Here is a 57,671-nt window from a genome sequence, read left to right on the forward strand (position 1 = left end):
GCTCAAGGCCGAAGTCGAGCGTCCGGTCAATATCGAGACTACGGCTCTTGGCGCAGCATTCCTTGCCGGATTGCAGGTCGGGCTGTGGAAGAGCCTGGACGAAGTTGCGGCGACCTGGAAGCAGGAGCGTGTTTTCGCACCGAAGATGGACCCGGCGCAGCGTCGTATCATGATTGATGGCTGGCATGATGCCGTCCGTCGCACGCTGACGCCTCCTGCTGTGGCCGCGCCCGCTACAGTCGCCGCAGTCTCCAGTCAGGCGGCTTGAGCGGTCAATAACTTCTGAAAACCGGCGCCCCATAAAGGCGCCGTTTTTTTTCAATAGCTCTGCTTCATCGAGTTGAGGCTTTGATCCTGCCGAACTTGGCAGTATCCTTCCTCACCGCCCGGCAGCATGAAAACCACGAGTGGCGTGCTTTTCCCATGCTCTGCCGACGAACAGGAAGTATGTCCTCATGAGCGTTGCGCCGCAGTCCAGGTCGTTTTTTCAGCAACTGCGCGAGATCAACGGCGATCGTGGATTTTTTGCCAATCTGGCCTGCCTTTTCTCGGTGATCTGCATGATGGGTCTGAGCAATCTTCTCAGCCAGTCGCTGCTGCACCAGAACATGAACTGGCTTCTCAAACCGCTCATGGTCGTGATCGCGCTCTATTTCTTCGTGCCGTATTTCCTGCTGCGGCTGACAAAGCGCCCTTCCAGCGAAGGCTGACCCGCAGTTTTTTTCGATAAAAAAGGGGAGGCGGATCTGGTCCGTCTCCCCTTTTTTATCGTTGCCCGTGACTGGTGGCGCTCAGTGCGGAGTGTGGTCCTTGCGAACCTTTGCGACCTGATCCGCGGTCACGGTATAGGTGCCGCTGCCGAAGGTCTTACTGACATAGTTCACAAGACTCGCGACTTCCGTATCATCCAGACGCTGTACATCTGAAGTGCTGCCGAAAGCCGGCATGCTGGCATGACCATCCGCCGTCTTGCGGTTCACACCCGTCAGGATTGTCATGATCAGATTGTCCGGACGGCCCGCACCGACCACGGAGTTTTTGTAAAGCGACGGCGCATACTGATCGACGGTGCCCGCGCCATTTTGCCCGTGACAGGCGGCACAGTTGGCATCGAACAGGTTTTCCGGGGCTTTCTGCGACAGGTTGTCGATCCGCGTCAGGTTGCCCGAACGCAGGTCGGGAATGTCGTTCGCCTTGCCAAAACCGTCACGAGGCTGAGTGTCGGACGCATCGTCGATCGCCTTGACCTGAAGGACGAACGCCGCCAGTGCATGCAGATCTGCATCCGTCAGATGGCTCGTGCTGTGTTCGACAGCTTCTCCCATCGGTCCGGCTGCCTGACTTCTGCCTTTGGCCCGGCCCGTGCGCAGATACTGGACGAGATCGTCTTCGCTCCAGTCTCCGATCCCGCCTGTTTTGCTGGGTGTGATATTGGGAGCGTACCAGCCGGACAGCGGGCTTCCCGCCAGATACTGGTCTGACTTTTCCATCAGCATGACGTTGCGCGGCGTGTGGCAGGTTCCGCAATGTTCGAGCGCAATGGCCAGATACCGACCTCGACGCATCCTGTCATAACTCGCAGAATCGCCTGTTTCCTGCGTCTCGGTCCCCGCCAGCATGTTCCAGCCTGACAGCGTCAGGCGGATATTGCTCGGAAAGCTGAGTTGCGTGGCGGGCGGCGTCTGCGCGACAGGTTTCACTCCGTTCATGAACCACACATAAAGCGCGTGAACGTCCTGATCCGTCATGGCCGCGTAGGAAACATACGGCATCACGGGATACAGGTTCTGGCCATCACGGCGCTTGCCCCTGCGGAGGGCCTGCTCGAAATCATGCTCCGAGTATTTGCCGATCCCATGATCGGCGTCAGGCGTGATGTTCGTGGAAATGATGTCGCCCATGGGGGTGGCGATCTTCAGTCCACCCGCGAACGGCGTGCCACCCGGCTTGGTGTGGCAGGCGATGCAGTCCGCAGCCGTGGCAAGATAGGCGCCACGGTTCATGACATCCTGATCTACATCCGCCGCCCGCGCAGCAGGGGCAGACAGTCCACTCAGAACCGTTCCACCAACAAGAAAAGACCAGAAAACGGTTTTGAAATCAGGCATGGAGCAGTTCTTTTTTCAGCGTATCGGCAACACGAAGCGCAAGGGCTGCGACGGTGAGGGTGATGTTCCCGGTCCCGACCGTGGAGAACACAGACGAACTTGCGATGAACAGGTTCTCGTGGTCATGCGTCCGACAATGGCCGTCCACCACGGAGTCCTTGGGGTCTACGCCCATGATGGTGCTGCCCGAAGGATGATCCTGCGGGAAATAGCCCGGCGTCCACTGTTCATCTGTGCCATGCATCAGGCCGATGAGGTCCTTGAACAGTCCACGCGTATGCTCGCAACTGCGGACGGTGTAGTCCGGCAGCTTGTAATAGACATCCGGATGCGGAATGCCGAGCGCGTCCTTATGTGTCTTACTGAGCGTCAGGCGGTTGTCCGGATCGGGCAGCGCCTCGTTATGGCTGAACAGACGGACCGTATGGGACGCCAGATAGCGGATCTGATCTTCCAGATCCTTTCCGACATAACCCTTTGAAATCGCAAGCTGCGTTGCGAAATCAACCTGATTGTCATCGACCATATGCACGAGATACGCGCCACGGTCACCGCGCCAGTCGCCATCGCGGAAATTGTCGATCACGTTGGTTTCAAGCGGGCCACGTCCCGGCCACAGGGCCTTGTCGCCGCTGATGAACGTCACCTGCACGCCCGTATGATCCATCATGTTCCGGCCGACATGGCCGGAGCTGTTGGCGACACCATCGGGGCTCTGCTCATCGGCTGAAAGCAGCAGCAGCTTGGCCGTCTCGATGCAGTGTGCGGCGACCACGAAGTACTTGCCCGTCACACGATGCGATCCCTTGTCTGGATCGTAGTAGTGAACGGCCGTCACCTTCTTGTTCGCGCTGTCACGCTCGATTTTATAGACTACAGCATTGGGCACGAACTTCGCCCCGGCGGCCTCGGCGTGATAGACGGAATAGCCGCCATTATACATCGCGCCGATCGGGCAGATCGGCATGCAGTTATTGTGTCCCTCGCAGGTCGGACGGCTGTCATAAGGTCGCGTGTTGCGGGCCTGCGGTTCATGTACGACGCGGTAGGGTGTCTTTTCGTTGATGAGCTTGCGGAACTGCTGGGCCGCATAGGAAATCGGCAGCGCTTCCATGGGGTAGGGCTGCTGGCGGGGAGAGCCCAGATCCTCGACCTTCGGGTCCGGTCCACACACGCCCATCATGACTTCAGCCTGATAATAAAACGGCTCAAGATCGTCGTATTTCAGCGCCCAGTCACGGCCCTGCCCATAGCGGGTCTTAAGCTCGAAATCCGACGGAAGGTAGCGCCATGCACATCCGGCCCAGTGCCAGGTCGTGCCACCCATCATCCGCAGATAGACCTGCTGATAGGCTTCCGCGTTCGGGCCGCTCGTATGCAGATACTGGTTCGGCGTCATCTGGTTGGGCGGATGCACGGCCCAGGGCGTGGACGGGAAGGGGCCCTGATAGGACGGCTTGTTTTCCAGATTGCGAAAATTGTCCACGAAATGCTGACGGTCCACACGCGGGCCGGCTTCCAGCACGATGACGGAAATGCCAGCACGCGCCAGTTCGTTCGCAATGGAACTGCCAGCCACGCCGGACCCGACGATCACGACATCGGCGGAGAGATTCTGATCAGAAGACATAAGAGATGCTGTTCCCGCTCTCAGGTAGGTTCCACGTCGAACTTGGAGGGCGACAGCGCAGGCGCGCCTGTCGGCTTGTCGACTTCGGGAGGCTGCGTCGTCCAGTAGAATGGGCCGCCCGCGGCGTAGGTCTTGGGATAGATCGCGTCCTTGGTGACGTCGAACATCAGGGCCGAGCGGTAGACCACGACCTTGCCGTCCGCGACACCGCGATACCAGCCGGTCATGATGTCATGAATGACGTCCTTGAATACCGGATCAGCCTGTTCCGCGGCTTTGGCGAAGGCGGAAGCGTTTTCGTAAGTCCCGCTCTCCAGAAGCGCTGCGAGCTTTGAAAGCTGGGCCTTGCGCTCCGGGCCGGACTGGAGAATGCGCTCGTATAATGCCTGACCGATCCGCGGATCGAGAGACGCCCGGTCTGTCAGACGTGCTGACACTGTCATGAAGCGCTCAAGTTCAGGATCAGTGCTGGTCGTGGGGTCTGCGGCCACGGCATTACCAACCGCCAGAACGCCCATACCCGCCATGCCTGTCATCAGCGTATCGCGGCGCGACATTCGCATCAGTCGGTTCAGGCGCATGGCATTGGGGGAGGACGCATGGAGGTTAACAAGAGGGCAGTGACGATCTTTCGTCATGTAGGATCACTCTTCTCATACACTCGAGACGGATGACATGACCGTGATCAGTGTCACCTTACAGAGGTCTGCAACCTACAGACGTCGCGTGATCATGCAACCGTGGAGCGCTGATTATCGGTAAATAATCCCATGAAAGATAAAGTTTCCGGACGATATGGCGAAAGGATAGAAAGCGAAAACGCCTGTTATCTTATTGTGGTTCCCGAAAAATGCTGAAGATTTCGATGGTACGTTATTGTCAGGAGTCTTCATGCCGGGGACAGGAGTGTCAGAATCTTCCTGGGGCGGTCATTATTGTTATTGAGAATGCTTCTCAATTAATTTTTGTAGCGAAATTCCTCAATCTCTTCAGGTCCTGAAAAAGAAAAGGGGCGCAGAAATTCTCCTGCGCCCGGTCATAAACGCTCTCAGTTCAGCGATGAGTCAGGTGCCTACTCCCATGAAAACCAGCGCTGTCGTGATCAGTCCCACCAGAACGGCCAGAATAATGCTGCATTTCAGAGTGAAATGAAGCAGTTCGCCTTCGCGTCCGACCAGCCCGACGGCTGCCGAAGCCACAGCGATGGATTGTGGAGAAATCATCTTTCCTACGGCGCCGCCCACCGTATTCGCTGCAACCAGAAGCTCTCCACTCACCCCGATCTGCCGTCCGGTTGCTGCCTGAAGTCCGCCGAACAGGGCGTTGGACGACGTATCGGAGCCTGTGAGGAACACCCCGAGCCAGCCCAGAAGCGGAGCAAAGAACGTGAAAGCGCCCTTGGTCATGGCGAGAACCAGAGCCAGCGTGGTGGAAAGGCCGGAGTAGTTTGCGAGAAATGCAAAAGCCAGCACCATACCGATGGCGTAAATCGGAATACGCAGTTCATGCAGGGTGTCGCGGAATGTCCTCAGGGCGTCTGCAGGGCGCATCTTCAGGAACAGAACAGTCACCACACCGGCCAGCAGAATGGCTGTCCCGACAGAGGATATGAAATCCAGCTTGAAGATTGCGGCATAAGGGGTCGGGCTGGCAACGATCGGAGCCGTTTTCAGCACCAGATTGTGTAACCCCGGAAACTGGATGACGAGAACCGTCCAGTTCAGTGGGCCATCCGCCGTAAACAGCGCCTTGAAGGGCTTGATGCTCCAGACGGCGACGAAGGTCGTGAGGATGATGAACGGAGACCATGCCCGCAGGATCTGCGACGGCGTATAGGATGTGGTGTCGACCACGGCATCGGCGGCCGTATCGCCGGTGTCGAAACGAAAAACCCGGCTTGGCTTCCAGAACCGTAGAAAGACCGGGATGGCCACCATCGTCACCAGCGGTGCGATGATGTCAGGAAGTTCCGGTCCGATCAGCAGTGCCGTCAGAGATTGTGTGAGGGCGAAGACGACGCCGGTGAAGAGAATGACAGGCCACGTCTCACGAATGCCTCGGACCCCGTCCACAACCGCGACCAGCCAGAACGGAATGATGATGCCGATCAGAAGAAGCTGCATCACGACCAGGCGACCCACAGCATAAGGTTCTGCCCCGATCACCTGCGCGCCGACGATCACGGGAATACCCATGGCGCCGAATGCACCGGGTGCAGCGTTAGCGATCAGGCACAGGCCGGCGGCATAGATCGGCGGAAAACCAAGCCCGACGAGCAGCGCTGTCGTGATGGCTACAGGCGCGCCAAAGCCGGCGGCTCCTTCCAGAAAGGCCCCGAAAGCAAACGCGACCAGCAGGAGTTGAATGCGCTGGTCTTTTGAAACGGTGGAAATGGAATGGCGGATGATGTCGAACTGACCCGTCCGGACGGAAATCTTGTACAGAAAGACTGCGCCGATGATGATCCACGAAATCGGCCATAATCCATAAGCGAAGCCATACAGGCAGGCGGCCAGGGCTGTGAAAACAGGCATACCGTAAAACAGGATAGCGAGTGCGAAAGTAATACCTACAGTAATGGTGCAGGCAATATGACCCTTCATATGCATATAAAGAAGGGCGAAGAAGAAAAACAGGATTGGAATAAGGGCGACTGCTCCAGAAATCCAGATGTTGCCTATTGGATCGTAAACCTGTGCCCAGGGTGACATTCTGGAGCCTCCAAAATAAAAATTAAGTGATTTTAAGCGAGTTGTGTCTTTGTCGTGCTTTCTTGCGTAAATGGTATTTTTTGAAAACAATAATGGCAATGATGATATTTTGTGCCTTATGGTAAACTTTATGACATACTGTTTTTAATAGTTGGATTATCAAGAATAAGGCTCCAGTTCAATTTGAATGGCGTTTCATGTTTATCGGTAAAGTATACTGATAGATGCAGGGAATTTTGGAGAAAATTGTCTCTCTACCGACGTGAACGAGAAACTATCTCGGGATGATATGAAATAAATCCAATGATTGGATGTCAATCATTCGAAATATTGAGTGGCGTAGTTTTTTATTGGAAGAAAATTTATTTCCCGAATCAAAAATTGTGAATGATATGAGGCCATTCCAGAGATTTTTTATTGCGGATCTCCTCTGTGTAATTCCTCAGGACCTGCACGTGTTGTAACAACGCCATGCCTTGTGGTGCTCTCGAAAGGGTGAGAGACAGGGGTAACGTCATTTCCAGAGATGGGTAGTCAGGTTTTTCATGCAGTTTCGTGTTCTCTGTGCGTCCCTGATCGGGGCCGGCATGCTTGCTTTTTCTTCCAGCGCATTTGCCTGGGGGCCGTATGGTCACGCCATCGTGGCAGATATCGCACAGGAGCGTTTGACGCCGCAGGCCCAGAAGGCCGCCACAGCCCTGCTGGCGCTTGAAAATCATCAGACCCTCGATCAGGTCGCCTCATGGCCTGATACGATCGGCCATGTTCCGAAGAAGAAGGGGGGCGCTCCCGAGACGCTGAAATGGCATTACGTCGATATCGATGTGTCTCATCCGGCTTATGATCAGGCCCGCGACTGTCCGGACCATGCCTGTGTTGTTGAAAAACTTCCCGAAGAAATCAGTGTCCTTGCTGATACGCATGCATCGCCGCAGGACCGTCTGGTTGCGCTGAAATGGGTCGTTCACCTGATGGGGGACATCCACCAACCCCTGCATGCCGCCGAGCGGAACAAGGACATGGGTGGCAATGCGATTCACCTGACCTATTTCGGCAATAACGCGAATGGTCACATGAACCTGCATTCCCTATGGGATGAAGGGGTGATCGACCATGAAGCGAACCTGCATGTTGGTCCGTTCTACAGCATCGACCCCGCCCGCGCGAAGCAGGAAGCCGATCGCCTCGGAGCCTTGATTACGCCGGACGAGGCGCAATACTGGGTGCAGGATCTGGCGGCTGGCGACGTTCACGATGCCACTGTCAACTGGGCCGACGAGAGCCATTCACTGGCTCGCAGCGTGGCTTATGGCGCGCTTCCGGCAAACAAGGGCGCCGATGTTGGCAAAGCTTATACCGAACTGACCTGGCCGATCATGCAACTGCGTCTTGAGCAGGCTGGCGTGCGTCTGGCTGCCGTTCTCAACACGGCTCTGGGTAACGACTGAGGTCGAGGCCGGAGCTGAAATCGGGGCTGAGACTGGCCTGAAGGCGCGGAACAACGAAGTCCAGAAACGCCCGGATGCGTTGCGGGACCCGTTTTCCGCCCTGATAGAGGGCGTGGATTTCCTCCTCGTCCCGTGTGCCCGTATCTGCAAGAACTTCAACCAGGCGCCCCGCCATCAGATCCTTGCGGACATGATATTCCGCCAGCCGGGCCAGCCCGGCGCCACGGATTGCAGCGCGTCTGACGGTTTCGCCATTATTGGCCAGGAGCGGCCCCCGGACGATCCTGTCCACGATCCGTCCGCGATCCTGCAACGGCCAGACCGGAGCCGCGCGCCGGAAATTGAATCCCAGACACCGGTGACGCTCCAGGTCGCTCACGCTCTCAGGCCGACCGAACCGCTCCAGATAATCCGGTGCCCCGACGATCAGCCGGGGGACATTTCCCAGATGACGCGCGGTCAGGCTCGAATCCTGCAATTTTCCCACCCGGAACGCGATATCCGTTCGGTCCAGATACAGGTCTGCCATTTCGTCCGACAGGGACAGATCCACCACGATGTCAGGATATGTCGCCCAGAATTCCGGCAGCAGCGGCTCCACCATTAACGCTCCGAACGCCACGGATGCATTGATCCGTATCGTACCTGTTAACTGGACGGTTTTTCTGGAGAGGAAGCCTTCGATGTCGTCAAGTTCCGCAATCAAGGCCTGCGCCCGTTCGTAATAGGCTAGTCCTTCGGGTGTGATGGACAGTTTACGGGTCGAGCGTTCTACAAGTTGAACACCCAGACGACTTTCCACGCGCCCGATCAGTTTGCTGACCGTGGAGGGCGTCATCATGGACAGGCGGGCGGCTTCGGAAAAACTGCCGCTCTCGACCACGCGTAGAAAGATTTTCATCTCGCCGAAACGGTTGTCCATTTTCTGCCTCATCTGTGAAACTGCTTCACAGATTTTGTGGAGATCGCGACGCTTATCAAGTGGGTTTCATAAGTCCATGATGCTCTAACGAACCCGGAATGGGACAACAATGGATATGCAATCATGACAAGAATTCTTCTTCTGAATGGCGGCAAGGCCTTTGCCCATTCCCACGGGCGGCTGAATGACACGCTTCAGGGCTGTGCCGCTGACATCCTCTCCAAAAGCGGGCACGAAATTCGCCAGACGAAAATTGATGACGGATATGACGTCGAGCAGGAGGTCGAACATTTCCTGTGGGCCGATCTGGTTATTTACCAATGCCCCGGCTGGTGGATGGGCGTGCCCTGGACCGTCAAGAAATACATGGACGAAGTCATGACGGCAGGTCATGGAAAGCTTTATGCCAATGACGGTCGCAGTCGCGCGCATCCGGAGCGCAAATATGGTTCCGGCGGCTTGGTACAGGGCAAGAATTATATGTTGTCGGTTACCTGGAACGCGCCGGAAGACGCCTTTACAGACCCCGATCAGTTCTTCGAGGGACGCGGCGTAGACGGGGTTTATTTTCCCTTTCACAAGGCCCACGAATTTCTTGGTATGTCCGCGCTTCCGACGTTTCTGGCGACGGACGTGATGAAGGCGCCGAATGTGGACGCAACGCTCGCAGCCTATGCCCAGCATCTGAAAGATGTCATCGGGACTGCGTCGTGAAAGGAGGGGCGGCCTGAGCCGCCCCCAGTTTTACAGGCTCAGCTGGAGTACGCGGCGGCTGACGTCCAGAGTGACTTCAGACTGTTCCCCCAGAGCAGTCATGCCGTGGGCTTCAAGCTGCGCGAGCAGTGGGTCGATGCCGTCTTTGCCGATCTCGTAAGCGGAGAGGCGGGTCGGAATCTCGAGGCTTTCGAAAAACTTCTCTGTCCTGACAATGGCGGCTTCGATCCGCTCGTCTTCCGTGCCGTCATGCAGGTTCCAGACGCGGGCTGCATATTGCAGGAGTTTGCCGCGTTTGGCTTCCTTCCGGACACGCAGCATGGACGGCAGGACGATGGCCAGCGTCCGGGCATGGTCGATATCGTAACGCGCCGTCAGTTCGTGTCCGATGCTATGCGTGGACCAGTCCTGCGGCATGCCGACACCGATGATCCCGTTGAGCGCCAGTGTTGCGATCCACATGAAATTGGCGCGGAGCGTATAGTTTTCGGGTTCTGAAACGACTTTTGGCCCGATTTCGATCAGGCTGAGCAGAAGCCCTTCGGCAAAGCGGTCCTGAGCCAGACCGTCTGCCGGATAGGTAAGATACTGTTCCATGATATGGACGAAAGAATCCACGACGCCATTTGCAATCTGCCGGACGGGCAGGGAGTAGGTGCGGGTCGGGTCCAGAACCGAAAAGCGCGGGAAGACGTGTGGGCTGCCGAAAGCCAGCTTTTCGCGCGTGGCCTGACGGGTGATGACACTGAAGCTGTTCATCTCCGAACCGGTTGCCGGCAGGGTGAGGACCGTTCCCAGCGGCATCGCGGCTTTGACGTTCGCACCATGCGTCGTGAGGATGCTCCACGGATCGCCTTCGAAATCCACGGCCGCCGCTACAAATTTGGTACCATCAATGACGGAGCCGCCGCCGACGGCCAGCAGGAAGTCCAGTTTCTCGTTCCGGATCAGTTCGACCGCCTTCATCAGCGTCTCGAAGGTCGGATTGGCTTCGATGCCTCCGAACTCCCGTATGAAATGCCCATCAAGCGCCTCGCGCACGGCCGGAAGTGTGCCGTTGCGCTCCGCACTCGCGCCTCCGAACAGGATCAGGACGCGCGCATCGGCTGGGATATGTTCCGCCAGTTTCGGGATCGTATTCTCGCCGAAAATGATGCGCGTGGGATTGTAGAATTCAAAATTCTGCATGGGGTCTGCCTTCAGAGCGGGTGTTTCTGATTGCGCCGTCATCAAGGCAGCCTTCGCGGCCTGTGCAGGATGACGGCATGGCTGTGTCTGACCTGATCCTAACGGTTTTCTGCCGTTTCACCCAGACCGGAAAATATGTGCCTGTCAGGGGAGAGTGTTTCCGGGATCATCTTGACGTGCGGGTCGTAACGGTTTGTGAATGGGATAAGTGCTATGAAACCCAGACAGGAAGAACGATGGCTGCCTCTCTCCGCTCCGAAGTTACAACGCTTCTCGACAGCCTTGGCGTGTCGGCTGATCTCTACACGCGAGGTACTCTGGCAGTAACGTCGCCGCTGACGGGCGAGCGGATTGCGGAAGTTGCGGAAATCAGCGCGGAAGACGCGAAGGCGACGATCGGCCGTGCGGCAGAGGCGTTCAGGGTCTGGCGCACGGTGCCGGCGCCGCGTCGTGGTGAGCTTGTCCGCCTGCTGGGAGAGGAATTGCGGGCGAACAAGGAAGCGCTTGGTCGGCTCGTGACGCTGGAAGTGGGCAAGGTTCCGTCCGAAGGTCTGGGCGAAGTGCAGGAAATGATTGATATCTGCGATTTCGCGGTCGGTCTGTCCCGCCAGCTGTACGGCCTGACGATCCCCTCCGAACGACCGGATCATCGCCTGACGGAACAGTGGCATCCTGTAGGGCCCGTCGGTATCATTTCGGCATTCAACTTCCCGGTTGCGGTCTGGTCGTGGAATGCGGCTCTGGCGCTGGTCTGCGGTGACAGCGTGATCTGGAAGCCTTCGGAAAAGACACCGCTGACCGCACTGGCAACCCAGGCTCTGTTCCTCAAGGCCGCAGCGCGCTTCGGCACTGATGCGCCAGCTGCGCTCAGCACATTGCTCGTCGGCGGACGTGATATTGGCGAACTGATGGTAGAAGACCGCCGTGTGCCGGTCATTTCCGCGACGGGTTCGACCCGTATGGGCCGTGACGTGGGCGAGCGTGTGGCGCGGCGTTTCGGTCATTCCATTCTGGAACTTGGCGGCAACAATGCGTCCATCGTCACGCCGTCTGCCGATCTGGATCTGACGCTGCGGGCTGTTGCGTTCGGCGCAATGGGAACTGCCGGACAGCGCTGCACGACGTTACGGCGTCTGTTCGTCCATTCCAGCGTTTACGACACGCTCGTGCCCAAGCTGGTGAATGTCTACAGGAGCATTTCGGTTGGTAATCCGATCGAGGGAGCGGCGCTTGTCGGGCCCCTGATTGACGCGGCTTCCTTCACAATGATGCAGGACAGTCTCCAGGCTGCGGCGGATGCGGGCGGTACGGTTCATGGCGGAACCCGCGTCGATGTGAACGGGGAGGCGTCATTTTATGCGCGCCCGGCACTGGTTGAAATGCCGTCTCAGCTGGGGCCGGTTCTGGAGGAGACGTTCGCGCCGATCCTGTATGTCATGAAATACGACACGCTGGATGAGGCTATTGCGCTTCAGAACGACGTAGTGCAAGGCCTGTCGTCTTCGATTTTTGCGACTGATATCCGGGAAGTGGAGCAGTTCCTGTCTGCGCGGGGATCGGATTGTGGCATTGCAAACGTGAATATGGGACCGTCCGGTGCGGAAATCGGTGGAGCTTTCGGCGGTGAAAAAGAGACAGGTGGTGGCCGTGAGTCCGGTTCGGATTCATGGAAGGCCTATATGCGGCGGCAGACCAATGCCATCAATTATGGGCGCACGCTGCCGCTGGCACAGGGTGTGACGTTTGACGTGGACGGCGGTTCGACAGAAGCCTGAGTTTCATTGTGGTCCGGCGGGGAGAGGAGGAGCCTGCTTTTCCTCGCTGGCGTGAGTGATGCTCAGCCGGTCATGGGTCGGCGACCAGGGGAGGGCCTTTTCCTCCATATGGCCGGGCGGAGGAACGTAGTCCTCCAACCAGAGTTTACCGGCCATAGGGTTGATCAGGACGTTGAAATGCTTGAGGACGTCCATTCCCAGAATATTGAATTCCGCATCAGGGACGACATCCAGGGTGATGTCATGCAGCGTGTGTGAGCCGAGTTGCAGCGTGCTGAAATGATGCCTGTGCCCCAGCAGGACGTCGCCAGCGCCAACGCGGATTTCGTCATCCTGCGCGAGCATACGCCGTGAAATGCCCATCTTCCGCGCTACCCATTGCTGGATGATGGAGCGGTTGGCGCTCGTATTGATCTGCATGTCCACCTTGTGGCCATCCAGAAGAGCCGTCATCTGATTGAGTTGCGGGGACTCATCATCAATGGATGTCAGGGGAATGGCTGGCCCCGGGTTTTTCAGAAGTGTTCCGATATCCGGGCAGTCCGCAGCGGTATCGTAAGTAAAAATCCCAATTTTCTGCGAATATCTGTCGATTAGCAGATGATATTGTCCAAGAATGTCCCATCCGAGGTCCATCATCAGAAGCAGACCATCCGGCGTTTTGGGTGGCCGTTCGTTGACCAGTAATGCTGTCATGTCCTTGAGTACGGAATGACCGATCTGGAGGCTTTCGATTGTGGTGGAATAGTTCCCGCCCGTTCCTGTGACTGACATGGTTCTGACAGGGTCGAGCCGGTAAAAATCAAAGCCTTTCGCATCCCAGACGCTGGTTCGGGTCGTGAACGTTGAGAAAAAAGAACCGACATCATGACCATTGATCTGGGCATGAATGACGGGAGCGCCAGCCGGATTGAGAAAGGGAAGGACTTCGCTCATTGTGACACAGTCATGGATGGTCCGGCCATACACATGAGGGCTAAGTGTGAGTGTAGCTATCGCGAGGGCGGAAAAATTGCGCAGTAAGGTCAGTCTGCCCATCACTGATCCTTGTTGACTGGTCAGGAAGTCCTGAACGGATACTGTCGTGTTTTGTAATAAAAACCAAATGGTTTATACGACCAACCTGCTCAAGATTACCTTGTAAAAGCTCTGACGAAAGCGTTTTGCTGATTGACTTCGACGGGGAGCCTTGTGTCGGTGAGGGCTTTTCCCTGCCATCCGGCGCCGAGGGCGATGTAGAGGGCGACGGCGTTGCGGACGCGGGCGAGACGTCCGACGACGGCCTGGTCCTGTGCGGACAGGGCGGTCTGTTCGGTCGTCAGCACGTTCAGATAGCCGGTCAGACCGGCCCCGAAGAGCTTCTGGGCGCGGTCGCGGGCGAGGCCGGCGTCGACGGAGGCCTGGTTCAGCTGCTCGACCAGTTCGGCATTATGCCGCCAGTCGCCCATCGCGTCCTCGACATCCGCGAACGCCCTGAGCACCGTCTTGCGGTAGTTCAGACGGCTGCCCTCGGCCTCGGCCCGGGCCTGCGCGATGGCGGCGGTGTAGCGGCCGCCATGAATGACCGGCAGCGTCGCCATCATCATGAAGCTCCACGCCATGCCGCCCGCCTGGAACGCCTGATAGGCGGCGGAAGCGTTCGGGTTGAACGTCAGCGGGATCATGAATTTCGGATAGAGGTTCGAAACCGCAATGCCCACACGTGCGGTGTCGGCGGCGTATTCGGCCTCGGCCACGCGGATATCGGGGCGGTTGGCCAGCACGATCGATGGCAGGCTGTCGGGGAAGCGCGGCAGATCGGGGATCGGACGGCGCTTTTCCAGCTCTTCCTCAAGCTGGCCCGGCATGTCGCCAACAAGGACGGCGATGGCATGCATCAGCCGCTCTTCCTGCTCGTGCAACGGCGCCAGACGGGCGCGCTCGAGATGTTCTTCCGTCTGGGCCTGCGCCACGGCCAGCGTGTTGCCGAGGCCATGGGTGTAGAGCTTTTCGGTCAGTTCGCGCGAGCGCACGGCTACGTCGATGGCACGCTCGGTCACGGTCAGACGCTCCTGCACGGAGCGCAGTGTCACATAGTCCGTCGCCATCTCTGCCAGCAGGGCCAGGAGAACGCCCCGACGGTTCTCGATCGACTCTTCGACGATCCGCTTGCGCTCTTCCACCTGCCGGGCGATGTGCCCGAACAGATCGACTTCCCAGGTCGCCCGCGCGCCATAGGTCAGGACCGAAGCTTCGGGGCGGTTGGCCGGATTGCCCGGACGCAGCGGCCAGTTGTCGATATTGATCGAATAGCGGTCATCGCCGCCGCCTGCGGCCACGTCGAGCTGCGGATACCAGGCCGACTGTGCCTGACGGCGGACGGCGCGCTCGGCGATGATGTGCTGCGAGGCGATCTGCAGGTCGTAATTGCCCTTGATCGCCTGATCCACCAGCTCGTTGAGCATGGGGTCGTGGAACTGCGACCACCAGTCCTTCATGTCCGCCGCCGACTGCGCCAGCGCATCGGCCGTGGCGGGATGGGGCTGCTCGACGAAGGCGTCGGGCACCTTGATCCGGTCCGGCGTGAAGTTTGGCCCCACCGTACACGCCGTCAGCGACAGACAGGTACTCAGGGCAAGGGTCAGGAATTTGCGGGACATGTCAGAGGTGGTTCTGCAGCCAGGTGGTCAGACGCCCGCGCGCGCCCGGCGTTTCGCGCCCGATCGTCACCGTGGCCGTCATGCCGGCCGCCAGCGTGATGTTCGGCGGGACGCTGTCGAGTTCCAGACGCACCGGAATACGCTGCGCCAGACGCACCCAGGTGAAGATCGGATTGACGTCCGGCAGGCCCAGCTTGTCGGACACGCCGTTCTGGTCGTTGATGCCGCGGCCGATGCTCACGACATGCGCCATGAGGATCTGTTTGTAGCCCATCAGCTTGATGCGGGCTTCGTCCCCCACATGCACGCCGTGCATCTTCGTTTCTTCGAAATAGCCGTTGATCCAGAAGCTGTGCGCGTCGATCACGGCCATACCGGGCTGACCGGCATGCGCGTAATCACCCACGCGCAGGTTCAGGTTGGTGATGTAGCCGTCCACCGGCGAATAGACCGTGGAGCGCTGGAGGTTCAGCAGGGCGGTGTTCAGCTCGGCCTTGGCCGCGTTGACCTTGGCGCGCTGGGTCTCGACGTTGGAGTTGAAGTCTTCCTGTTCTTCCGCCGAGACGATACCGCCCAGTCCCATGCGGCGCTTTGCATCGGAGCTGCGGAGCTTGAGGTCTTCCTCGGCTCCGGCCAGACGGGCGCGGGCGGCGTCGATGTCGAGGCGGAAGCGCACCGGATCGAGCACAAAGAGCGGATCGCCCTTGTGAACATACTCGTTGTCCACGACCGGCACGGCCACGACCGTGCCTGAAACTTCGGGGGCGGCGTCTACGACATAGACGCGCACGCGGCCGTCACGGGTCCAGGGGGCGAGGACATAGATGTCCCACATCGTCCGCCCCAGGCCGATGGCGAGCGCCAGCACCACAAGGGTCAGCAGGACACGGATTACACTGCGGGTCCAGTTCATCGCTGACCCTCCCTAGACGTAAAGGATGAGCAGACAGAGAACACAGACATAGAGCGCTATTTCAAAGAGAGCGACGTGCCAGAACCATCCCAGGGCGCCCGTGCGCCACAGAAGGCTTCTCAGCAGTAACGTTACAAAGACCGCCGCTACGGCATAAATGGAAAGCGGAGCAACGAAAACGCCAAACAGGTTAACTTCAGCCAGCATCAGAAGCCAGCTCCAGCGTCAACCACCAGACTGCCAAACGCCAGACTGTAAGACAACTCGCCCACAACGCTCCTCACTCAGACACAACGACTCCTCCATTACACGGAGGACAGTCGGCGGGTGATATGGATCAAAAACTGAACCTCCTGACGAAAATGTCAACAGGATCTGTTTTCTAGTTTTATGTTGTCATATAATCTATTGATATGTCAACGGTTGAGGTGTCATCAAAAATGGCTGTTCAGTATGGTACGTCCCTTCTTCGGGAGAGCAGTTTTCATGACATGGAGCTGACCTTTCATGTCATGCGGCTGTCGAGCCTGTGGCGGGCCCAGCTTGACCGTCTTCTGCGCCCTGAAGGCATGACGCTCGCGACCATGCGGCCCATGGCCTATCTGATGGTGATGGGAAACGGCCTGAAACAGAGCGATCTGGCCTCCGTCATGGGCGTGGACAGTTCGGCACTCGTCCGGGTTCTCGATCAGCTGGGACGAGAGGGGCTGATTTCGCGCGAGCCTGATCCTCATGACCGGCGCTCCAATCTTGTGGCACTGACGAAAGCCGGGATGGCACGGTGTCGGAGGTTCCAGCAGATTGCGGCCGAACTTGAAGCCCGGCTGACTGAAGGGCTTGCCGAAGATGCCGCGGAGATGCTCCGGGATCAGCTTGGCATGATGGAGAGCAGATTTTCCCTGTCCGGTGTGTCGTCTTGCTGAAACTGCGGCTCCTTATGAAAAATCTTTTTCGTCAGACGTTCTCTTTGGACCGCAGCAGCCTGCGCTGGCAGAATTTTCTCGCGACAGCCGCTTTCACGGCGCGTGTTTTCCTGTCCATCGGGATTGCGCTTTTTCTGGCGTTCATGATCCAGCTTGAATCGCCGATGAGTACGGTTACGACCGTTCTGATCGTTGCCAATCCGACCGTAGGCGCGCTGGTGTCCAAAAGTGTGTGGCGTATGACCGGGACGGTGATTGGAGCAGCGCTGAGTACGGCTGTCATGGCGATGTTCGTGCAGTCTGCCGTCCTGTATTTCATGGCGCTTTCGGTCTTCGTCGGGCTGGCCTGCATGACGGCGACATGTCTGCGGTATTTCAGGGCTTATGCGGCTGTTCTGGCCGGATATACGATCATCATCGTGGCCGTTCCGGCTTTCTCGCATCCCGAGAACATTTTCCTGTCGGCGATGATGCGGGTGTCGGACGTGGCGCTCGGGATCGTGGTGACGGCGGCTGTTTTCATGGTGACGTCGCCCCGGCGGCGTCAGGGGACGATGGGCGCGCTGTCGGGTGCGTTCCGCGAGACCCTTCGCCATGCTCTGGTCTTCCATGAAGGACTGGTTCGTCCTGCCGGAACGCAGGATATTCAGAACGTGGAACCTGCCATCGCGGACGGGGCCTTCCGGACACTGCCCCAGACCCTGTATGACGGCAGACAGCGCCTCATGGGGCAGCTTGCGCGTCTGGGACCGGCGATCGAATACGCGGCGACCGACAATCCGGACATTCATGCAGGCGTGCGGGGTTACAGGCTGGCGGTTAGTCGCATGACGGGGCTGGTTGCGTCCTATCATCCGTACTGGCGCAATCTGGGGATCGCAAATTCGCTCTCAGCGTCCGTTCATCGGGAAATCCGCGATACGCTGACCCGGATCCTTGTCCTGACGGAGAGTGCGGGATGGATCGAACAACCGCAGAGCGTGCTTGCATGTCTGGAAGATTCCCAGCAGCGGCTGGAGGATCTGGAGCGTTCCGCAACATCGCCCGCTGCTCAGGCGTCTGTCGATAATACCCGTGATATTCTGTTTCAGCTTCGGGAAATCGTACTGGATCTGTCGAGCCCGCGTGGCGCGCATGTCCGGGTTCGGGTAGGGCTGTATGTGGAATGGATGTCTGCGATCTATAACGGATTGCGCGGAATGCTGATCGCCTTTCTGGCCTGCATGATCTGGTACATCACGTATTTTCCGACCGGTCCAATGATGATCATGTATGTGGTGGCAGCATCGAGCCTGTTGTCGACCGTGCCCTCAGCTGCCCGTGCGAGCCTGCCGATGGCGATCGGAACGGCGCTTTCGGTCCCAGCCTGCTGGCTGTGCCATATCGTGGCGCTCCCCCGTGTGGATGGCTATCCGATGCTCTGGCTGTCGATTTGCGCCTGCATGTTGCCGGGTGTGTGGCTCCAGTTTCACCCGCGCTACGGGATCGGCGCTTTTGGCTACACGGTCTTTCTGGCCATGCAGTTGATGGTGACGAACAGCATGGTTGTGGATGACATCACGCTCATCAATACGTGGCTGGCCATCCTGATGGGATGTGTGCTGCTTGTTCTGGTGTTCCGGGTGATCATGCCTGCCGACCAGCGGCTGTATGCATCGCGGCTTGTGCTGTCTCTGGGGCGCAGTCTGCAGAGTCTTTCGAGTCAGCCGGGTGCGAAAGTCCCGTCCTGGATGGTGTGGGAAGGGGCGCAGATCCAGAAAGTCTCGAGTCTGCTGATGCGTCTGTCTCTGGTCACGTCACCGATTGACCGGCAGGGTTATGTCGATGGTGCGTTTGCCGCCTTGTCCCTCGGCCGTCTGCTGATCCGCCTCAGGCGCGCAGCGGAGAAGGCCGGATTGACTGCGGCCCAGACGGAAGCCCTGAACACGGCCCTTGCGTCTTTCAGAATGCTGCGTCGGGACCCGGCTGGTACGGCTGCGTCCCTGCGAGACGCTGCGCGGCTGATCGGCTTCGGCACGGCCACAGGGTGTGTGTTCCACGTCCGTCTTGTGGCGTGTCTGGAGCAGAGCGCGCATATTATCGACAGCATACCGGGATTTTTCCATGCGGACGGCCCGTTGAACTGCTGGTTTGATGAACGGGGGCCAGCGACGCTGGTGACTGCTCACCCGGCGCGCTGAAGGTTCAGGAGACCTTCCGGCTACGGATGACGTCCAGGGACAGGGACGCGGCTTCCTGGATATGCTGCTTCGTCAGCCTTGCGAGTTCCTCGCCGTCACGTTCCCGACAGGCCAGCAGGATACGGAAGTGTTCGGCGTCCGTTGCGGCCTTGCGGCCCGGCAGTTCCAGATGAGCGCGGATATAGCGGTATAGGCGGGAATGGAGGTCATGGATCATGCCGTAAAGCCGCGGGCGGCGCGCGGCGGCATAAATGGCACCATGAAATTCCCAGTTCAGTCGCCCGGACTGCGCCATGTCATGTCCATCGCCGGTTCCGCTGACAAACGATTCATAGGCGTCCTCGATGCGCGCCAGATCCACACGGGTGAGGGTCGTCATGGCCAACCCCGCGGCCATGCTTTCCAAGGAGGCGCGGATGTCTGAATATTCCAGAATGTCTGCTTCGCTCATTCCCGTCACCACGGCGCCGCGATGGGGCAGGAAGGCGATCAGGCCTTCCGCCTCAAGCTGTTTGAGCGCTTCGCGGACCGGAATGGTGGAGACGCCGAAATTGCGGGCCAGTTCGGACTGACGCAGCGGCTGGGCGTCGGTCAATACGCCGTCCGTGATGGCACGGCGCAGGGCCTCTGCGATTTCGAGCGAGGCCGAGCCGCTTTTCGTGTCAACAGGCGTGAAAATCGGTGCGGCGTCGCTCATGAGGTCGGTTATCCGTCAGTGGGGCGGTCCTCATAGCATGATCGCAACAAACGATCATGCCCGTGGGATATTCCCGGCGTGATATTATCCGATGGTCATCAGGCTCGCATTGCCACCTGCTGCCGTTGTATTGGTGCTGACGACTTTTTCCTGGAGCACCCATTCGGGCCGGATCGGGCTTTTTGCGTCGAGCATGTAAAGCTGCACGACCATGCCCGAGCGCGACAGGGCCGTACGGGCCTGCTCGGCCATCTGTCGTTCTTCGAAAGACGCGAGGATCGTCCGGCATCCTGCAACGCGCCCGCCCTGTGTCCGGCGGATATGCAAAGCGAGGGCATGCGGCAGATCGGAGACCCAGTCCGAGGCCACATTGGGACCCTGAACGAAAGCCGTGTTTCCGCCACTGAGGGCGAGCCCTACGGCACGAAGCATGGTTTCTCGGTCACTGGCGACGCACAGGACGGAACCGCGCGGCAGAAGCTGGTAGAGATTGGTCTCGCCAACGGGGCCGGGAAGTTCGCGTGTGGCGCCGCACAGGCCGTGCTGCATGCCTTCCACGATTTTCTGATAAAGCGGAAAACTGCTCTGCATCAGCCAGGACAGGAACTGCCGGGCAGGCTCGGGAAGTTCCTGTCTGTTCCAGTCGGCGTGGGCCGGTGTCATGCTCATCAGGCGACGCAGGATCAGGGGACCACCGGCTTTCGGTCCTGTTCCTGACAGTTTTTCGCCGCCAAAAGGCTGGCTGCCCACAACCGCGCCGACCATGTTGCGATTGACATAGAGGTTTCCGGCTTCGATGCGCGACGTAACATGCGCCATGCGGCTTTCGATCCGGGTGTGGAGGCCGAATGTCAGACCATAGCCGGACTGGTTGATGGCGTTGAGCAGGGCTTCGAAGCCGCGGGATTCAAAGCGCAGGACGTGTAGCACCGGCCCGAAAACCTCACCCTTAAGGTCTGCCAGACTGTCGATCTCGAGGATCGTCGGAGCGATGAAGGTACCCTTTTCCATGCTTTCCGGCAGCGGAAGAGACCAGACGGGGCGGCCCAGCGCGCGGGATTCGTCAATATAGGTCTGAATGCCTGAGCGGGCTTCGGCGGAGATGACGGGGCCGACATCGGTGTGCAGTTCCGCCGGGTTGCCGACACGCAGTTCCTCGACCGCACCGCGTAGCATGGTCAGGACGCGATCGGCACAGTCTTCCTGCACGCACAGGACGCGCAGGGCGGAGCAGCGCTGGCCTGCGCTGTCGAACGCTGAGACCAGAACATCTGCCACCACCTGTTCGGTCAGGGCGGAGCTGTCCACGATCATGGCGTTCTGTCCGCCCGTTTCGGCAATGAACGGAACGGGTTGCCCGTCCACTCCGGTACGGCCGGCCAGGGTCTTGGCGATCAGCCCGGCGACAGCCGTGGAGCCGGTAAACATCACGCCGGAAATCCGGGTGTCGGCCACGAGGGCCGCGCCGGTTTCGCCCGCGCCGGGAACGAGGCGGAGTGCGTTTTCCGGAACTCCCGCTTCCCGGAGAAGGGCGACGGCGCGCAGGGCGATGAAGGGGGTTTCCTCGGCCGGTTTGGCAACGACCGTGTTGCCAGCCGCAAGTGCGGCGCAGACCTGTCCAAGGAAGATGGCGAGCGGGAAGTTCCACGGGCTGATACAGGCGACGACGCCGAGCGGCGCACTACTGCCTATCCGTGCGATGTCCTGAGCCTGTGCGGCATAATAGCGCAGAAAATCCACGGCCTCGCGGACTTCGGAAAGCGCATTGGCGTAGGATTTTCCCGCTTCACGGACCAGAAGGGCCATCAGGTCTTTCTGGTGCTGTTCCAGCAGATCAGCCGCACGGTCAAGCTTTGCGCTTCGCTCGTCGGCGGAAAGAGCCGCCCATGCCGACATCTCGCTTTCTGCAAAGTCGATGGCCTTGCAGACATCGGCTTTGTTTCCGAAACGGACCGTGCCGATCCGGTCCGAATGGCTGGAGGGGTTGCGGATATCCTGCGCTTCGCCCGAACAGGATGTATCCTGCAAAGCCTGCTCGGCAGACGCACAGACGGCTTCTTCCAGAGCGGTGATGGTGTGCTCCTCGGTCAGGTCCAGTCCGCGCGAGTTGGTCCGCTCGGGTTTGAACAGGTCTTTCGGAAGGGCAATGGCCGGATGGGAGGCACCCGGCGGCTGGACGGCTTTGGCCAGTGCGACCGGGTCTTCGATCAGGCTTTCAATCGGTAGGCTCTCATCGCCGATCTGGTTGACGAAGGAGGAGTTTGCGCCGTTTTCCAGCAGACGACGCACCAGATAAGCCAGAAGCGTTTCATGCGAGCCGACCGGAGCATAAACGCGACACGGGCGGTTGAGCTTCTGCGGCCCGACGACTTCATTATAAAGCGTCTCGCCCATGCCGTGCAGGCACTGGAACTCGTAGTCGCCAATCTGGAAGTTCAGTCCTGCCAGCGTATAGATCGTGGCCAGCGTGCGGGCGTTGTGGGTCGCAAACTGCGGGAAGACGACATCGCGGGCGGCGAGAAGTTTTTTGGCGCAGGCGATATAGCTGACATCAGTGTAGCATTTGCGCGTGTAGACCGGGAAATCCGTCTGGCCTTCGACCTGCGCCTTCTTGATTTCGCTATCCCAGTACGCGCCTTTCACCAGCCGGATCATGAGGCGGTGTCCGCTGCGACGCCCCAGGTCGATCAGATAGTCCAGAACCTTCGGCGCGCGGCGTCCATAAGCCTGCACCACGATCCCGATCCCGTTCCAGCCGTCCAGTTCGGGGCAGTGACACAGGTTTTCGATCAGGTCGAGCGAAAGGTCTAGACGTTCGCTTTCTTCAGCGTCGATATTGATGCCGATGTCATAGCGGCGCGCCTGAACAACGAGATCCTTCAGGGTCTGGCCCAGCTCTTCAAGGACCCGCTCGCGCTGGGCGAAGGCATAGCGGGGGTGAAGAGCCGAGAGCTTGATGGAAATACCGGCTTTTTCATAGACATTCGCGCCACGGGCAGTCTGGCCGATGACGTCGATGGCGCGCTCGTAGTCGTGGCGGTAGCGCAGGGCGTCGGCTTCCGTCATCGCGGCTTCGCCAAGCATGTCGTAAGAGTATTTGAAGCCGCGCTCTTCGGGTTCCGCGCTGACCTTGCGCGCGTCCTCGATGGTTTCGCCGATCACGAACTGTTCGCCCATCATCCGCATGGCGATGTCGAGCGCACGGCGAACCAGCGGCTGGCCACCCCGTCCGACGAGGCGGAATAGCGTGGCGGCAAGGCCCTCATCCGTGTCGTTGGTCAGCTTGCCGGTCAGCATCAGGCCCCATGAGGCCGCGTTTACGAAAATGGTCTTTTTGCCGCCCATGTGAGACAGCCAGTCCCCCGTGCCGATCCGGTCACGGATCAGCGCGTCGCGTGTGGCGGCATCAGGAATACGCAGGAGCGCTTCGGCCAGACACATAAGGGATACGCCTTCTGCCGACGAGAGCGAAAACTCCTGCACAAGGGCTTCAACCCCGCCCGGACGACGCTGCGTTCGCAGGGTGCGGGTCAGGTGGCGGGCGACGTCGAACGTGTTCTGCTGTTCCGTCTCGGTCAGCGTGGCCTGCGCGATGAGGGGAAGGATACAGTCCGCCTCAGGCCTGCGCATGTCTGCTGCAATGGCTTGACGGAGGGGGGAGCGAACGGGATAGGACGGAACAACAGATGACATGGACTCAGCCTCGGACATGACACTCGGTCTGAGTCCTATAATCATATACGATTCAGAATAAAATATATGAAATGGGGGTCAGGTCATTTTTATATCGTTTCCGCAACCGTCCCGTCTTTTTGTCCAAAACGCTGCTGCCAGGTGGGCAGGGCTGTGGTGCCGGGCAGGGGCCCCGCCTCGTACACGCCTCGGGCAATCGCGCGTGCCGTGACCTGCGTTGCGGCATGGAGGATTTCCGTCCATTCCTGAGGCGACGGCGCCGCTTTTTCCCGTGTGGAGACCCCGATCATGGCGTCGCCGTCCAGAGGCAGATGGGCCGGGAAGACACCCCTTGCCACGCCATCCTGAGCGAGAATGGCCAGGCGTCTGGCCTGTGTTTTGGTGAGGGTTGCGTCCGTCGCGATAAGGCCGATCGTGGTGCCGGTGACGGAGGCCCATTTGGAGCGCAGGCGCAGATCTTCCGGCGTGAGATGCGCGGGCATACCCAGACCGCCGAATTCGCGTCCCTGTTCGAAAGGGGTGCTCCAGAAATGGGGGCCATCGCCGATCGTGGCTGTCCCGACGGCATTGACCGCTACCAGTGCGGCCACATGATGCCCTGCGGGGGTTATGGTGCTGGCCGAACCCAGCCCTCCGCGGAGGGTGGACGTCGTGGCGCCTGTTCCTGCGCCCGCCGTGCCCAGTCTGAAACGGCCTTGAGAGGCATTTCCGGCAGCCTGATGCCCCATGTCGGCATAGGGGGAGTAGCGGCCCCAGGACGTCTGAGCGCCTGCTGGCAGATCGTAAAGACTGGCCTGCACCACGATGGGGACGCGGATCGTGCCTGGGGGAAGGGGCGCATTGCCAAACTGTTCCCGCAGCCACGCCTGAACCCCCGTCGTGGCATCCAGACCGTAAGTGGAGCCGCCTGACAGCACGACCGCATGGATATGCTCCACCAGATTTTCGGGTTCCAGAAGCGCGGTTTCCCGCAGGGCCGGAGCGCCGCCGGGAAAGCTGCCGGAAGCGGTGACCGGATTGTCGAACAGAATGACCGTCACGCCCGTGCGCAGGCTCAGATCTTCACTGTGGCCGACGCGGATGCCGGGGATGTCGGTGAGAAGGTTCAGGCTGGTCATGCGGCCTCGTCGGTCAGAAGGAATTTTCAAGCAGTACCCGCGTCTCGGGCCGGGTCGGGCTGTTCAGCACAGTGGAGGCTGGCCCGGATTCCACGATCCGGCCCTGTTCCAGAACGGCGATATGGTGCGATATGTGGCGGATGACAGCCAGATCATGGCTGACGAAAACATAGGCCAGTCCGTGTTTTTGTTGCAGATCCAGCAGAAGGTTCAGGACGATGGCCTGTGTCGAAACATCCAGCGCCGAGACGGCTTCATCCGCGATGATGACGGAAGGACGCGTGATCAGGGCGCGGGCAATCGCAATGCGCTGTCTCTGGCCACCGGAAAAAGTTTTCGGATAGCGGTCCGCGCTTTCGGCGGAGAGGCCGACTTCGGCAAGGGCCGTCAGAATGCGTGTTTCCCGGTCCGGTGCGGGATCAAGAGCTTCCCCCACGATATCACGCACCTTCTGGCGTGGGTCGAGGGCGCCGTAAGGGTCCTGAAAAATCATCTGGACGGCAGGACGGATCTTTTTCCGTACGGCGCGGGAAGCTGTCGCGAAATCCTGTCCCTGATACAGGATCTGTCCATCATCGGGAGGGACGAGGCCGCTGAGGAGGCGACAGAGCGTTGATTTTCCGCTGCCGGACGCGCCGATGATTCCGAGCGTCTGGCCCGGCAGGACATCAAGGCTGATGGCGTGCAGGATTCGCCTTCCGGAATGTCCGAACGTCACATTCCGGGCCTGAAGGATCGAGGTCATGCCGGTACCGTATAAACGGGCAGGCGTGTGAAGGGGGCATGGGCCGCGCCGTGCAGGGACATGGACAGGAGGGCCTGCGTGTAGGGATGGACGGGAGTGTCGAACAGGGAGGCGGTTGGCCCCTGTTCAACGCAGGTTCCATCTTTCAGGACCAGAACATGGTCGGCGTGATGGCGCACCAGACCAAGATCATGGGAAATCATCAGGACGGCCATGCGGTGTGCTTCGGTGTGCTGGCGCACAAGGGCCATCATGTCTTCGCAGGTGCGGGGGTCAAGGGCCGTGGTGAATTCATCCGCGATCAGAAGGGCGGGTTTGCAGGCCAGTGCCATGGCCAGAAGCGCGCGCTGTCGCTGCCCTCCCGAAAGCTGATGGGGATAGGCGCGTTCGCTCACGCCCGCTTTCAAAAGGCCGACCTGCTTCATGAGAACAAGGGTTTGATCGCGGATCTCAGAACGGGTGAGTGTTGTATGAAGCCGGAGCGTGTCGGCGATCTGTGCGCCAATTCTTCGTGTGGGGTTGAGCGCTGACATGGGCTCCTGAAAGACCATGCCGAGCGTTTTCCCACGGATCTGGCACCATTGGGATTCCGGAAGCGTCAGAAGGTTCTGACCGTTCAGACGGAGCTCTCCCCGAGGCTGGAACCCGGGTGGCAGCAGCCCCATGAGGCTCAGGGCCAGTGTGGATTTTCCGGAACCTGACTCGCCGATGACGGCAAGGATCCTGCCCGGCTCAAGCGTGAAGGACAGGGCGTGAAGGATTGGCTGGGCCGGGCTGTGAACGCTTAGGTCCCTGACATGCAGGAGTGAATTCATGCGCGATGGTCCTCCAGCGGAGCGTCCAGAGCATCGCGCAGTCCATCGCCGGTCATGTTGAACCCCAGCACGAGGAGCATGATCGTCAGACCCGGCACGGCGACCAGAAGCGGATGATCGAAAACATGGATCTGGTAGGCGGCCAGCGCTCGTCCCAGATCCGGCCGGGGCGGCGGTGCGCCCAGCCCCAGATAGGACAGTCCCGCGTCTGAGAGGATGGCCAGTGCAAGCGAGGATGTGGCCTGAACCGTCAGAAGCGGGAGGATATTGGGAAGGACGTGTCGTCGCAGAATGGAAATGGTGCCGCGTCCGGCCAGACGGGAGGCCGCGATATAGTCCTGAATCAGAATGGCGCGTGCGGCCTGTCGGGTGATGCGGATCTGGGCGGGAAGGCCGAACAGGGCGATGGCGAGGATTTCGCCCATGGCTGAAGCTCCGAGCGCCGTGACCAGAAGAGCGGCGATCAGAACGGGCGGAAATGCCAGCCCCAGATCTGTGAGACCCATGATGACTCTAGGGGGCCTGCCTGCCGCGATCAGTCCCAGCACGGTGCCTGCAATCGTGGAAAGGCAGACGGCCATTGCTGCAATCAGGATACTGTTGAAGGCTCCGGAGAGCACAAAAATCATGACATCCCGCCCAAAAGGATCGGTTCCAAGCGGGTGTGACAGGGAGAGGGGGGCATAGCGGTGCAGGACGTCGATGGCCGGGGCACTGGCACCGGTGAGCAGGGCCGTAATGAGTGCCGGGAGCAGAACGATGCCGAGTAACGCGCTGCCGGTCCATAATGTCGGGTTGGCGCGCGTATTCATGGACGCTCTTCTCCAAGGCGCGGGTCCAGAAAACGCACCAGTGCCGCCAGCAAAAAACCGAGGATCATGACGGCAGTGACGATCAGCATGGCGAGGTTCTGCACGACAGGCAGATCGCGCTGGCTGACGGCCTCCAAAAGGAGTTTTCCGCAGCCGGACAGGCTGAAGACGCTTTCGACGATGATGCTCCCCGTTATGAGAACCGGAAGCTGGATTCCGGCCAGTGTCAGAACCGGAATCAGGGCGTTGGGCAGCGCAATGCGCCACAGGACGCCAGAGCGGCTGTAGCCTTGGGCGCGGGCCGTGCGGATGAAATCCTGCGACAGGGTTTCGATCAGGGAGGAGCGCATGAAGCGTGCGGTGATGGCGGCCTGCGGAACGGCAAGCGCGACAGCCGGAAGGACGAGCGCCCTCAGGCCGGTGAAAAATCCATGATTCCATCCGGGAAAACCACTGGCCGGCAGCCAGTGAAGGGTCAGGGAGAACAGGAACGTCATCATCATCGCCAGCCAGAAATCGGGAATGGACTTCAAAAGCTGAAGCATCGCCATAAGGCCCATATCGGGCATTTTCCCCCGGTTTGCGGCGGCGATCATGCCGAGGGGGATACCCGCGCCGAGAGAGAGCAGCATGGCCAGCAGGATCAGGGGCAGGCTGCTTTGCAGGCGCTCGCCGATCAGGCTGCTGACGGGCACGTCATAGATGTAGCTCCGACCCAGATTTCCTTGCACAAAGCTGCTGATCCACTGCGCATATCGTGCGGGCAGGGAAGTATCCAGTCCGAGTTGATGATGCAGGGCGGCGAGGCTTTCGGGGCTTGCGTCCAGTCCGAGCATGACAGAGGCCGGGTCGCCGGGCAGGAGGTTCATGGCTGCGAAAATGACAAGACTTGCAACGATCAGCAGCAGGAGCCACTGAAAGGCCAGATGCAGTGCGTTCATTTCTGTCATGGCTCCCAGAAGACGCCGCCCAGCGGGCAGCCTGCGATGGGCTGATTGGTCCACAGGCCGTTGAGATGGCGGTTCAGGACGGTCTCACGGGGGATCGAGAACAGGAAGACGTTCGGTTCGTCCTGTGCGAGCTGTGTCTGCATCTGCGCGGAAAGTTCATGCCGCAAAGCAGGGTCTGCCGTGGCCTCGTATCGTTGAAGAAGGTCGTGAAAGACTGCGCTGTGATAGTGGAAATAGACCTGTTTGCGGTCATAGATTGCGATATCGTGTGGCTCGGTGTGGGCGATGACGGTCATGTCGAAAGCGCCCTGTCCGTAAATCTGACTGAGCCATGCAGGCCACTCCACGGGCTGGAGCGTTACGTTGACGCCGATCTGTTCCAGGTAGGCGGCGATGAGTTCGCTGCTGTCGCGTGCATAACCGATGGGCGGAAACGCCAGCGTCAGATGCAGGCCGGGTGCAATTCCTGCGTCCTTCAGAAGCGCGCGGGCATGGTCGGGGTCGTAGGGATAACGGTCGGGCAGGGCGACGTAATCGGGGTCGTCTGGCGCCATGTGTGATTGCAGGGGCGTCGCGTCGCCTTCCGCCACGGCCAGAATCAGCGCCCTGCGGTCAATGGCTTGTGCGATGGCCTGTCGGACGCGCAGATCGTTGAACGGGCGGCGGGCATTGTTGAGGGCGAGAATGGCCTTGAAGGGAAAGCTTCCCCGGACGACTTCAAGCTGCGGGTTGCTTGCAAAACGGCTCAGGATCTCTCGCGACGGGAAGGACGGATAGGCATCCAGTTCCCCGGCCAGCAGCGCGTTGCTGGCCGAAAGCGGGTCGGGCATGAAGCGGAAGGTGACAGCGCGCAGGGCGGGTCTGGCGCCCCAGTATTCCGGATTTCGGTTCAGTGTCAGATGATCGCCGCGTTGCCATTCGCTGAAGACGAAAGGCCCCGTGCCGACCGGGTGACTGATGTTCTGGGCTACGGATGCAGTCGAGAGGATGGCCGCGTCATTCCATGCCAACTGATACAGGAAGCTGCCATAGGGGTGCTGGAGACGGATGTGGACGTGCAGGCTGTCGGGACACGAAATATCGGCAATCTGGCTGAAAGTGCCTCTATCCGGATTGGTGCTGCCCGCTGCTCCGGCGCGAAGAAGGGAAAATTTTGCACTTTCGCAGGTCAGGGGCGTGCCGTCATGAAAATGCACGTTTTCATGCAGCGTGAAATCGTAGGTCAGACCGTCCGGCGCAACACTCCAGTCCCGGGCGAGAAGGGGTTTGATGGTTCCCTTTTCATCCAGATGCACCAGCCCCTCATAGATATTGCCGTACGTCACCATTCCGATGGCTTCACTGGAGCCGCGTGTGGGGTCGAGACCCGGCGGTTCGATCGCCAGACCGATCGAGAGGGTATCCCGAACTTCAGCGGCCCTGGAAAACCCCTGAAGGGAAAATCCCATAAGGCTAATGGCCAGAAACGGCAGAGTGGTCAGCAGGGTTTTCAATCAGGCGCTCCGCGAACTTGCAGCCTCAGGGCGCAGGGACACGGAAAATAGGGCGTTCGTCGCCCGAGTGAAAGGGGGGCTTTCAGGGATGGGGGATCGTACTGTCGATCCGGGAAGCAAGCTGTTTCACGAGGTCACGCGTCAGGGCGACCTTGCCCGCATCGGTCGCCACGGAGCCCTGTGCGGTGAAAGAGCCCCGGCTGCGCAGAATGGCTTGATGGGTGTCCGAGGGGACTACGGCCCAGTCGGCCTGCAGGGCGCCTTGACCGTTGCTGTCAAGATCGAGCCGGTTGATGTTGACGGCAAGCCGGAGCGTCGGAGTTTCGGCCAGTGGCTGTGTGGTGACGATATAATGGGGCCAGTCCTGCCCCAGGCGAGCGGCCAGAAGATCCGTCACGCTCTGCGACAGGCGGCTTCCCCACCGCCCATTAGGGCTGCGGTCAAGCTGGTCGCCGTGGCGGGTCATGATATCCTGATTGTCCAGATAATCCGGCAGGGCGACGCGTGCGACGTTCAGGACCGGAGCCGTAGCGGGGAGGGGGGTATTGCTGTTCTGGGCGATGGCGGGTGCGCCAAGCGTATAGAACTGAACCGGTGGAGCGGCACAGCCTGACAGCAGGGCCAGCGTCAGAAGGGCGAAAGGTGCCGCAGATCGTATCATGAGCCGTGTCACGGGGCTGGTCTCCGGGAAAAACGGGGAAAGACGGGTGGTGCGGCTCACTGCCGGCGTCCCGTGAGGAGAAGCTGCGGGTTATGTTCGACGTCTGTGGCGAACCCGCGCAGGGCCGAGGCCGCAGCGGCGATATCACGCAGGCTGGCTTCGAGATTGGTCCGGTCCGCCGAGCGCGGAGAGGTCATATTTTCCAGATTGGCGAGGCTTTTCGTGGCCTGCTGAACTGCCTCATTGCTGCTCTGGAGGACTGCGTGCAGTTCACGTCCGCGCGCATCAAGCTGCGACGTTCCTGCATTGGCCAGACGGTCTACACTGAGAAGCGTACGCGTTATGGCAGGTTCGAAATCCGTTATCGCCTTGCGGGTCGCATCGACCATGTCGCGACTGTGGTCCGAGGTTTCGCGAATGCTCTGGATCAGTGCAGGCAGATCTTTGTCGAGCTTGTCCGAAAGCTGACGAACCGAGGCCAGTGTGGCGTCGGCGTTCTCGCCGATCTGTTTCAGGGGCAGGTCCTGAAGGCTCTGCGTCATGGCGGCTATGGTGGACTGTCTGGTCGGAATTTCCGTAACATGGGCGATATCAGGGTGGAAAACCGCAGGGGTCGAGGGAGAAAAATCCAGATCGATTTCGGACGTTCCCGTAACGAAGCTCTTGAGGTTCATCTCGCCGCGCAGTCCCTGCTTGATAAGTTCCTCAAGATTGGGAAGACGGTGGCTGCTGTTGGTCAGGATGATGTCGTCCGGTCGCATCGTGACATAGACTGGAATATAGGCGTCTTTGGTGACGGGATTGTATTCAATGACGACGCGGTCCACCGCGCCGACCTGCACGCCACGGAATGTGACGGGAGAGCCTACGGCCAGACCCGACGAGGCCCCATGAAACACCAGAACGGCTTTCGTCGTCCGGGCGAAAGGATGGAAATTGCCGAACAGGACAAAGGCTGCGACGAGGAGGCCTGTCCCTCCAAGGACGAAAGCACCGACAAGAGCCTGCCTGTTCATTACGTATTTCCTTCTTCGTCGTCGCGTTCGCGGTGCATGAAGGCATGCACCTGTGGGTCCGTACAGGTATCGCGCAGATCTCTGGGGGAGCCATGGGCAATGGGAATTTTCGTTTTGGCATCCAGAAAGATGCCGTCGTCGGCGATATGGAACAGGCTCGACAGTTCGTGGCTGACGATGATGATTGTTGCACCAAGGCCGTCCCGCAGGTTCAGAATCAGGTCGTCGAGGCGGGCGGACGTGATCGGATCGAGGCCTGCGGAGGGTTCGTCAAAAAACAGAATGTCCGGATCGAGGGCGAGGGCGCGCGCCAGACCGGCGCGTTTGCGCATGCCACCGCTGATTTCTGACGGATAAAGATCAATCGCCTGCAACATGCCGACGAAACCCAGTTTGAGTTCCACGAGGCGACGGATGACGGGGGGCTTGAGGTCCGTGAACATCTGCAAAGGCAGCGCAATGTTCTCGCCAATGGTCATGGAACTCCATAATGCGCCACTCTGGAACAGGACGCCGAAGCGGTGGTTCAGATCGGTGCGATGGGCGTCGCTTCCGGCCCAGTAGTCTTCGTCCCCGACACGATATTCACCGGCGGACGGTCGCAGGAGGCCGATCATGCTTTTGAGCAGGGTGCTTTTGCCGCAGCCTGAGCCCCCCATGACAGCGAAGATGCTGCCTTTGCGCACATCGAGCGAGATGTTCTTCTGGATGACCTTCGGCCCGAAGGAGAGTGTGACATCGCGCAGGGACAGGACGGTCTGGTCAGGCATGGCGGTCAGATTCCCAGAACATCGGCGATGACGGCGAAGATTGCATCAATGGCGATGACACCCACAATGCCGACAACCACGGCCCGTGTGGCGGCAATGCCGACATCCGCAGCAGAGCGTCCGGCCTTCAGGCCGATCCGACAGCTTGTCAGGCCAATGAACGCGCCGAAAACGAGGCTTTTGACAAAACCGAATATGAACTGACCGATCCCGAAGGCCGTGATCGTCTGGTGAAAATAGCCAGCTGCCGTGATGTCGAGCATCGAAATGGATACGACAAAGCCGCCCAGCATCCCGATAAGGCATCCATACAGGTAAAGAAACGGCATCGTGATGATAAGGGACAGGACAGCAGGCAGGATCAGATAGGTCGAAGGCTGAATGCCAAAGACATTTAGTGCGTCGATTTCCTCGTTGCCCTGCATGGTGGAAATCCGCGCGGCATAGGCACCGCCCGTGCGCCCGGCCATGATGATGGCGGTCATGACGGCAGCCATTTCTCGCACCATCGCAATACCGACCAGACTGGCTACATAGATGCCAGCTGCGAATTTCTGGAGTTCCACGGCTCCGACAAATGCGAGAATTGCACCGATGAGGAAATTGACGATTCCGACAATCAGCAGGGCATAGGGACCCGCATCACTGGTGTTAGCCAGAAGATCGCTCAGGCGCATCCGGCTGCGCCCCAGAACGGTCTGAACGGCCCCTTTCGCCGTCAGTGCCGCGAGCTCGGACACTACGCCGACTTCCGTCATGGAGGCGATGGAACGGCGGCCCAAGGCTTCAAGAAACGGGATGCGGGAAGGCTTGTGGTGGACGGGATCGTCCGGAGCCTCGGGCAAAAGCTCCAGAAGCTGACGCATCGGGCCAGGCAATGTCTGCATCTCGAGACTGATGCCAGCGTCATGCGCAACACGTTTGAGATCCCACAGAAAAGCGATCAGCCCCGTGTCCCACGCCTGAATGCCCGAGGTCTGAAACGACAGATGCCCTTCTGGAGTTTTTGGTAGTCCGTCTTTCGGAAAAACCGGAATTGTGCCGGCCCGAGCCTGCCATGTTCCGCTCAGCACCATGACAGTGGAATTCTCTCCACCTTCAAGACGCCATTGCGGAGCGTTTGTCGATGGGTTCAAATTCGGTCCTGTATCGGTCTTGTCTGTCATGGACTCTGCATTTCCGGTCCTGACATCCCCTGGGTCTGCAAGAAAAATGGAAATCTGGTGGGCGAAATATCAAGGGTAAGGTAGATGACTGCCTTGGGTAATACCTTATCGGTTGCAGGGGAAAGATCAATGCTCCTGTTGGTCGGAGAGCATAAAGTATGTTTTTCTGGTTATTTCTGTGATTTGACTGAAATGAAACCTGCTTGCTGTCAGGATATTTCTGATAGAATCATATGTTCACGATTTGGAATCCGAAGACCTGTATGGCCAGCCAGCTTTCCCTGATTGTCCCCTTCTACAATGAAGAAGCCGCTATTGGTCATTTTGCGAGAAGTATCCTGCCTGTTATCGACGGCATGGCCGAGACAGACTGGGAGATTGTCTGTGTGGATGACGGCAGCAGTGATGCCACCCTGCGGGAACTGATCAGGCTTTCGGAAGACGACCGGAGGTTCCGGGTTCTTGAACTATCTCGCAATTTCGGCAAGGAAGCGGCACTGACAGCCGGTCTCGATGCGGCGACAGGGGATGCCGTCATTATCATTGACGCGGATCTTCAGGATCCACCTGAAGTCATTCCCAAGATGGTACAGGCCTGGCGTGAGGGGGCGGAGGTCGTGCTTGGCAAGCGGGTTGATCGGTCCAGTGACAGCATGGTGAAACGCAAAACCGCCGCATGGTTTTACGCTCTGCACAACCGGCTCGCCCATATCCGGATTCCGGAGAATGTGGGTGATTTCCGCCTGATGGACCGCTGTGTGGTTGAAGCCCTGCGCAAACTTCCCGAACGCCAGCGCTTCATGAAAGGTCTGTTTGCGTGGGTCGGGTTCCGGACAGTCACCGTTGATTACGTACGTGCGCCCCGTGCTGCGGGAACGACAAAATTCTCTGGTTATTCGCTGTGGAATTTTGCCCTTGAAGGTTTTACCAGTTTTTCTTCCGCTCCCATACGGTTGTGGACGTATCTGGGAACGCTCGGCGCAGTTCTGGCCATTTTTTATGCAATTTTCATTGTTTTTCGCACGATACTCTGGGGCAATTCCGTGCCAGGTTACGCGTCCCTGTTTGTGGCCATCATCTTTTTCAGCAGTGTTCAGATCATCAGTATCGGAATGTTGGGGGAATATATCGGTCGCATTTACATGGAGACGAAGCAGCGTCCAATTTACGTCCTGCGGCGCAAATACTGAGACGGCAGACCGGGCAGGGTCGTGCCCGGTCCCAAGAGCTTTCAATCCAGTCCGGTGACTCTGAGGCTAAGGAGCGCAATTCCGAGAAGACGCGGAACCATGAGATAGGGGTGAATCAGAAGTGTCAGGGTGTTCAGAAGAGCCAGAAGCCAGATCGGACCGGAACCTGCGCCAGGTCGCGTCGCCCTGAAATAGAGGCCGATCGCCAGTAACAGGATCCACTGTCCGCACAGGGCTGCATGTCCGATCCTGCAGAGGAAGGTCGGAAAGCAGGCCGCGAAGACTGCGGCTGCAAGTGCAGGCAGCAGACGTTTTTCGCCCAGAGATCGGAGTGCAAAAACCGCACAGACCGGTTGCATTGTCCAGCAAAGCGCAAGGTAGAGCGTAATTCCCTGAGCATGTCCGGAAAAAGCGGATGAATAATTTTGAGAAGCAGGGCTTCCAGAGGGATACTGTCCGTCATGGCAATATTGGTGCCGAAAGGGGCATCCAGCTTCTGGTCTAGTAGTAGTGGCGAATGCCATCCTTGCTGCAGGAAATAGATCTGCCCGATGATATGTTGGATGAAGTCTCCTTCTTCTACTCGGGCATGGCTAGGGATGTGTCAACCAATCAACGCCGCGGGAAAGCATTGCAGAGCCTGGAAAAAACCGAACACCAATGACAGCGTGTAAACTGCAACCCTATTCATGGATGGCGTAAAAACCAGACGTTTTTCAAGCAAAACAATACTCGCAATGAAGAATGATTTTTAGAATTAAGCAGCGTCATACAGGAGAAAATTTTCCCATACCATGACCGATGCTACTCTCTGTCCCATTCTGTTGCGTATTCGTAAAAAATAGCTAGTCTTCACGCTCCAGATCAGGAGCGGGGAAAGCAGGAATATGTCAGACAGGCGCGCCGAAGCGAAATATGGTTCTCTGAAACGGCGTCACGTCCTGTTGGGCGGCGCAGCTGTCTGCGTCAGCCAGGTCGTGGCCTGTGCGCGGCCGACGCCGTCTTTCGAGGCGGTGGATGTTCTGGTTCGTGATACCGTCAGACAAGGGGAAGCGCCGGGTGCTGTTGTCGTCATTGGACATGACGAAAAAATCGTGCACCGGTTCATGTATGGGAAGCGCGCCATTGTCCCAGTTCCGGAACCTCTGAGCTGGGATACGCACTTCGATATGGCGTCCCTGACCAAGCCGACCATGACAGCGCTTTCGGTGATGCAGCTTGTCGAGCAGGGCAGGGTGGGTCTGGATGAGCGGGTCAGCCGGTATTTTCCGGAATTTGCATGTAACGGCAAAGGTAACATCACCATCCGCATGCTGCTGACCCATTACTCCGGTCTACCGCCAGATGTGCCGCTGAACGATCCGTGGACTGGCAAGGCCGAAGGCGTGAGACGCGCCATGACGTCGCCTCTGATCAATCAGCCCGGCGAAAAATTCGTTTATAGCGACATCAATTATATTATGCTGGGGCTGCTGGTGGAAAAGCTGAGCGGGGTGCCGCTCAATCAGTATGTGAAGGTCAATATCCTTGATCCGTTGGGAATGACGGAGTCCGGCTACCTTCCGTCCTCCAGTCTGAGACCGCTCATTGCTCCGACCCAGTATGACGAACAGGGCGTCATGTTACGCGGCGTGGTTCACGATCCGACAGCGCGCAGAATGGGAGGTGTGGCAGGACATGCCGGTTTCTTCTCGGACGCGCAGGATATGTCCCTTTACGCGCAGGCGCTTCTGGATCGGCTGAAAGGACGTCCGAGCCGTTTCCCGCTGCGGCAGGAAACGCTCGTACTTATGACTACGCCGCAACAGCCGGCCGGGAAAACGGATCTGCGGGGGCTGGGCTGGGATATCGACACCCATTATTCCTCCCCTCGTGGTGACGTATTTTCCCGGCGCTCCTTTGGTCACACCGGTTTCGTCGGCACATCCCTGTGGATTGATCCGGACAGTGACAGCTATGTGCTGATCCTGACGAACCGGGTCCATCCTTCAGGCGGCCATAGCGTCGTGAAGCTGCGGCACGACGTTGCCACGGCCGCGGGAAAGGCGCTTGGTCTCTCCGCTCCCGTTTGAAAATACCCGCAAGGGCGATCCATTCCTCATACGCCCCGCACTTCTGCCAGAAGCGTGTCGAACGTCTCCCCGTTGGGAGATGTTCCGGGAATGGAGAGCCAGTTCTGGCGCGACAGCAGACCGTAGGCTTCGTCGGCGATCTTCTTGAACGTGTCCCACGGCATGAAGGTCCGCGTCCCCCATGTATTGAAGAAAAGCCCTTCAGGATCGTAGCCGACAAGCGCAATCGCGTGACCACCCACCGGGGTTCTGTTGGAAATGGCGTTCCAGTCCCACGTGGCGCCCAGGGGCAGATCCATGAACCCCTGCGGAACCTGAACGCCTGCGAGTACGCCGCCCAGATAGCAGATGCCGCGCCGGATGCCATCGCAGTCCTGAGGATCGATCGTGCCATAGGCGGTCAGGTAGTCCAGTGTCTGGCCAGGGCGGTGAAGGCCCTCGCGCAGCCAGAAATTCAGCTCGTCCAGCAGGACTGTCCCGTTGTCCCGTGCACCTGTCTGTGGGTCAAAACCGGTGACGGCTGCGTAATTGTTCAGCACCATGCTTGTGGGCAGCACGACCAGTGCCTGTGCGGCATGGGTCCATGTCGCTGTCAGAGCGGCCTGGGCTGCGAAGGCGCAGCATCCGTAGCGGTCGTTTCCCCACATCTGGTAGGGTACGCCTGTGGACCAGTCTTTCTCCGCTGGAACTGCCGGAAGGCGCGAGGCCAGCATCGGGGCGAGACGATAGGTACGTGGGTCATGTCTGGGGGTAAGCTTGCCAAGGCATCGGGACATGGGGAACTCCGGCAGGGAAACACAAACATCTGGGAGGAGCGGTTCAGGTGAACCGCTCCCGTATGGGGACTGTTGGATTGAGGCTCAGACGCCCTGATAGATCCGGGCGCGGATCAGTTCCGGCGTTTCTGCCGGAGCGGCGAAAGGAGCGGTCGTTACGCCAGCAAGGGCTTCGACCAGCGGAATCATGGCAGCAACCGTGGACATGTAGCCTGCGGTTGACGGCGAGTAGGCCTTTACGATGGGCGTTGCGATGGCCAGCAGGGTCTGAAGATCCGTTCCAAGGCTCTTGGCCCAGTCCTTGCCGGTGGCAATGGTGATCGTGCCATTCGAATTGGCCGCGACCTGTGCCGAGACGCTCTTGATCTGGGCGATCAGGTTGTCGAACTCCGCCTTGTCTTTGGCGGACAGGTGGCTTTCGAGTTCGGGAATGCTTTCGATCGCCTGAACCGCGTAGGCAATGGCTGCGGCATCGTTGCTCAGGGCGCTCGTGTTGAACGAGGCCGTGTTCGCGGTTGTGGTGCAGGCGCTCATGGAAACGAGAAGAACGGTGCCAAGGCCCAGGGCAATAAGACGGTTACGAATCATTAAATGCTCCACACATAAAAAAACCGCCCCGAAGGCGGCTGCGATCAATGAAAATATCTGAAGGAAAAATTCGAAAATCAGTCGGTACGTCTGGGGACCTCACCGGCCTTGGGATGTGTCGAGGCCACGTCCAGTCCGAGTTTTGCGGAGTCATTGGCCCGCGAGGAACCGACCGGAACCATGATTGCTTTCGACCCCGGCTGATATGCGCTGGTGTTCCAGCCTTTGGCCTGCGCCACGGCGCTGACGATCTGAAAGAGCGGCAACAGCTTTGACGTGCTGGCAGGGGGTTTCCAGAAGCGAAGAGCCAGGGCGGCCGCAGCGACCAGGAAAGTTACGATTGAAACGATATCGCCAGCATATCTGGCGGGCAGATAGGGCAGGATTGTCTGGAACAGCGATGTCCAGTCCATTATTGCCTCCGACTAAGAAAACACCGCTCCTAAGGCGGCTGTGCCAACACACTCTCCCGGTCTAGGGAGGGGCGTTCGCGCGCGCCAACGAGAAAATGACGTCAAGTGCCAACTGACTGGTTTTGCGCCTTTTCCAAAGGCAGGGGCATGCGTTTGACGATCTGTCGTGAAGGCCATACGGTTCGACACCATCACGAATGTCACAGGCGATTTCATGGCTTTCAATTTCAGGCTCGCCGCAGTTGCTGCGGTTTCGGCTTTCTCTCTTTCTGCTGAAGCCCATGCGGCTGCGACGAACCCGTTTTTTTCGGCAAGTACGCTGCCTTTTCAGGCGCCCCGCTTCGATCAGATCAAGGACAGCGACTACGCCCCGGCGTTCGAACGCGGCATGGCCGAGCATCTGCACGAGATCAATGCGATTGCCAATAATCGCGCGGCCCCGACCTTTGACAACACCGTTGAAGCGATGGAGCGGGCAGGTCAGACGCTCAACCGCGTACAGATGACGTTCTATGGCGTCTATCAGGCCAATACGAACGATGCGCTGGACAAGGTGCAGAGTGCGGAAGCCCCGCGTCTGACGGCTCATGAAGATGAAGTCTATCTCAACGCAAAGCTCTTTGCGCGTGTGAAATCGCTTTATGACCGCCGGGAAAAGCTGACACTGACGCCCGAACAGGCGCAGCTCCTCGATATTTATTATCAGCAGTTCGTACATGCCGGAGCGCAGCTTTCTGCGGCTGACAAAACGAAGCTGCGTGCGATCAATACGCGGCTGTCCAATCTCGAAACGCAGTATGAGCAGAAGCTGATTGCGAGCGCCAAAGCGGGTGCGCTGGTCGTGGATAACGAGAAAGCGCTGGCGGGTATGGACGCGAATGCGATCGCCTCCGCCGCCAAGGCTGCGCAGGAGCGCAAACTCACGGGCAAGTGGGTTATCCCGCTTCAGAACACGACGCAGCAGCCTGATCTCTCATCCCTGACCGACCGCGATACGCGAAAGGCCCTTTTTGACCAGAGCTGGACGCGGGCGGAAAAGGGAGATGAGAACGACACCCGCGCCACGATTGCTGAACTGGCGCAGCTTCGGGCACAGAAAGCCGCACTTTTCGGATATCCGAATTTTGCTGCCTATACCCTGTATGACCAGATGGCCAAGACGCCGGAAGCCGCTGAAAACTTCATGCAGCAGCTTGTCCCGGCAACAGCTGCGGAACAGAAACGCGAAGCAGCGGTTCTTCAGGAGACCATTCGCAAGGATGGCGGCAGGTTTGATCTGAAGCCCTGGGACTGGGAGTATTATTCCGGTCAGGTACGCCGTGCGAAGTACAATCTCGATCAGGATGAGATCAAACCGTATTTCGAACTCAAAACGGTCCTGACAGATGGCGTGTTCTTCGCTGCCAATCAGCTCTATGGCATTACATTTCAGCAGCGGACGGACATTCCTGCTTATCAGCCGGATGTCATGGTCTTCGAAGTTCATGACAAGGACGGTTCTCCGCTTGGTCTGATGTATTTCGATTACTTCAAGCGGGATAACAAGTCGGGCGGTGCCTGGATGTCCAACTTTGTCGGGCAGTCGAAGCTGCTGGGAACGAAGCCGGTCATCTATAACGTTGCCAACTTCACCAAGGCCGCTCCAGGTCAGCCGCAGCTCATCACCTCCGATGATGTGACGACCATGTTCCACGAATTCGGCCATGCCCTGCACGGCCTGTTTGCGGACCAGACGTATCCGTCGCTTTCCGGCACCAGCGTGGCACGGGATTTCGTGGAGTTTCCGTCCCAGTTCAACGAGAACTGGGCGCTGGATCCGAAGGTCCTGTCGCATTACGCCCGCCACTACAAGACTGGGGCTCCGATGCCGGCAGCGCTGGTTGAGAAAATCCGCAAGGCTGCGCATTTCAATCAGGGCTATGCACTTGGTGAAATCGTCGCCGCAGCCGAACTGGATATGAAATGGCACGGCCTGCCAGCCTCGGCTCCGCGTCAGGATGTGGATAAATTTGAAAGCGAAGCGCTGAACGGCACGGGGCTGGACGTTGCAGCCGTTCCCCCGCGTTATCGTTCCAGCGATTTCCTGCATATCTGGTCCAATGGCTATTCCGCTGGTTATTACGCCTATCTGTGGACGGAAATGCTGGATCAGGACGCGTTTGCCTGGTTTCAGGATCACGGCGGTCTGACGCGTGAGAATGGACAGCGCTTTCGCGACATGATCCTCTCAAAGGGGCATACGATGGATTACGGCCCGATGTTCAAAGCCTTCTACGGCAAGGATCCTGACATCACCCCGATGCTTGTTCATCGTGGTCTTGTGTCTGAATCGGGCAAGTAATCGCGGTCGGGAAGAAATTACAATTTTCTTCCTGACTTTTCATACAGGACTCAGGAGCAGACGATATTGATGCGCAGAATGAATGTCATGTCGTCTTGCGGTCCGCTTCTGGCATTTCTGGGTGTACTGTATTTCAGCCTTAAAGCGTTCTATGGCCTCGGAGCACCATCTTTCGGAGATGAGTCCGGACATATGCTGGGTGGATTGGCCATAGCGAAAGGTGATATCCTGTATCGGGACTACATTGACGCTCATGGCCCCCTGATTTTCATTCTGTCCTGGAGTGTCGGTCTGTTTGCCGACTTCCGTCACGCGTATCTGATGCGTCTTGTTCCTATCCTCTGTACGATAGGAACTGCCCTTGCAGTATTCTATTCTCCGGTACTTCAGAAAAATTCTGCCCGGTTTCTTGCCGTTGGCATGTGGCTTGCCGCGATGGCTGCTCAGTGGACGGTTCAGGCTTTCAACATGGACAGCTACTGGACTGTTGGCGGGGATCTTCTCGGCTGTGTAACGGCGCTGGTAGCTCTCCCGCTATTGCTGGGAGAAGACATTGGGAGATGGCAGGCGCGATGCGGGGGCGCCTGCCTCGCTCTTCTGCCTCTGACAGCCTATTCCTTTGCTCCAACTGTTGTCCTGATGGGCTTGTCTGTTCTGGCTGTACGCCGTCCCGGATACGGAAAGGCTGTTCCTCACCTTCTCGCCGGGGGCGGGGTCGCAATTGGTGTCTGTCTGTTCTGGATGTTGCTTTATGGTGATCTGGGGGGGATGATCGCCTATCACTTCATTGCAAACCAGTTCTATTATGCCCCCTATATCGACGTCGGTCCGGGACCGCTGGCCCGAAGCCTCATACCGTCGTTTCAACAGGCCGCCCTTGTCCAGTCTCTGGCTACGATCTGTTTCTATTGTGGGGATATCCTTCTCTTTGCGGCATCCCGGCACCGGCTGGCCGTACTGTTATTCTTGGGCGCTGTGCTCATGACACAGGTGCGTGGGGCGATGGGCTTTCAGGACGGCACATTCGTCATGGGCGCCCTTACGCTTTGCGTTCTCATGGTGATACGGATTGCACAGTCGCGCGAGACCATAGGCGTTCTGATTGCGGCATTGTTCTGCATCATGTTTGTCGCGGGCCTGCGGCAGGCAACGTCTTCCCCCTATGCAATGAACCGTGAGCAGCAGCGGGAGGTCGGTTTTCATCCAATTCGTGAGAATACGGATGTCGGCTTTGTTAAAGTTATCCAGAAATACTCCGATCCGAAGGAGCGTATTCTGGTTATTCCATATAATCCGGATGTCTATATTTATGCAGGTCGCCTCTCCATGAGAAAATATCATGAATATCTTCCATGGGAAGCAGATTATGCCCGCCACCCATGGTTTGAATATAAGCGCGATTTGTGTGTGGATCTCTCCGCTGATCTTCCTCCCGTTATATATTTTGATGATTACCGTGTCTGGGGACGATGGAGCGCAACGGATTACATGCCCTGCGTTCTGAAAGTTCTCGCGCACGACTATCAGCGGGATCCGGTTGAAAAGAGCGTCTATATCCGTCGTGATCGGCTGGATCGCGACATTATCAAGACCGGGAACCCGGCCTTACAGTCTCAAAATACCCAATGAAAGTAATGCCTGTCATGAAGCAGAAAACCTTTTCCCGCCGCATTCTCTTTCTTGCCACCGCGCTGACGGCCGGTCTGCTGAATCCCGTCGCGGGATACGCTGATCCTTCAGCAGATATCAGTCCGTCGCGGATGTCGGAAGCAATGAAGGTTTTGTCTTCGGACCGGTTTGAAGGCCGTGCTCCGGGAACGGAAGGGGAGAAGGTTACGATTCCCTGGCTGATCGAACAATACAAGGCGCTGGGACTTGAGCCTGCGGGCGAAAATGGCGGATGGACGCAGGATGTCCCCATGCTTCGAACCAGAACAGGTGCGACGGGATCTGTTGCGGCCCGGACTGGCGGCAAAACGCTTTCTCTTGCTCAGATGAAGGATATCTACCTCTCGACCCTGTTGCCCGAGGATCGGCTGGCCGTCAAAAATGCGCCAATGGTTTTTGTCGGCTACGGTGTCCATGCGCCGGAGCGCCACTGGGATGATTTCAAGGGTGTGGATCTCAAGGGCAAGGTCGCGATTTTCCTCGTGAACGACCCTGATTTCGATGCCGCCCCCGGCGAGCCCGTTTCAGGACGTTTTGGCGGAAAAACCATGACGTATTACGGCCGCTGGACCTATAAATACGAGGAAGCGGCCCGCCGTGGTGCCGTTGCGGCTTTGATCGTCCATGATACGGCTGGCGCTTCCTATCCGTGGAGCACCGTGATCGCGCCGGGTGGTGAAGCCTATGATGTGGAACATGCGGCGAGCGAAAGCCGCCCCGTACCCGTTCAGGGCTGGCTTGAGGGCAAAGCCGCGAATGCACTGTTCCGGCAGGCGGGGCTGGATCTTGAAACGCTTCGCATCAAGGCACGCTCGGAGGATTTCCGGCCGGTCACGCTAAAACATACGGCATTCTCGGCCGATCTTCCGGTCACGGTTGACCGCCTCAAGAGCCAGAACGTGCTCGCCAAGATCACGGGGGCGAAATATCCGGATGAGACGGTCATGTTCGGTGCCCATTGGGATGCTTACGGCAAGAGCACGGATGCGCAGGGCAATACGGTCATCAGGCGGGGTGCGATTGACGATGGCTCCGGCATTGCCGCGCTTTTTGAAATCGCCCGTGCTTTTAAGGCAGGGCCGAAACCCGATCGGACGGTCCGTTTCGCCGCCTGGACGGGCGAGGAGCGGGGCCTGCTGGGTTCAGGATGGTATGTGGCCCATCCGTTGGCCCCGCTGGATAAGACCGCGGCCAACCTGACGATGGATGTCCTGCAGATGGCCGGCCCTGCGCATAACGCCTTCATTATCGGCGCAGGTCAGAACACCCTGCAGGACCAGTTTGCGGCTGCGGCATCGCTTCAGGGACGCACGACCCAGCCGGAAGCGATGCCAGAACGCGGGGCGTTTTACCGCGCCGATCATCTGCCGTTCGCACGCGCGGGTGTGCCGGTTCTTGCGGTGATGGACATGGCCGGGAAGTTCGATCTCGTGAAAGGTGGGACGGAAGCAGGCGGCAAATGGCTGACGGCTTACATGGCCTGCTACCATCAGGCCTGCGACGCCTGGAGCCCGGACTGGGATGTCAGGGGCGCTGCGCAGGACGTCTGGGCCGTCTGGAAAGTCGGACATGACGTGGCGTTTTCGCATGACTGGCCGCAGTGGAATGCTGGTTCGGAATTCGCTGCGATCCGTCAGAAAACCGCGCCTTCGACTGTTCACTAACCCGTCTTTGCCGGTTCCGTCAGAGTGTCCAGGGCGGGACCGGCCCATACTGTTCCAGCAGAAAATCAATCATCGCCCGGATTTTGAGCGGGACATGGGGTGTCGGGGCATACACTGCGTGCAGTTCCGGCCCTGTCATCGTGGGCACGTCCAGTGACAGGGGCACCAGCCTGCCGGATTTCAGTTCTTCCGAAACGATGAAAAGCGGCTGATAGATGATCCCCTGTCCCGCAACGGCGGCCTCTCGCAGAATATCGCCATTATTGGCGCTCATCGGCCCGCTGACCATGACAGTCCGTTCGCCTTTGGGGCCAAAACTCCAGCGGGTCGCGCCAATCTCCTGGCCCAGGGTGTAGCCCAGACACTGATGCTCCTGAAGTTCGGCGATGGTGTGAGGCGTGCCATGCCGTTTGAGATAGGATGGTGCGGCACAGACCACGAAATCTATCTGAGCCAGCGGGCGCGAGCGTAATGCGCTTGGCGGCATTCGCCCGATACGAAGGGTCAGGTCCCACCCCTCCGTGATCGGATCAATCCTGCGGTCATCAAGTCCGAGTTCAACCGTAACGAGGGGATGGCGCTGGCTGAATTGCGGCATGATCGGGCCGACATGCCGGATAGCGAACGAGACCGGCGCATTCAGTCGCAGAACGCCCCGGGGTTCCTGATTTTCGGCCGAGACTTCCTGCTCCATGTCTTCAAGATCCGTGAGGATCTTCTGGGCGCGGATCAGCAACAGACGTCCAGGTTCCGTCAGCGAGAGCCTGCGGGTGCTGCGATGAAAGAGCGAGATGCCCAGCCGGCTTTCCAGAGCCGCGATGTGTTTCGTTACCATCGTCTGCGAAAGGCCAAGCGAGCGGGCAGCTCCGGAAAAGCTTCCCTGAGCCACAACCTTTGCAAACACCTGCATGCTGGCGAAACGATCAAGCATTTATCTCACACTCCTGGTGTCAGATCATTTTCCAAAACAGGGAATTATTCTTTCCCGGAGAGGGTGGCAACATCCGTTTTGCCGAATAAAGAGGGAGGTTGTGAAGATGTTGCAGGAAAATCAGGAGAGCCGACAGCCTGTTCTCTTTCTGCCGCATGGCGGTGGCCCATGCTTCTTCATGGAATGGGGAAGCACATGGGACCGCATGGCAGCCTATCTTCGCTCTGTCAGTGGAACGCTTCCCCGTCGGCCGGATGCGATTGTCGTCATGTCCGGGCACTGGGAAACGGACGGGATGCGTGTCGGGTCGGCGCCTCATCCGTCGCTGATCTATGACTATTACGGTTTTCCTCCTCACACCTATCAGCTTGAATATCCCGTGCCGGGTGCGCCTGATGTCGCAGCGAAGGTGCTCGGTCTTCTGAGCGCTGCGGGTGTTTCCTGCGCCGCAGACCCGGAGCGGGGGCTGGATCATGGGGTGTTCATTCCGTTCATGCTGGCATTTCCCGACGCCAGTGTCCCGGTTGTGGAAATTTCTCTTCCCAGAACGATGGGCGCAGCGGATGTCCTGCAGCTTGGGCAGGTTCTGGAGCCTTTGCGGACCGAAAACATCCTGCTGCTGGGCACCGGCATGACGTATCATAACATGCGTTATCTGATGCGGCCGGATGCTGTGTCAGATGCCCGGTCCGTCGCGTTTGATACCTGGCTTCAGAACGCGATTGAAGCGCCTTCCGACCTTCGCAGAAGTCGCCTTGTGGACTGGGAGCGTGCTCCTTTCGCACATGATTGCCACCCTGAGCCGGAGCATCTCCTGCCGTTGATGTTTGCCGCCGGTGCGGCGGGAACTGATGCAGGGCATCGTGATTATAGCGATGTCATCATGGGAAAAGCCCTCTCCGGTTTCCGGTTTGGCTGACGCCTTTACCTTCACACATATGAAAGATCGCAAGCCCATGAACACATATTTTTTCAAGAACGCCGGCGCAGTCTTCGCCGCGGCACTTCTGTCTTCCAGCGCTTTCGCCGCCACGCCAGCAAGCGTGCCGTCAGGTGCCTATTCGGTCGAGACCAGCCATACGCAGATCGGGTTTTCCGTCCTGCATTTTGGTTTCACCTATTATTCCGGCCAGTTCTCTGGCGTTACGGGAACGCTCCAGCTTGATTCGGCCCATCCCGATGCCTCGCATCTGAACGTGACCATTCCGGTTTCAAGCGTCTCGACCACCAGCACGGTTCTGACGGGTGAACTCAAGAACAGCGAGTGGTTCGATGTTGCGAAATATCCGGAGGCAACGTTCGTCTCCACACAGGTTCGCCAGACCGCCGCGGATGAAGCGCTGGTCACCGGGAATCTGACGCTGCATGGCGTGACGCATCCGGAAGTTCTGCACGTCCATTTCGTGGGAGCCGGCGTCAATCCGATGGACAAAGCCTATACGGTTGGTTTTCAGGCACAGGCAACAATCCATCGGAGCGATTTTGGGGTAAAGAAATATGTCCCCTATGTCGGCGATGATGTGACGCTGACGATTGCCGGAGCGTTTGAAAAGACTGCCGGAAAGTAACGCGCATAAAAAAACGGCCCATGAAGATGGGCCGTTTTTCGTTTTTTCAGTCTGTCTGGAACACTCAGGATGCCTTGCGCACTTTCCAGCCAGTTTCCTTGAGACAGAAGCCCAGACCGATGGCAATTCCGATCCCGATGACCAGGGGCAGGAAGGCCGTATGGAACTGCTCCATCGTTTCCGGCGCAGTCTTGCCCATCAGGGCGGACACGAGCGGGGACATGATCCCGGTCGTCCCGAAAACAAGGAAGTTCATGACGCCTGCGGCCGTTCCCTTGACCTCTGGCGGATTGACTTCCTTCATCGAAGAGAACGGGATCATGGCAGCACCTGACGCAATCCCCATGACCAGCGCTACGGAATAGTGCGGCAGCACCCCGACCGGGACATAAAGGGCACAGAGCGAGGCCGCCAGCAGAACCACCGCGCCGCCGATCAGAACAGGTTTGCGGCGACCGATCTTGTCGGAAATCCAGCCCAGAAGCGGGCAGCCAATGACCCACCCGATGGGGACCATCGAGACGTCCGTGGCCGCAAAACCCATTGTCGTATGCTCGCCCTTGCTCAGCATCAGCGCCCCCCAACCCAGTGCGCCAATCGTTGTCGGGACGAACAGCAGACCACCGGCAAGTCCTGCGATCCAGCTCTGCGGATTGGAGAAAATGATTTTGAACGGGCGCATCAGGTTGGCAACGGACATGTCGCCATGATGATGGTCGCTGTCTCCCGTATCGCGCGGCATGACGAAAAAGACGGCAACAGCAAGCAGAAGGCCGATAGCGCCGAAGCCCAGCCAGACAGACTGCCAGGGAATGTGGAACGAGCCGTGCGGATCAATCAGGATGCGGGTCGGCTTGGAGCCAAATGCGGCTCCTGCCATGCCCATGCACTGGGTTAAACCCACGAAAAGCGCCAGTGTCCGGGCTGGAAGATAACGCGCGGCAACGTAAGAAGCGCCCACAAAAGCACAGATCGCGCCAATGCCCTGAATGATGTAACCACCAATCCCGGCGACCAGACTGCCCTGACCGAAAATCAGGCATCCGACGCCGGTTACGGCAATGAACATCGGCATGATTGCATGCGCGCCATACCGGTCCAGCAGCACACCTACAGCCAAAGCCATCAGCGCGTAGACAATATAATAGGATGCAATCATCAAACCGAGATGGCTGTTGCCCCAGGCCTGCGTCAGTTCATCCTGCATGATCCCAGGAGCGGAGCGGATGGCATACTGATAGAAGTAGAACAGCGCGCACAGGAACCACGACAGCACATAAAGCGGCTGAAGTTTCTGCGGTTGTGCCGGAGGTGGATTCAGAGGCCGGGGAGGCGCCTGAGATGTTGTGCCAGACATGAAATTCTCCAGGATGTCATGGATGGTCAATCGGACCGGAAACCATGACCGTGAGGGGCGCAAAGTCTTGAGCGGGAAAGCGAAATTCTGTTTCGGGGGGTAAGAGTATTTCTCCAGACATCATTGCTGGAACGGGTAATATCGGAATGTCACATACACCGTATGGCCATAGGTTGTAGGATCGACAGCATGGCCTGCACCGTCATTACCCTTGAAGGCGAACTTCCGGATATAGGTGTACTGAAGCCCGCCCATGACACTGCCGTAATGGCCGTCCAGAAAATGCCACCAGCCGCCCGTTGTCAGGGAAGCCAGCGTTTTTGTCTGGGCGGAACATGTTCCGAATTCGTATTCACAGCCGGACAGGTTCAGATCCGTCGCGCCATAACCGTGCTGAAGTCCGTCCGCGCCGAGATAGGTCCGACGGCCCGCGCTTTCCACGCCCCCATAGGTGTAGAGCAGAACGGAGCGTGCCGGATGGCCCACAAGTCCAAGCGACCCCATGATTTCCGGGACAGGGCTGGGATTTCCGTTTTGATCGAATGTCGTATCGGGAATGAGGGTTGGTCCGTAACGTCCCACGCCCTGACCTGCCAGTACGTTACCGGTCAACTGTAGCTTGTCCGTCCCGAGCGGTACGGTCATGCCTGCACCGACGCCGCCGCCGAACTGGGTGCTTTTATGGGTATGATTCTCGCCTGCAGGCTGAATCAGCCCTCGGAACCAGCGGGCCAGACCAAAGACTTCGTAATGCCCGAAAGACGTATCGACAGCCGTCTTGAGAACGATGTCAGGCGCAGGATTGTAGCTGTACTGCGTATTGGGATTCAGCAATACACCGCCTGCATTGGCGTAAAAGACGCGCGGTCCGGCCACGCGACCATAGCTTGCGGGAAGGATGCCGCCTGAACTGAGGGAGTCTGAAAAAGCCACGGTTGCCTGCGGGTCTTCAATGGACAGCGCCAGCCAGTACTTCTTATCCCAGTCCTTGGCGATCCGGATCTGGGGAACACGGGTGAAGGTGATGCCCGGGATCTGGTTGTTATCCGTAACGGCCGGAAGCTGTTCCTGACGGGGAATGACACCCTTGGCGTAGTTTGTCGTCAGGCTCCATGCCTGTCCCATGAGGACGTGCAAGCCCCAGTCTTTCTGGGTGAAGGTGAAATAGCCCTGACGCAGCCTGGGTGTATAACCGTTGATCTGCACACTGTTCGTCGTACCTCCGGAACCACCGAAATCTGCTTCAACATAGGCCTGAAGGCGGACGGCTTTGGTTGGATTTGCTTCCAGGAGTGTGGAAAAACGTGTGAGCTGCGCCGAGAAACGCTCTTCGCTCAGTCCGTGATTGGGGCTGTTGGCATAAGGAAAACCGTTCCACGCCGTCGCCGGGCCGCTGGTCAGGTTTGAACTCCTCCAGATATTGGAGAAGTCAATGAAGCCGCCGAGGCGAACGGTCAGATTGCCAATCTGGAACACAGGGGGAAGATGATCCACTTCCGTCTGTGTAATCGCGAGCGGGCTTGATGACGTCAGATCGATTGACGTCCTGTGGGCTTCATTATGCTGGTTTCCCAGCCACTGGAACAGGGGAGAAGGTGTCTGATGTGTGACGGCAGGGGCAGACGCAACAGCCGGCGCAGTGGCACCTGTCACACCAGATGGAGCGAAACCTGCTGTCGAAATTGGCATGATCCCGGGTGTTGGAGCGGTACGTGGTGCCCCCCCTACGCGGGCTTCTTCGATCCTCCCCGCTGTTGCTGTGTGGGCTGCGGGAGGTGTTTTTGTGGTGCCGGAATGTGCCGTGCGTGAAGGGGCTTTGGCGTGTCGACGCTCCTCAATAGCCTGCAACCGGCCTTCCAACATACGCATTTCGGCTTTGATGGCTGCCAGTTCCTGATCATCAGCGCTTTGGGCAAGTGCCGTCGCAGGACTCCCGATAAAAATGACGGCACCCAATAGCAGTCTGCACCGTCTGGGCAGGTGTTGCCCTACGATCCTCAGGCCACCAAAAGGAGACACACTCGGTCCTTTCCTAAATTCAACCGCGCCCTAGCGTCCGCTCCTCGCAAGAGCTATCGGCGGAGACCATCGCAAAGAATACTTACGCGGTTGTGGAAGTTTAAATATTGATTTGGGTCAATATATCAATATTTTTTGGAAATTATGGACTGTTTTATGGCTTGCTCTTCAGTATGGCCTGCGGAGACCCTGGCTGGTGGGTCTGCGCGTGCCAGGACGTGAGCAGCGTGTCGACGTTACAGATGTCGTGATTTACATCACCATGAGATGAGACATGCTACGCCGAAACGCTCATCAGTGAGTTTTCAGAAAGGATTTTGAAAAAGCACAAAAAATAACAGCCTATTTTTTGACAACGGGTTGCCGTGTAGTCCTGAGGTGGCTGACAAATTGATCATCAACTTCAAGGTGCCCTTTGACCAGATGAGCAGGTGTGAGCGCCAGCCAGTTGTTGAGTGAAATATCCTTATATTGGCCCGTATGGAAAACGTTGATAACCTTGACGGGCTCATCGCCAATGTTTTCAATATAATGTGCTAGCGTTCTTGGGACATACCCAACATCTCCGGGAACAAAATCAAATGTTCTTGCGTTATCGACAGCATCAAATACAGTCATTCGAGCTTTTCCGGAAATGTAATATTGTAGTTCATCCGCATCAGGGTGCCAGTGAACTTCGCGCATCCCGCCGGGCTCCAGATCAATAATCAAGGCAGCCAGTGTTGTTACGCTAAAATTGCGCGAGTCAATAACCTGCGTGGCTCCTCCCGGATAGGAGGTAGGCGGTGTTGCGGAAGCACGGAAAACATATTTGTCTGTAAAAGTTACGGCACCCAGATCCTGACGGACCTGCTCCAGCGGCGGGGGAACGGGCTGACGGAAAATATACTTCTCGTGCGCCGGTATATTGGCAAATGCAGCTTCCGGAACACCAAAATTTTTCGCAAGAACTTCACGAGGGATATGAGCAAATAATTCGGTTACCAAGAGTGTCTGATTTTCCGAAAAGTTACCATCGTTGAAGACAAGTACAAACTCGGTACCTTCTTCCAGCCCTTGAATGGCATGTGGAAAGCCAGCTGGTGCAAACCACAAATCACCCGGCTCCAGATCTTCGATCAGTGTCTGACGTTGATCATCTATCAGATAGAAGCGAACTTTCCCTTTGAGAACGTAAGCCCATTCTGCTTCTTTGTGCCAATGCATTTCACGCACGACCCCAGGGGGGAGGCGCATATTGACGATTGCGAGTTCTTTCAGCGCTCCCATTTCGCGACAGGTCACTTCCCTTGCCCATCCACCATCTTCAAGGCGGTTATGCGCCATCGCAAAAGGAAATTTCAGATTGGGGATCCCGCCCTTATCTGTCGTCGGGGGAAGAAAAATATCCGGGTTCTGCAGTTCAATTTCCGGATTTCGGGGGCCAACAATATCAGCTCCCTTAGAGCCCAGAATTGGCTGTTTCAAATTTTCCATCTGTAAGAACCTTGATTTGAAGGAATGTTAAAAAAATGATATATTTATTTAGACAAATGTGGCGCCAGTTCTCGGATCTGTATTTAAATTTGTTTTATTTGAAAAAATAGTAATTAACACAAGAGAAGCAATGGTTATTATCAATGATGTATTATTGCCTATATATTTATCACAAAAAAATCCAAGAGCGCCGCCACTGGCAAAACCAAACAGAACAAAGAAAAATATTCCTGCCCACATCAAATTGGACTCTCCATTAATTCCACCTTTTTTGAAAAAACTTTGAGCCATAAAATTAAAAGCCATTTGCACAACAAAAGTAACGGCAACATTTCCATAAAGCATTCCGTGGTCTTTGTGGAATGCGTTCCCCTGCATTCCTGCAACGAAACTGACAGCTACAGCTAAGAAAGCTAATGGGACTGTGTTTGAAAATGCAAAAACTGTAATAATAAATAGTAAAATACATTCAGACCATAAGACAATATTCGAGAAATTTCGTCCCTCTCTCATAAGCACCGTCATCAGTACGCCGCATAAGGCAGATCCCAAGCCGAATGCGATAATGGAGCTAAAGGCAAACCAGAATGCGACCCAGTCTCCCTGCACCAGGCGGTAACCAACCTGTATGACATTACCGGATTGGACGGTGGCGAAGGTTTGGGCATGAAAGAAGGTCCATGCGTTCATCAGCCCTGCACAGAATGCGAGACTGAAACCAATTTTTCTCTCCTCCATAAGAGGAAATATATTTTTCTGATCAGGAGTTTTATTATGTAAATCTATCATTTTAACTCCTTTTTAAAATAAAAAGAAAATACGTCTGTTTGTAATGTTAAGTTAAAAAACTATTAATTATCATAAATATTATGCATATTCCTTATTATGATTTTTGGAAAACGTTATCAACACTGATAAGTTTCTTCTGGTGTGTCTAATATTCTGATTTGATTTATATCAGGACTTGATAAGAGGCTGGAACGATCAGGGTGAGTCCGATCCCCATGTTCAAAAATCATCAGTATGATCGACAAAGTTGATGACCTTCAGCAGGCTGCGGTCATCAACTTTGCTTTTTGGAGATTTGAAAAATATTTCTAAATTTGTGTAATAAAGTCGTTATTTGTTCTTGTTTTTCTTGTTCTTTGAGCGTTTTTCTTTGGCTGCTTTCTGAGATGGAGCAGATGTTCCACCCTTGGCGCGTTCAATGACAAACTTTGCGTAATCGTCCATATCGCCGTCGAAAGGCACGATCTGGTTGTCCGCAGCCAGCCAGAGACGGTCCGCGACCAGTTCCATGAGCGAACGGTCATGAGTGATGAGAATGACTGCCCCTTCGTAATTGTTCAGTGCATCTAGGAGGGCGCGGCGGCTGTCGATGTCCAGATGGTTGGTTGGCTCATCAAGGATCAGCAGGTGCGGTGCAGCCATGGCTACCATGTTCAGCAGCAGGCGGGCACGCTCACCGCCTGAGAGGGCTTCGACCTTGGTGCCCTGTTTTTCGAAATGAATGCCGAACTGTGCAAGACGGGAGCGGTGGGACTGGTCACTGTCCACCGGACGCGCCTCGCGCATGATATCAAGCGGAGTCTGCTCCGGATCGAGTGCCTCGATCTGGTGCTGATGGAACCAGCCGACTTCAATACGGGGGGAACGGGAGACGTCTCCTGAACGGACTTCGAGAGCGCCTGCGATCATTTTCGCGAAAGTGGATTTACCGGCGCCGTTGACGCCCAGAAGACCGATGCGGTCATCCACATCCAGTCTGAGGTTCAGGTCGCGCAGAATGGCCGGGTCGTCTGCGTAGCCCACTTCGACGTTTTCCAGCCGGATCAGTGGGGGAGCGAGTGGACGGGCAGGAGAAGGGAGAAGAAATGGTGAGACCGAAGCCTCGATCGTGGTCTCGATCGGGGCCAGCTTGGCAAGGCGCTTGACGCGGCTCTGGGCCTGCGCGGCTTTGGCCGCGGAGGCCTTGAACCGGTCCACGAAGGACTGGAGATGCGCGCGCTCGGCTTCCTGCTTGGCGCGGGTGGCGCTTTGCAGGCGGATTTTCTCGGCTCGCTGACGCTCGAAATCGTCATATCCGCCCGTGTAGAGTTCCAGCTTGCCTTCCGTGACGTGCAGCGTGAAATCGACGGAATTGTTCAGCAGTTCGCGGTCATGGCTGATGATAAGAGCGGAATGGGGATAGCGTGCGAGGCGCGCTTCCAGCCACAGGGCGCCTTCGAGATCGAGATAGTTCGTCGGCTCATCGAGCAGCAGCAGATCGGGCTCGGCAAACAGCGCGGCAGCCAGGGCCACACGCATCCGCCAGCCGCCGGAGAATTCTGCCATTGGACGGTCGAGATCGGCCGTGGAGAAGCCCAGACCATTCAGGATCTCCGCAGCGCGGGAGGGGGCGCTGTCCGCGTCGATTTCGATCAGGCGCATCCAGATATCGCCCATCCGCTCCGGATCAGCCGTTTCCAGTTCGGCCATGAGGGCTGCGCGTTCCGTATCGGCTGCGAGGATCGTATCAATCAGGCTGATGGGAGTGGCAGGGTGTTCCTGATCTACAGTCGCAACACGGGCCGCGCGGGGGATGACGATATCACCGGAATCCGGCTGGAGCTCACCCTTGATCAGTTTGAAAAGCGTGGATTTTCCGACGCCGTTTCTGCCAACCAGCGACACCTTGGAGGGATTGGGAAGGTTCGCGCTTGCACGATTGAAGAACTGTCGTCCCCAGGCGTTGAAGACAAGGTTTTCGATCTGAAGCATGGGGCAGAATGGTCCGGTGGCGGGTAAAACGGGAGAGCCACGTCTATAGCAGTTTTCCCGCCCCGGACAGGGACGAGGCAGATCTTTTCCGCCTCGTTTAGCTGGTTAGTGGGTGTGAGAGGCGAGCCAGTCGTGGATCTGGCTCTGGGCGGCCTGAACGGCTTCCTTGCGGGCGGAAACGGCGTTGACCGCATGGGCCGTCGCGATTTTCGCACCGGTTGTTATGGTGGAAGACGGGTCTTTCTGAAGTTCGGCGAGGATGTCCGGGTTGTTGGAATGAGCCGCGATGGCAGGGAGGAATCCGTCCTGTGACCAGGGTGCGAGATGCGTGCGGATTTCGGCCTCGTGCTGGCGGACGAGCTTCCAGACGAGGTCCGGATTTTCGCTGGCGGATGCGATCGACGACAGCGCCATTGAAATACGACCGTTCGGAATGGCCCCGCTATAGGCCAGTTCGACGTTGCGGCGCATCAGATCAGGGTCCGTGGCGTTGGCGAGGGCCTGGAACAGGCGGAGTTTGAGCTCCGTGGCCTGCGTGTCACGGACTTTCTTGGCCATGATGTCGTAGGTCGCGGCATCGGCATGTTTCATCGCCAGTGCCGAGACCGTTCCCACCAGATCGGGGCGCAGGGAGGCCGGGTTCTTCAGCCATGCCGCGAAACGACGCTTTGCTTCTGCAAGAACGGCCGGATCGTTGAAATCTCCCAGAGCAGAAATCACGGACGGACGCAGCATCGTGTCCAGCACGCTTTCATGCGGCTTCTGATCCCAGCCCAGACGCTTCAGAACAGGGGCCAGACGGCTGCGGGCATAGGCTTGGAATGCGGCGCGGTCCGGGCTTCCGATTTCATAGGTGTCAAGCGTTTCCAGCTTGCCGATGATTTCCTCAAGTGTGGCGATATCGTGCTCATGCGCGGCTGTCAGGCGGTCCACGAGGTCAAAATAGGACGACAGGTTTCCATGGCCGGTACGAAACTGGGCGAACTGATCGCCAAGGATATTGGCGCGGTCCACGGGGGCAAATTTTGAAATCGAAGCGGCAATGGGTGCGAAAGCAATGTCGTCGTAATGCACGCGGTAATAGCCGCTCTCGCCCAGATCGAGCTTGAGGGGGGCATCGCAGCGGGGCAGCGTGAAAGTCACGGGCTCTGCGCCGAGGACGAGCTTTCTGGTTTCAAGTCCCGGACCGCCCGCAACGACGGGAATGTTCCAGGTCAGGGCTTTCGCATTCGGGTCGTGGATCGTGAAGCGGCTCTGCGTCAGGGTGTATGTCGTCTGGCCGTTCTGGCAGACCGCCGCGACATTGACCTGCGGGATGCCGGGCTGTTCGGTGAAGCTGCGTGCCACCTTGCCGACATCCTGCCCTGAGGCCTGTGACAGTGCATTCCACAGATCCTGACTGGTGGCGCTGCCAAACGCATGGGCTTTCATGTAGGCGCGCATTCCGTCACGGAAATGGTCTTCGCCCAGCCAGCCTTCCATCATGCGGATGACAAGTTCACCCTTGCCGTAGCTGATACCGTCAAACGCCGAATTGGCTTCGCTCACATTGTGAATGGTCTGCTGGATCGGATGGGTGGTGGACAGTGCATCCGTCGCCATCGTGCTTTCGCGGGTTTCATGCTGACGCGGCCAGATGTCCCACTCCGGGTTCATCTTGTCCGTCGCCTTGATTTCCATCCAGGATGCAAAGCCTTCGTTCAGCCAGATATTGTCCCACCAGCCCATGGTCACCAGATCGCCGGACCATTGGTGCGCCATTTCATGCGCGACAACTTCATAGATAAGTTCGCGGGTGCGGGGCGTGCTGTTCTTCGGATCGAACAGAAGGACGTTATCAATATAGGTCAGCGCACCCCAGTTCTCCATCGCGCCTGCCTGATAATTGCCCGGGATGGCCAGCATGTCCATTTTCGGCAGCGGGTACTTGATACCGAAATAGTCGTTGTAATAGGGCAGGATCTTTTCGGCAGCTCCCAAGGCATAGGTGCCCTGGTTCTCAAGGCCGCTCGGTGCGAAAACGCGGAGAGGGGTGCCATCTGCCTTGCCATCGACGGAGGCCATGTCGCCCGCCACCAGCGCCAGAAGATAGCTCGACATGCGAGGCGTCGGGGTAAAGGAAACGCGCTTTGTCTTTTCGTCCTGCTGTGTCGTGCCGATGATCGGCATGTTGCTCACGGCTGCGTATTCAAAAGGAAGCGTCACGTTTAGCTGGTAGGTCGCCTTGAAGGCCGGCTCGTCCCAGCCTGGGAACATCCGGCGAGCATCCGCGACTTCGAACTGCGTAACCAGCATCCGCTGCGGCTTGCCCTTGGGGTCCGTGTAGTCGTCGACGTAGATGCCGTTGGGCGTTTTCAGGATCGGCCCGGAATACTTGATCGCCAGAGTGTGCATCCCTGCCGGAACGGGGGCAGGGAAATGCAGTGTGACCGTTTCTGCGGTGTCATCCTGATGGATGACGGCTTTCTGGGAGTTGTCGAGCAGGGCGCTCGCGAGCTTGAGACCCGCCTGATTGAGCGTGATATCGGCAGTCGGAGTCTGAACTTCGATCCGGATGATTTCATCACCCTGAAGGGTCAGATGTTCCATGTCGGTTGTCAGGTCGATGACGTAATCCGTCGGTACAACGGTTTTGGGAAGCTGTCCCGGTGTTGTGGCGAAGGAAAAGGTTCCTTCGGCCTGCGCCGGAAGCGCAAAGGGCAGCCCTGCAAGAAGGGTCGTGAGAACCAGAAGGCGACGCATGATATGCAGCTCCCTAAATCAGCCGGATGGAAGGACGGATCGGGGCCGCCCGTTTTTGTTACAGTCACGGTGGCATACACCTGTCATGCTGGAAAGTGGCATCCCCTTAAAACCTTGTCATCTGCCTAGAGGCTGTATCTCTTGACAGATCGGGCGCTGAAGGGCTTTTTTGCCTGTCTGAAGGCAATGGATTCTGCCTGACCATCTGTGGTCGAACCGCTTCATCCGGAAGCTGATGATTCCTGTTTTAATGCCCTTCGGGGACAAGACAGGAGACCTGCGTCCACCATGAACGACGTTCAAAATCAATTCCGTTTTTCCAGTGTTCTCGGCTACTGCCGGATGCTCGCTGTCCTAGTGATGCTGTCAGTCTGCATCGGCAGTGTCTGCGCTCTGTTTCTGTGGCTTCTGGATGTTGTCACTGCCTGCAGGACCGCTCATCCGGGACTGCTGTTCGGGCTGCCTCTGGCGGGCGTGGCTGTCGGGCTGTGGTATTTTTGGTTCGGACGTGATGTGGAGGGTGGGGCGAACCTGATCGTGGATGAAATCCACGAGCCGGGCGCCGGAGTTCAACTCCGAATGGCGCCTTTCGTGCTGATCGCCACGGTTGTGAGCCATCTTTTCGGAGCCTCTGTCGGGCGGGAAGGGACAGCCATACAGGTTGGAGGCAGTCTGGCCAGTGCGACTGCGCGACTGTTCAGGCTTCGTCCTTCAGAAACCTGTGCCCTGCTCACCTGCGGCATTGCTGCCGGCTTTGGCTCAGTATTCGGAACCCCAGTTGCAGGAGCGGTTTTCGCTCTTGAAGTTCTGACACTCGGTCGGCTTGACTACCGCTTCCTTCTGCCTGCGGCTACGGCATCCATTATTGCAGACTGGTCCTGTCGCGCCTGGGGTGTGCACCATGTTTTTTATCCCCTGATGTTTCAGGGAACAGTGATGGCCGACGGCACGCTATGGCATGTCAATCCCGTGCTGGCTGCGAAGGTTGCCGGTGCGGCAGTAGTTTTTGGTCTGCTGAG

The 57,671-nt window shown here is 57.9% G+C and carries 48 protein-coding genes and 1 riboswitch (2 of these 49 cut by a window edge); of the genes, 15 read left to right on the forward strand and 33 right to left on the reverse strand.

Going from position 1 to position 57,671, the window contains the following annotated elements:
* Both glpK and A0U94_RS04575 read left to right on the forward strand, forming a co-directional pair.
* On the forward strand, window positions 1-268 hold the final stretch of the coding sequence (gene glpK / locus A0U94_RS04570) for a glycerol kinase GlpK (RefSeq protein ID WP_077802580.1). Its footprint begins 1,271 nt before the window's first position; the window shows 268 of its 1,539 coding nt (coding positions 1,272-1,539); its start codon lies beyond the left edge, outside the window; its stop codon occupies window positions 266-268.
* A gap of 187 nt (window positions 269-455) precedes the next feature.
* Entirely contained in the window at window positions 456-710 is a 255-nt protein-coding gene (locus A0U94_RS04575; protein WP_062027483.1) for a hypothetical protein, read from the forward strand.
* An 81-nt stretch (window positions 711-791) separates the two neighbouring features.
* Here A0U94_RS04575 and A0U94_RS04580 read toward each other — a convergent pair whose 3' ends face one another.
* From A0U94_RS04580 to A0U94_RS04595, 4 genes are all read right to left on the reverse strand, one after another.
* Window positions 792-2,108: a c-type cytochrome gene (locus tag A0U94_RS04580; RefSeq protein ID WP_077802581.1), complete on the reverse strand. Its 1,317-nt coding sequence runs from the start codon at window positions 2,106-2,108 to the stop codon at window positions 792-794.
* Complete coding sequence (locus A0U94_RS04585; protein ID WP_077802582.1) at window positions 2,101-3,738, reverse strand: GMC family oxidoreductase; 1,638 nt, start codon at window positions 3,736-3,738, stop codon at window positions 2,101-2,103. The genes A0U94_RS04580 and A0U94_RS04585 overlap by 8 nt, the downstream gene beginning before the upstream one ends.
* A gap of 20 nt (window positions 3,739-3,758) precedes the next feature.
* Window positions 3,759-4,376, reverse strand: coding sequence for a sorbitol dehydrogenase family protein (locus A0U94_RS04590; RefSeq protein WP_062027489.1), 618 nt, complete (start codon window positions 4,374-4,376; stop codon window positions 3,759-3,761).
* 426 nt (window positions 4,377-4,802) lie between these two features.
* A complete protein-coding gene (locus A0U94_RS04595) occupies window positions 4,803-6,449 on the reverse strand; it encodes a lactate permease LctP family transporter (RefSeq protein WP_077802583.1) in 1,647 nt (548 codons plus the stop codon).
* Between the two features lie 545 nt (window positions 6,450-6,994).
* On the opposite strand from A0U94_RS04595, the gene A0U94_RS04600 reads away from it, so the two are divergent.
* Window positions 6,995-7,897 carry a S1/P1 nuclease gene (locus A0U94_RS04600; protein ID WP_208611674.1) on the forward strand — a complete coding sequence of 301 codons (903 nt, stop codon included), beginning with the start codon at window positions 6,995-6,997 and terminating at the stop codon, window positions 7,895-7,897.
* On the opposite strand, the gene A0U94_RS04605 is transcribed toward A0U94_RS04600, so the two are convergent.
* The gene (locus A0U94_RS04605; RefSeq protein WP_077802584.1) at window positions 7,872-8,819 is read right to left on the reverse strand and encodes a LysR family transcriptional regulator; all 948 of its coding nucleotides are present in this window, start codon (window positions 8,817-8,819) and stop codon (window positions 7,872-7,874) included. The two genes, A0U94_RS04600 and A0U94_RS04605, sit on opposite strands and share 26 nt — an antisense overlap.
* A gap of 123 nt (window positions 8,820-8,942) precedes the next feature.
* Here A0U94_RS04605 and A0U94_RS04610 point away from each other — a divergent pair, with 123 nt between their 5' ends.
* Window positions 8,943-9,533 (forward strand): NAD(P)H-dependent oxidoreductase, encoded by a 591-nt coding sequence (locus A0U94_RS04610; RefSeq protein WP_077802585.1) that lies wholly within the window; start codon window positions 8,943-8,945, stop codon window positions 9,531-9,533.
* A gap of 30 nt (window positions 9,534-9,563) precedes the next feature.
* Here the strand turns inward: A0U94_RS04610 and A0U94_RS04615 are convergent, their stop codons facing one another.
* The gene (locus A0U94_RS04615) at window positions 9,564-10,721 is read right to left on the reverse strand and encodes an iron-containing alcohol dehydrogenase (protein WP_077802586.1); all 1,158 of its coding nucleotides are present in this window, start codon (window positions 10,719-10,721) and stop codon (window positions 9,564-9,566) included.
* Between the two features lie 236 nt (window positions 10,722-10,957).
* On the opposite strand from A0U94_RS04615, the gene amaB reads away from it, so the two are divergent.
* The gene (amaB, locus tag A0U94_RS04620; protein ID WP_077803843.1) at window positions 10,958-12,496 is read left to right on the forward strand and encodes an L-piperidine-6-carboxylate dehydrogenase; all 1,539 of its coding nucleotides are present in this window, start codon (window positions 10,958-10,960) and stop codon (window positions 12,494-12,496) included.
* A 3-nt stretch (window positions 12,497-12,499) separates the two neighbouring features.
* On the opposite strand, the gene A0U94_RS04625 is transcribed toward amaB, so the two are convergent.
* The 4 genes from A0U94_RS04625 to A0U94_RS04640 form a co-directional block, all read right to left on the reverse strand.
* Window positions 12,500-13,432, reverse strand: coding sequence for a retroviral-like aspartic protease family protein (locus A0U94_RS04625; RefSeq protein ID WP_167369347.1), 933 nt, complete (start codon window positions 13,430-13,432; stop codon window positions 12,500-12,502).
* A 197-nt stretch (window positions 13,433-13,629) separates the two neighbouring features.
* A complete protein-coding gene (locus A0U94_RS04630) occupies window positions 13,630-15,135 on the reverse strand; it encodes an efflux transporter outer membrane subunit (RefSeq protein ID WP_062026976.1) in 1,506 nt (501 codons plus the stop codon).
* Window position 15,136: 1 nt separating this feature from the next.
* A complete protein-coding gene (locus A0U94_RS04635) occupies window positions 15,137-16,048 on the reverse strand; it encodes an HlyD family secretion protein (protein ID WP_077802588.1) in 912 nt (303 codons plus the stop codon).
* 12 nt (window positions 16,049-16,060) lie between these two features.
* Window positions 16,061-16,255 (reverse strand): DUF1656 domain-containing protein, encoded by a 195-nt coding sequence (locus A0U94_RS04640; RefSeq protein WP_062026972.1) that lies wholly within the window; start codon window positions 16,253-16,255, stop codon window positions 16,061-16,063.
* 233 nt (window positions 16,256-16,488) lie between these two features.
* On the opposite strand from A0U94_RS04640, the gene A0U94_RS04645 reads away from it, so the two are divergent.
* Together A0U94_RS04645 and A0U94_RS04650 are read left to right on the forward strand one after the other, a co-directional pair.
* Window positions 16,489-16,971, forward strand: a complete 483-nt coding sequence (locus A0U94_RS04645) for a MarR family winged helix-turn-helix transcriptional regulator (RefSeq protein ID WP_077802589.1) — start codon at window positions 16,489-16,491, stop codon at window positions 16,969-16,971.
* 14 nt (window positions 16,972-16,985) lie between these two features.
* Window positions 16,986-19,151, forward strand: a complete 2,166-nt coding sequence (locus tag A0U94_RS04650) for an FUSC family protein (protein WP_077802590.1) — start codon at window positions 16,986-16,988, stop codon at window positions 19,149-19,151.
* Window positions 19,152-19,155: 4 nt separating this feature from the next.
* Here A0U94_RS04650 and A0U94_RS04655 read toward each other — a convergent pair whose 3' ends face one another.
* The 12 genes from A0U94_RS04655 to A0U94_RS04710 form a co-directional block, all read right to left on the reverse strand.
* Window positions 19,156-19,848, reverse strand: a complete 693-nt coding sequence (locus A0U94_RS04655; RefSeq protein WP_077802591.1) for a GntR family transcriptional regulator — start codon at window positions 19,846-19,848, stop codon at window positions 19,156-19,158.
* Window positions 19,849-19,932: 84 nt separating this feature from the next.
* On the reverse strand, window positions 19,933-23,541 hold the full coding sequence (gene putA / locus A0U94_RS04660; protein ID WP_244178065.1) for a bifunctional proline dehydrogenase/L-glutamate gamma-semialdehyde dehydrogenase PutA: 3,609 nt from the start codon (window positions 23,539-23,541) through the stop codon (window positions 19,933-19,935).
* Window positions 23,542-23,630: 89 nt separating this feature from the next.
* Window positions 23,631-24,659 (reverse strand): P1 family peptidase, encoded by a 1,029-nt coding sequence (locus A0U94_RS04665; protein ID WP_077802593.1) that lies wholly within the window; start codon window positions 24,657-24,659, stop codon window positions 23,631-23,633.
* 13 nt (window positions 24,660-24,672) lie between these two features.
* Window positions 24,673-25,404 (reverse strand): ATP-binding cassette domain-containing protein, encoded by a 732-nt coding sequence (locus tag A0U94_RS04670; protein WP_077802594.1) that lies wholly within the window; start codon window positions 25,402-25,404, stop codon window positions 24,673-24,675.
* On the reverse strand, window positions 25,401-26,219 hold the full coding sequence (locus A0U94_RS04675) for an ATP-binding cassette domain-containing protein (protein ID WP_062027643.1): 819 nt from the start codon (window positions 26,217-26,219) through the stop codon (window positions 25,401-25,403). The genes A0U94_RS04670 and A0U94_RS04675 overlap by 4 nt, the downstream gene beginning before the upstream one ends.
* Window positions 26,216-27,031, reverse strand: a complete 816-nt coding sequence (locus A0U94_RS04680; protein WP_062027640.1) for an ABC transporter permease — start codon at window positions 27,029-27,031, stop codon at window positions 26,216-26,218. The genes A0U94_RS04675 and A0U94_RS04680 overlap by 4 nt, the downstream gene beginning before the upstream one ends.
* Window positions 27,028-27,972: an ABC transporter permease gene (locus A0U94_RS04685; protein ID WP_077803844.1), complete on the reverse strand. Its 945-nt coding sequence runs from the start codon at window positions 27,970-27,972 to the stop codon at window positions 27,028-27,030. The genes A0U94_RS04680 and A0U94_RS04685 overlap by 4 nt, the downstream gene beginning before the upstream one ends.
* A 5-nt stretch (window positions 27,973-27,977) precedes the next feature.
* Window positions 27,978-29,474, reverse strand: a complete 1,497-nt coding sequence (locus A0U94_RS04690; RefSeq protein WP_244178066.1) for an ABC transporter substrate-binding protein — start codon at window positions 29,472-29,474, stop codon at window positions 27,978-27,980.
* A gap of 82 nt (window positions 29,475-29,556) precedes the next feature.
* A complete protein-coding gene (locus tag A0U94_RS04695) occupies window positions 29,557-30,147 on the reverse strand; it encodes a PqiC family protein (RefSeq protein ID WP_244178067.1) in 591 nt (196 codons plus the stop codon).
* 44 nt (window positions 30,148-30,191) lie between these two features.
* Entirely contained in the window at window positions 30,192-31,151 is a 960-nt protein-coding gene (locus tag A0U94_RS04700) for an MlaD family protein (RefSeq protein ID WP_077802595.1), read from the reverse strand.
* Complete coding sequence (locus tag A0U94_RS04705) at window positions 31,151-31,921, reverse strand: ABC transporter ATP-binding protein (protein ID WP_062027634.1); 771 nt, start codon at window positions 31,919-31,921, stop codon at window positions 31,151-31,153. The genes A0U94_RS04700 and A0U94_RS04705 overlap by 1 nt, the downstream gene beginning before the upstream one ends.
* Window positions 31,922-31,926: 5 nt before the next feature.
* Entirely contained in the window at window positions 31,927-33,087 is a 1,161-nt protein-coding gene (locus tag A0U94_RS04710) for an MlaE family ABC transporter permease (protein ID WP_077802596.1), read from the reverse strand.
* 263 nt (window positions 33,088-33,350) lie between these two features.
* Here A0U94_RS04710 and A0U94_RS04715 point away from each other — a divergent pair, with 263 nt between their 5' ends.
* Window positions 33,351-34,277 carry a glycosyltransferase family 2 protein gene (locus tag A0U94_RS04715; protein WP_077803847.1) on the forward strand — a complete coding sequence of 309 codons (927 nt, stop codon included), beginning with the start codon at window positions 33,351-33,353 and terminating at the stop codon, window positions 34,275-34,277.
* 41 nt (window positions 34,278-34,318) lie between these two features.
* Here the strand turns inward: A0U94_RS04715 and A0U94_RS04720 are convergent, their stop codons facing one another.
* On the reverse strand, window positions 34,319-34,801 hold the full coding sequence (locus tag A0U94_RS04720) for a DUF6311 domain-containing protein (RefSeq protein ID WP_244178068.1): 483 nt from the start codon (window positions 34,799-34,801) through the stop codon (window positions 34,319-34,321).
* Between the two features lie 363 nt (window positions 34,802-35,164).
* Between A0U94_RS04720 and A0U94_RS04725 the strand changes: the two genes are divergently transcribed.
* Window positions 35,165-36,349: a serine hydrolase domain-containing protein gene (locus A0U94_RS04725; protein ID WP_077802598.1), complete on the forward strand. Its 1,185-nt coding sequence runs from the start codon at window positions 35,165-35,167 to the stop codon at window positions 36,347-36,349.
* Between the two features lie 26 nt (window positions 36,350-36,375).
* Here the strand turns inward: A0U94_RS04725 and A0U94_RS04730 are convergent, their stop codons facing one another.
* From A0U94_RS04730 to A0U94_RS04740, 3 genes are all read right to left on the reverse strand, one after another.
* Complete coding sequence (locus A0U94_RS04730; protein ID WP_062028877.1) at window positions 36,376-37,125, reverse strand: C1 family peptidase; 750 nt, start codon at window positions 37,123-37,125, stop codon at window positions 36,376-36,378.
* Between the two features lie 84 nt (window positions 37,126-37,209).
* Window positions 37,210-37,713, reverse strand: coding sequence for a hypothetical protein (locus A0U94_RS04735; RefSeq protein ID WP_077802599.1), 504 nt, complete (start codon window positions 37,711-37,713; stop codon window positions 37,210-37,212).
* Window positions 37,714-37,790: 77 nt separating this feature from the next.
* A complete protein-coding gene (locus tag A0U94_RS04740) occupies window positions 37,791-38,126 on the reverse strand; it encodes a hypothetical protein (RefSeq protein ID WP_062107663.1) in 336 nt (111 codons plus the stop codon).
* 214 nt (window positions 38,127-38,340) lie between these two features.
* Here A0U94_RS04740 and A0U94_RS04745 point away from each other — a divergent pair, with 214 nt between their 5' ends.
* The 3 genes from A0U94_RS04745 (at window position 38,341) to A0U94_RS04760 (ending at window position 43,799) form a co-directional block, all read left to right on the forward strand.
* Window positions 38,341-40,467, forward strand: coding sequence for a M3 family metallopeptidase (locus A0U94_RS04745; protein ID WP_077803848.1), 2,127 nt, complete (start codon window positions 38,341-38,343; stop codon window positions 40,465-40,467).
* Window positions 40,468-40,536: 69 nt separating this feature from the next.
* Window positions 40,537-42,096, forward strand: coding sequence for a hypothetical protein (locus A0U94_RS16040; RefSeq protein WP_244178069.1), 1,560 nt, complete (start codon window positions 40,537-40,539; stop codon window positions 42,094-42,096).
* A gap of 14 nt (window positions 42,097-42,110) precedes the next feature.
* Window positions 42,111-43,799, forward strand: a complete 1,689-nt coding sequence (locus A0U94_RS04760; protein WP_077803850.1) for a M28 family metallopeptidase — start codon at window positions 42,111-42,113, stop codon at window positions 43,797-43,799.
* 19 nt (window positions 43,800-43,818) lie between these two features.
* Here the strand turns inward: A0U94_RS04760 and A0U94_RS04765 are convergent, their stop codons facing one another.
* Window positions 43,819-44,730, reverse strand: a complete 912-nt coding sequence (locus A0U94_RS04765) for a LysR family transcriptional regulator (protein WP_062028882.1) — start codon at window positions 44,728-44,730, stop codon at window positions 43,819-43,821.
* A gap of 106 nt (window positions 44,731-44,836) precedes the next feature.
* Here A0U94_RS04765 and A0U94_RS04770 point away from each other — a divergent pair, with 106 nt between their 5' ends.
* Entirely contained in the window at window positions 44,837-45,649 is an 813-nt protein-coding gene (locus A0U94_RS04770) for a DODA-type extradiol aromatic ring-opening family dioxygenase (protein WP_077802600.1), read from the forward strand.
* A gap of 37 nt (window positions 45,650-45,686) precedes the next feature.
* On the forward strand, window positions 45,687-46,298 hold the full coding sequence (locus A0U94_RS04775) for a YceI family protein (RefSeq protein WP_077802601.1): 612 nt from the start codon (window positions 45,687-45,689) through the stop codon (window positions 46,296-46,298).
* Window positions 46,299-46,362: 64 nt separating this feature from the next.
* Here the strand turns inward: A0U94_RS04775 and A0U94_RS04780 are convergent, their stop codons facing one another.
* The 6 genes from A0U94_RS04780 to A0U94_RS04805 form a co-directional block, all read right to left on the reverse strand.
* Window positions 46,363-47,655 (reverse strand): MFS transporter, encoded by a 1,293-nt coding sequence (locus A0U94_RS04780; protein ID WP_077803851.1) that lies wholly within the window; start codon window positions 47,653-47,655, stop codon window positions 46,363-46,365.
* A gap of 120 nt (window positions 47,656-47,775) precedes the next feature.
* Window positions 47,776-49,617, reverse strand: a complete 1,842-nt coding sequence (locus tag A0U94_RS04785; RefSeq protein WP_244178113.1) for a hypothetical protein — start codon at window positions 49,615-49,617, stop codon at window positions 47,776-47,778.
* 399 nt (window positions 49,618-50,016) lie between these two features.
* Window positions 50,017-51,150 carry a cupin domain-containing protein gene (locus A0U94_RS04790; protein ID WP_077802603.1) on the reverse strand — a complete coding sequence of 378 codons (1,134 nt, stop codon included), beginning with the start codon at window positions 51,148-51,150 and terminating at the stop codon, window positions 50,017-50,019.
* A gap of 48 nt (window positions 51,151-51,198) precedes the next feature.
* Complete coding sequence (locus A0U94_RS04795) at window positions 51,199-51,939, reverse strand: YoaK family protein (RefSeq protein ID WP_077802604.1); 741 nt, start codon at window positions 51,937-51,939, stop codon at window positions 51,199-51,201.
* A gap of 330 nt (window positions 51,940-52,269) precedes the next feature.
* Window positions 52,270-53,910, reverse strand: coding sequence for an ABC-F family ATP-binding cassette domain-containing protein (locus tag A0U94_RS04800; protein WP_062028892.1), 1,641 nt, complete (start codon window positions 53,908-53,910; stop codon window positions 52,270-52,272).
* A 105-nt stretch (window positions 53,911-54,015) separates the two neighbouring features.
* Window positions 54,016-56,652, reverse strand: coding sequence for a M1 family metallopeptidase (locus A0U94_RS04805; protein ID WP_244178070.1), 2,637 nt, complete (start codon window positions 56,650-56,652; stop codon window positions 54,016-54,018).
* Between the two features lie 173 nt (window positions 56,653-56,825).
* Window positions 56,826-56,904, forward strand: a riboswitch (Fluoride riboswitch).
* 36 nt (window positions 56,905-56,940) lie between these two features.
* Between A0U94_RS04805 and A0U94_RS04810 the strand changes: the two genes are divergently transcribed.
* Window positions 56,941-57,671, forward strand: partial view of a voltage-gated chloride channel family protein gene (locus A0U94_RS04810; RefSeq protein WP_077802606.1) — the 5' portion only. It continues 568 nt past the right edge of the window; the window shows 731 of its 1,299 coding nt (coding positions 1-731); its start codon is at window positions 56,941-56,943; its stop codon lies off the right edge, out of view.

Source organism: Gluconobacter albidus (genome assembly GCF_002005485.1).
GTDB classification, from domain to species: Bacteria; Pseudomonadota; Alphaproteobacteria; order Acetobacterales; family Acetobacteraceae; genus Gluconobacter; species Gluconobacter albidus.

Coding starts and splice junctions, on each gene's coding strand:
- A0U94_RS04725 (WP_077802598.1), top strand. CDS start 35,165: ATGTCAGACAGGCGCGCCGAAGCGAAATATGGTTCTCTGAAACGGCGT.
- A0U94_RS04635 (WP_077802588.1), bottom strand. CDS start 16,048: ATGAACTGGACCCGCAGTGTAATCCGTGTCCTGCTGACCCTTGTGGTG.
- A0U94_RS04805 (WP_244178070.1), bottom strand. CDS start 56,652: ATGCGTCGCCTTCTGGTTCTCACGACCCTTCTTGCAGGGCTGCCCTTT.
- A0U94_RS04735 (WP_077802599.1), bottom strand. CDS start 37,713: ATGATTCGTAACCGTCTTATTGCCCTGGGCCTTGGCACCGTTCTTCTC.
- A0U94_RS04600 (WP_208611674.1), top strand. CDS start 6,995: ATGCAGTTTCGTGTTCTCTGTGCGTCCCTGATCGGGGCCGGCATGCTT.
- A0U94_RS04645 (WP_077802589.1), top strand. CDS start 16,489: ATGGCTGTTCAGTATGGTACGTCCCTTCTTCGGGAGAGCAGTTTTCAT.
- A0U94_RS04595 (WP_077802583.1), bottom strand. CDS start 6,449: ATGTCACCCTGGGCACAGGTTTACGATCCAATAGGCAACATCTGGATT.
- A0U94_RS04655 (WP_077802591.1), bottom strand. CDS start 19,848: ATGAGCGACGCCGCACCGATTTTCACGCCTGTTGACACGAAAAGCGGC.
- A0U94_RS04800 (WP_062028892.1), bottom strand. CDS start 53,910: ATGCTTCAGATCGAAAACCTTGTCTTCAACGCCTGGGGACGACAGTTC.
- A0U94_RS04650 (WP_077802590.1), top strand. CDS start 16,986: ATGAAAAATCTTTTTCGTCAGACGTTCTCTTTGGACCGCAGCAGCCTG.
- putA (WP_244178065.1), bottom strand. CDS start 23,541: ATGTCATCTGTTGTTCCGTCCTATCCCGTTCGCTCCCCCCTCCGTCAA.
- A0U94_RS04585 (WP_077802582.1), bottom strand. CDS start 3,738: ATGTCTTCTGATCAGAATCTCTCCGCCGATGTCGTGATCGTCGGGTCC.
- A0U94_RS04745 (WP_077803848.1), top strand. CDS start 38,341: ATGGCTTTCAATTTCAGGCTCGCCGCAGTTGCTGCGGTTTCGGCTTTC.
- A0U94_RS04605 (WP_077802584.1), bottom strand. CDS start 8,819: ATGGACAACCGTTTCGGCGAGATGAAAATCTTTCTACGCGTGGTCGAG.
- A0U94_RS04765 (WP_062028882.1), bottom strand. CDS start 44,730: ATGCTTGATCGTTTCGCCAGCATGCAGGTGTTTGCAAAGGTTGTGGCT.
- A0U94_RS04760 (WP_077803850.1), top strand. CDS start 42,111: ATGAAGCAGAAAACCTTTTCCCGCCGCATTCTCTTTCTTGCCACCGCG.
- amaB (WP_077803843.1), top strand. CDS start 10,958: ATGGCTGCCTCTCTCCGCTCCGAAGTTACAACGCTTCTCGACAGCCTT.
- A0U94_RS04615 (WP_077802586.1), bottom strand. CDS start 10,721: ATGCAGAATTTTGAATTCTACAATCCCACGCGCATCATTTTCGGCGAG.
- A0U94_RS04740 (WP_062107663.1), bottom strand. CDS start 38,126: ATGGACTGGACATCGCTGTTCCAGACAATCCTGCCCTATCTGCCCGCC.
- A0U94_RS04625 (WP_167369347.1), bottom strand. CDS start 13,432: ATGAGCGAAGTCCTTCCCTTTCTCAATCCGGCTGGCGCTCCCGTCATT.
- A0U94_RS04775 (WP_077802601.1), top strand. CDS start 45,687: ATGAACACATATTTTTTCAAGAACGCCGGCGCAGTCTTCGCCGCGGCA.
- A0U94_RS04780 (WP_077803851.1), bottom strand. CDS start 47,655: ATGTCTGGCACAACATCTCAGGCGCCTCCCCGGCCTCTGAATCCACCT.
- A0U94_RS04670 (WP_077802594.1), bottom strand. CDS start 25,404: ATGACCTCGATCCTTCAGGCCCGGAATGTGACGTTCGGACATTCCGGA.
- A0U94_RS04590 (WP_062027489.1), bottom strand. CDS start 4,376: ATGACGAAAGATCGTCACTGCCCTCTTGTTAACCTCCATGCGTCCTCC.
- A0U94_RS04730 (WP_062028877.1), bottom strand. CDS start 37,125: ATGTCCCGATGCCTTGGCAAGCTTACCCCCAGACATGACCCACGTACC.
- A0U94_RS04700 (WP_077802595.1), bottom strand. CDS start 31,151: ATGAACAGGCAGGCTCTTGTCGGTGCTTTCGTCCTTGGAGGGACAGGC.
- A0U94_RS04665 (WP_077802593.1), bottom strand. CDS start 24,659: ATGACCAGCCTGAACCTTCTCACCGACATCCCCGGCATCCGCGTCGGC.
- A0U94_RS04630 (WP_062026976.1), bottom strand. CDS start 15,135: ATGTCCCGCAAATTCCTGACCCTTGCCCTGAGTACCTGTCTGTCGCTG.
- A0U94_RS04610 (WP_077802585.1), top strand. CDS start 8,943: ATGACAAGAATTCTTCTTCTGAATGGCGGCAAGGCCTTTGCCCATTCC.
- A0U94_RS04720 (WP_244178068.1), bottom strand. CDS start 34,801: ATGGCATTCGCCACTACTACTAGACCAGAAGCTGGATGCCCCTTTCGG.
- A0U94_RS04795 (WP_077802604.1), bottom strand. CDS start 51,939: ATGATAGATTTACATAATAAAACTCCTGATCAGAAAAATATATTTCCT.
- A0U94_RS04790 (WP_077802603.1), bottom strand. CDS start 51,150: ATGGAAAATTTGAAACAGCCAATTCTGGGCTCTAAGGGAGCTGATATT.
- A0U94_RS04715 (WP_077803847.1), top strand. CDS start 33,351: ATGGCCAGCCAGCTTTCCCTGATTGTCCCCTTCTACAATGAAGAAGCC.
- A0U94_RS04705 (WP_062027634.1), bottom strand. CDS start 31,921: ATGCCTGACCAGACCGTCCTGTCCCTGCGCGATGTCACACTCTCCTTC.
- A0U94_RS04675 (WP_062027643.1), bottom strand. CDS start 26,219: ATGAATTCACTCCTGCATGTCAGGGACCTAAGCGTTCACAGCCCGGCC.
- A0U94_RS04575 (WP_062027483.1), top strand. CDS start 456: ATGAGCGTTGCGCCGCAGTCCAGGTCGTTTTTTCAGCAACTGCGCGAG.
- A0U94_RS04680 (WP_062027640.1), bottom strand. CDS start 27,031: ATGAATACGCGCGCCAACCCGACATTATGGACCGGCAGCGCGTTACTC.
- A0U94_RS16040 (WP_244178069.1), top strand. CDS start 40,537: ATGCGCAGAATGAATGTCATGTCGTCTTGCGGTCCGCTTCTGGCATTT.
- A0U94_RS04640 (WP_062026972.1), bottom strand. CDS start 16,255: ATGCTGGCTGAAGTTAACCTGTTTGGCGTTTTCGTTGCTCCGCTTTCC.
- A0U94_RS04770 (WP_077802600.1), top strand. CDS start 44,837: ATGTTGCAGGAAAATCAGGAGAGCCGACAGCCTGTTCTCTTTCTGCCG.
- A0U94_RS04685 (WP_077803844.1), bottom strand. CDS start 27,972: ATGAACGCACTGCATCTGGCCTTTCAGTGGCTCCTGCTGCTGATCGTT.
- A0U94_RS04710 (WP_077802596.1), bottom strand. CDS start 33,087: ATGACAGACAAGACCGATACAGGACCGAATTTGAACCCATCGACAAAC.
- A0U94_RS04580 (WP_077802581.1), bottom strand. CDS start 2,108: ATGCCTGATTTCAAAACCGTTTTCTGGTCTTTTCTTGTTGGTGGAACG.